Source organism: Pleurocapsa sp. PCC 7319, from assembly GCF_000332195.1.
Taxonomy (GTDB): Bacteria; Cyanobacteriota; Cyanobacteriia; order Cyanobacteriales; family Xenococcaceae; genus Waterburya.
The window spans coordinates 1-57,671 of sequence record NZ_KB235920.1 but is presented as its reverse complement, the minus strand read 5'-3'; the positions used below and the strand labels follow the sequence as shown (position 1 = coordinate 57,671).

Sequence of the window (57,671 nt, the reverse complement as noted above, 5' to 3'; positions counted from 1 at the left end):
CATACGTCGTTTGGCTGTGGCTAGGGATTCATGGCTAGTTCCTCCAGTAGCTGCGCGATCGTTGTTAATGGTGATGAATTCTTTACCTAATAAGCCAGATACGGGATTGTAAATTGTGTTGATCGCATTGGCTTCTATATTTCCTCTTTCTCCTCGAACAAGCTGACAAGAAATAACGCGAATGTTGTCTTGGTTGTCTGGGGGGGGAATTTTGCCATTAACTCCATCGCCAAAACAAATTTCACCCTTTTGAGCTTCTAAAATGTAATGGTTATCTTGCGACCCGGAAGCATCAAAATCATTAACCCGAATCCAATCTCGCCAGTAGTATTCGTTATCTATTTTCTCTTTAACTTGAATTTTGAATGTTGTAGTAACAATGGGAAATTGTTTGAGGGAGAAAGTTTGATAGGGTAAGCCATTACTGTGGAACGATCTCTGAAAATTGTCTGATTCGGCAACAGAAACTACTCGAACGTTATCTTTTTCTCTAGGGGGAATGTCTTCTCTGAAGGTAATAGGGATAAATTCTGAATTTTCTGTCTTATCTAACTCATAGTCGTACCAATCTTGCCAATATTCGATTTTTATAAGTTCTTGTATTTCCGTTTCGTCTAACTCATGACCTAATTTAGCTCTCCAGTCTTCATAGGACATTTTTACTTGCAGAATATTGTCGCCTTTTAAAACTAAATAAGAAGAGGGAAATGTTTGTCTGCGATCGCCATTACTAGAATGGGTTATGATTTCTGCTAGAGTATTGACCCCAGATGCAGAAATCGTATTTAGCGCAATCGAATTGATTTTGGGCGGTAGTTCGTATTCAGAGCGTTCTACTGTAACTCGCAGCCAGTATAATTGTTCGGCAAAAGGGAAGATGTTTCTCACTTTCAGATCGAGAGGAACACGAAACCAAACCCGTCCGCTTTGATACAGCATCTGGGTTTCATCTCGCTCTATTTCTAGCGATCGCCAATACCCAGCCGTACTGTAATATTCCCACCGCAAAACAACCGAGGGGACAAAATCAACAGGTTCTTCTCGATGTTTGCCTTTAGGTACTGGATAATTTTCAAACAGGTTAAAAGTTAAAGGAATTTTTTGATTAATGGAAAATGGTTGAGCGTAGATAAATAGCTTGTCTTCTTCTTCGCTGGCAAAGAAATAAATAGATTCCCTTATGCCCGAACCAGTAATTTTAACTTGTTGATGTGATCGATCTAAATCTAAAGTTAACTCCTGATCGCCATAGATAATTAAAATAGTTTTACCTTCATCAATTTTATAAATATTGCGATTGCCTAGATTTTTAACCCAATTAATATCTAAATACCGATCTAAATATTGTTTCAGTCGCTCGGTATCTGCGTTTTCTTCACAGCTTGCTACTTTATCCCAGTCAAAAAGATAAATAGGCTCCAACCCCAAAGATAAAGAACTACCCACCTCGGCATCTTCACCGAAAGCAGAGAAACACAGTCCTTTCGTGCGATCGCTATCAAGGTTTTCTTTAAGTCCTGTGGCAGAAGAACGAATAATCTGATCTATTTGGGTGGAAACGAGTGAAATAGAAGTGTCTGTCTCAAAAACCATCTCTTCTTGAGTAACGAGCTTTGTTCTCTGGGGAACTATAACTGGTGTCAACATCTGCCGCTCAACAAAGTAAAAAGTGACATCAGTGCTAGCTGGACGAGCATCTTGGAGTTTTATACCCAAAAGTTTCAGGAATTTGAGGTAATTTTCATCTCTAACGCGATCGAGATAGTAACGCTGGAGTTCGGTCAGCCAAGCAAACAATTCGATGAAGGTAATACCAGGATCGTGGATATTGTAATCCGTCCATTCAGGAGCATAACGGGGAATTAATTTCCGCGCCTCTGCTACTAATTCTTCAAATGTTTGGTTATCTAGTTGGGGGAGTGGGAGGGTCATGGGATTAGGTGTTAGGTGTTAGGTGTTAGGTGTTAGGTGTTGGGGATGAGGGGGTGGAAAATAGAGAAAATCATTGAGAAGAGAAATGGAAATAAAATCCTATAGAGATCAGTAGGTAGATTGTTATCCGCTTTAATTCGCGCTTTAGAGAACAGAAATTAAATTTTTCCCTATCACCCACCCCCTAACCCCTGACCCCTCTTCCTCGTTATTAACTGTGTTTACCAGGTCGAAGTTACTTTAATTTGATGTTCGCCAGTAGAAACTAAGGCGTAGTCAGGGACGGTAATTGCTCTGTTATTGGCAGAAACTAGAGAAAGAGAATCAACGCGATCGACACCAGGAATTGACTCTAACAAGGCGTAAAAATCTGATTTACAGGGCGATCGCCCGAATGCCCAGCCCCGACCTCGATCTCCTCCCGTCAGAGGATGAAGAAAGGCATCTAGTCTTTGTTTTGCCATTAGTTCCACCTCTGGAACTAGATCGAAAGCGATCGCGATAATCTGAGTTTTTATGGCAATCTCGACATATACTGGACTCCTGACATCAAGCCGTTTGGGGACTGTGACGAGATTCGTCGTTCGCTGTTGCAGATATGTTTTAACTCGTTGTTTTAGTTGTAGAGAAGGATAGGGTTTAGTTTCTTTGCTGTTGGGAACAATTACGATACTCACCCAACCTAACTCTGGTTGTCCTTGATTATTAATATTAGGCAGACACTTAACTTTGGCAACACTGCGATCTGCTTGTTGGCTGAGTCTTTCAAAATCAGATGTAGTTACGGCACGGTGGCGATGTTTTAAAAATTGCGTACCTCTTTTTAAAGCCCGCTCGATTAATTCACTATCTATGCCTCCTTTGGCGGGTTCGGGATTGGTAATGCGATCAATATAGGCAATAGAAGTGTTTAAGCGATTAATTTGTCCGCGAGGGACATTTCCCTGTTTGCCACCACCCACTCGATAAGTAACCTGAATATTATTGAATCCTGTTGGGGGAATCATGGCATTTTTACCGTCGCCAAAAGTAATTTTTCCCAGAAAGCGATCAATTTCATAATGGCGATGCCCGAGTCCTTCGGATCTCGATCCCGCTTGACGGGACTTGCTTCGCAAACGGCTAGCTGTGCAATCGCTTGTAGTTGAATCTAATAAATCAGCTACAGGTTGCCATTTAACCCAAAATTCGGTGACGTTTCCGAGTTTGTTTTTAATTTCCTTAGTTTTAAGTTGCTGCGATCGAGCTAATAGTTGCTCTCTATCTTTTACAGTTAGAGCAGCAAACTCATTAACCCAGACTTCTTCTGAAAGTACGGGATATCTGTATAAAGTAAAAGTTTGGTCTGCTTTACCGTTACTAGAGCCAACAGTTTCTCGTTCGATTGTTTCTATCTGACTCGCCCAGGTAGTATTAAGATAAATACCTCTAAATATAGGATTGGGGAGTGAACTAGACTGCTTTTCTGGGTAGACAATTCTTATCCAGTAAAGGGATTGATTAAACAGCGAGACTCTAGCAAAATCCGACGAACCAATAAGTTCTACCGTTCCACTTTGAGCCAAACTATTGGTTTCATCTCGTAAATTTAATTTAGTCCATTCCCTTTTGGCTTTTTGTTTTCGGTAATATGACCAATTTAAACGCGGTCTATTCTTTTGGCGATCGCTTTCTCTTGCTAAGGAAAAGAAAAGACTAATTAATCCTTTAGACAGAGGAGCATCAAACCCTAAATAAATAGTTTGGTATTCATCTTCTAAAGATTGGAAAGGTTGAAAAGACATACCAGTTTTGTTTTCATATTGCAGATTGTTGTAGATCAAGCAATAATCTAGTGAACTAGCTGTTGTCTCGACTTCTGGTGAAGGGTCTACTGTCACTTCAATATTGTCTATTTGAATATCTGTTAAATCGCTAATTAGTTGTAGATTCGTGTCTAAAGAGCGGGCGACGCTAGTGCAACGAATCCAAAAACTATCAATGTTATTAATCTTTGTGGGTTTGGTTTGGCGATCGCCATTCTTCTCTAGAATTAGCCTGTTAGACGCGATCGCAACATTATCAAAAGGATACCATCTTAAAGTTTTAGTTGCTCGATCTTCTCCCCAATATTGCCAACTAACTAGGTTAGTATCTGCTAGTTGCGTTAAAGAATCCTCTGGCTGAATTTCAAGGGTTAAGCGTGCATTACCTGTAAGGTTAAAAAGAGTTGAATGTCCTAAATACAGACTGTGTTCCTGTTGGTTTTTACCTGTAAATAGCTCAAAATTGACAACTTTTTCAACTACAGTATTATCTACTAAGTAGTTAGCAGTTAGCCGATCTTGGAGTTTAATCTGGCGATCTTTAACTTCGTCTATTTCTAGGTACTCATAATATAGATCGTTGCCGATTTTGAGTATGTCACCAGCTTCAGTTTCTGAGGCATCTTCCAAAAATAAGCGAGTGTCATTCAATTTGCCATCTTCAATCAATTGAGTCACTACAGGAGTTGATTCTCCCGTCAAAAAGCCAGGTGGTGCGGGGAAGATACTATCTATTTTAGGGTTAACACTATAAGCAGTAACTAATTTTCCTGGAGTAACTGAAATACTTTTTTCTGTTTCAAATACAATCGGCTCATTTTTGGTCGTACTTCTTTCTGTTTCAAATACAATTGACTCGTTTTTTATCGTATTTCTTTCAGCAGATACCTTAGTTCTAGCTAGAACTAAAATGTTTTCCTTTGTTCCTTCACTCAAAGAAAAAGATACTGGAACTCTAGCAGGTTGTGCGGGCAAAAGTTTTACCCCCAACAAATTTAAAAAAGCAATAAAATTTTTCTCAGGCACTTGGTTAAGTTGCTCTATCGTACCTGCAACCATACGGGCGAATATATTTAACAAAGCCGAACCAGAATTCCTATCCTGAGAAACCTGCCATTCTGGAGTATAGAAAGGAATTAATTGTTTAATTTCTGACACGAGAGTCGAAAAATCTCTTGCGTCAATTTTTGGCGGTGATAAGGATTTATTTCTGTGATGAGTTTTCATTTTTCTAAATAATTGGGTTTTAGGTGTTGGGTTTTAGGTGTTAGGTGCTGGGTGTTGGGTGTCGGGTGCTGGGTTGTAATCGATTTAATCCTTAATCCCTAATCCCTATCCCCTAATTTCATCCTCCTTGAAGATAAAACGGATAAACTAAATTAAATTCGTTATTGGTGGTGCGAACTCGATAGTTTATTTCAATATCTAGCTTTCCTAAAGTGTCTTGAATCGGCAAAACGTTAACTTCATTCAAATCAATTCTGGGTTCCCAACGGATTAAAGATTCACGCACGCTCGACTCAATTAATCCCATCGTTGTCATACTCATAGTTGCAAAGACAAAGTTATGAATACCACAACCAAAATCGGGTTGCATCACTCGCTCGCCTTTGACAGTAGCTAAAATAATCCAGATTGATTCTCGAATATCCTCTTCATACTCAGACATCACTATTTTTCCCGTGATACTATCTATTTTTATGGGAAATTTCCAACCTATTCCTAAAAATTCTTTAGACATCTTTTCTATGTTTCTTAAACTCTGAAAGCCATTTTGAAAATAATTAAAAAACTGTTTCTAAATACAATATTGAGGCAAAATATGAGCAAAAAAGACAAGAAAATAGATCTAACAAAATCTCTATTTTATACTCATTACTCATTCTCATTACTTACTACTTACTACTTACATTTCTGTATCTTTTAAATTCGGATAAATTAAACCAAGTATAAAAGGATATTCAAAATTACCTTGCTCGAATGCCACTAATACAACATCGTGAACTTCAAACAGAGGCTCGATACCTTTATTAGCAATAATAATGCGCGCCCAAATTTCATCATTATTTCCTCCCTGTTTTCTCCATTGAAATTTGACTTTTACTTTTCCATTACTTAGCTCCGAGATATTTGTCACTGTTGCTAGAGCTACTCCTGGAATTGAAGCTCCATTAGTATTATCTTGAGATTGAATTAAAGAATTATATAAATTGTTCATGATAATGATGTTATTGTTGTTGTTACTTCAATTTCGTCTTCATTGGGAACTCGTTTGACATTAAAAGTTGTTTTATAGCCAGAGTTGCTAATACTATGATTGGTTTGTTCGATGTAATAAGTATTGCTAAATTGACTTCCCAAACCTATTAATTCAATATTTGTTCCAGCTATAATGTCGGGAATGCCGAGAGATTCTCCGCTACCTTTAAGAATATCTTCGTGTTTTTTTAATAGAATAGATTGTGCCAACTTTTTGGCGTGTTCTTCCGATTTTAAAGGTTGCTTTACTTGTTCCTTTAAGAGTTGTTCGGTTGTTTGTCTTCCTTGGCTAGCACGTTTAGCTTTATTGATAAATATTTTGGCAATTTCATCATTAAATATTTGTGCTGTGGCGACAATATTTTTCTTTTTCTCGGTATTTTGTCCTATCACTTCTATAGTAAAGACACGCTCAGCAATATTAAAATCTGGACTAAAACTCACAAGACTTTTTTGCCATTCTAAAGTTACGATTGCTGCCGATCTATATTGAGGCTTGCGGAAATATAATGTTTTGTTGAAAACAAAAAACTCATAATAATTTCTTTCAGCTAATCTATTCAAAAATTCAAAATCATTTTCTTTTTCTTGTTTGACAATTTGCTCGTGTTGTGAACCGGTATCATCAATATTTTCTGTTAATTGATATTCTTGAGCTATATTTCGTATAACTTCGCTATCTTTTTTATCGTTCCAAGAACGAGGTTTTTTTTCCTTCATCATCCGATAAGAAAGATCGAAACCACTAACTTCTACTTGAGGAGAACCGCCACTAGGAAAATCAATCTTCACGGCAGTGATTATGCCCAACATAATAGTTTTAGTTTGACTGCCATAGCCAAATTTAATTTCAACTTCGGCATCAAAAGAAAAAACACTTTCAACAAAGGATTGTAGTTCTCGATTAATCGGATCGAAGGCATTAAAAACAGTAAAAGAAAAAGTATCAGCACCATCCAAAGTATTGTCAACATTGACATTTGTTACCTCTACTCCTGACTGAAGAATATTCTGTCCTTCGATCGAGATTTCAAAAGTTGGAGCGTATAAATCTTGATATTTTTTCTCTAAGGCTACAATATCCATAATGTCAGTTTAAAACTGGGACAATAAGTTCTTTACCTACTGCTAAAATACGAGGATTATCAATATTATTAGCGTTAGCTATTGGTCGCCACAAACTGGAATCTTCATACTCTTTATTGGCTACCATCCAAAGAGAATCTCCTTGTTTGATAGTTACTCTTTTCGTGCGATCGCTTGATTCTTTTCTTACTCCTTGTAACTGTTCCGTTAGGGTTTTATATTCTTTAAAAGTGACACTGAGAGTTGCTCTAACGGGAATTCCTGATTCTAAAAACAGGGTGAATTTTTGATTGACTTGTTCTAAAGTTGCTTTGAAATCGAGCGAACCCCAATGAAATTGACAAATTGGCGGAGCGTGGAGGGCTGGATCGATATCTAGTAAAGAAGTTATTTGTCTGGTATATTTTCTAACATCTTCTCCTTGTTCGTAGGAATCGAAAAACAAGTCCATAGTTAGAGTTTGAGTATTACCACTGACAAACTGAGTAGCAGGGGTTGCTGTTCCAGGTACGGCAGTACGTTGAAACTGATTGCTGGTTTCCAGAGAATATTCAGTTGGGTTAAATAAAACCCCTATATTTTTGCCACCGAATTTGCCATTAATAGGCTGAATAAATGCTTTTTCTAGAGCCATTTTATAAAATACCTCTTCTTTGCCTTTCTATTTTTAGTTTTCGCTCTATTACTTGAAATACCCGATCTGCAAGATTATTAACATCAATACTGGAAGGGTCGAAATTTGTTGATTTTGATTGTTTCCAGCTTTTTGGTCTTTTTTCTTGACCGATCTGAGGTGTCGTAGTTACTGGAAAGTTATCTTGTTTTTGTCGATTGTGACTATAAACAAGTGAAGGTGAGACTAGAAAACTGGGAGACTGAGAAATTGATTTATAGCCAGAATTTTTAAAATTAGTATTTACTAATTCTCTTTTTAATTTGGAAGAGAAAAGGGTATCTTTATAATAAGTTTCGCTGTTAGTTTTTACGACTGTACGATCTACTTGTTGTTTAAAATTCTCAGTATTAGAACTAAGTTGCTTAAATCTTTTAGTTTGTTTGCTAGCAGATTCTAAGGGCAAGTTATGAGAGAAACTAAAGGCTATTTTTTCCTCAGTAGCAAGTGGTTTTAGAGTAGGATTAAAATCACTTTTTCTCGATAAACCAAACTTAGATTTAAATTCAGATACATTCCATTTTATAGTTACTGCCTCAATCAATTTCGATGTTTTAGTTTTGGTTACTACAAGAGAAAAATCCGATGTTTCATTTTGATCGCGATTATTGTCGTCTATTACCTCTTTGATGCTGTCGCTAATAGCTGTATTTATAGGGCGATCGCCAAAGTTAGATGAAACAATAGAATCAAACTGGATCGACTCCGAATTCTGTTTTGGAACAATAAAATTAGTTAATGATCGCCTTGGAATTTTTGGACTTGATACAGACTTATGCTGTGGCAGAATTAAAAAGTTTGAACTTTCAGATCTATTTACTGGTTGGATATTAATTTTTCTTGGGCTAACATTTCTAGACTGTTGGAGGAAGTTATTTACTAAAGTTTGAATAGACTTTGTATTGATAAATAACTGAATCTTAGTAACTAAGTTATCTCCCAAGTAATTATTGGCGATCGCTGTTGACCCAGTTAGAGAATGACCAAACAGATTGAAATCGATCTTTAGCAAATTGGCAACAGGAAAAAGATTTACTAGCTGATTGTTTAATATCTGAATTAGATTACAAACAATAGTTTCGGAATTTCTCTGTCGCAACCAACTTAAAACAAGCGAAGAAAACTTGCCTAGTTGGAAACCACCATATTTACTGGCAATTTTTTGACTTAAAGAATTCCCATATATATAATGCGATCGCTGAATTTGTTGTCCAAATTTCCCAAATTGAGAAATATATGGTTGAATACATCTCATGGTTATCAAGCCTGGTATAAACCGTTATGAGCCAACTCTAGGGTTTCCACCGCTACAGCATTGCTATCTCCTTTCAAATCGGGTCCAATCCATTTGACTGGATAAGCCTCGGCAAAATTCCACCGCCACTTTTCGCTACCACTAGAGTCGAGTAAAATTATCGAACCGTTTTGCCGTTGAATTTGTCCCGCAATTACCCGTTGATGCCACTGCCAAAGTTCAGTTGAGTCTGTAATTCCCCGCTTCAGAACCAGATTGGGATATTTAGTGACCTTAGGTAACTTATGGACAAAATTATTACGCCCTCCTTCTTGATAGTCTTCTGTTTCAGTTTCCGCCTGTAGTCCAGAAACCTCTGAAAAACTACCAACTACTAAACCTCGAATTTCAATAGAAAAATTAAAAGCTGTATAGGGAGACATGGGAATACTTGGTGATAAATGTTGGGTTTTAGGTGTTGGGTGCTGGGTGTTGGGTTTTAGGTGTTGGGTGCTGGGTGCTGGGTGCTGGGTGCTGGGTGTTGGGTGCTGGGTGTTGGGTGTTAAGTATTCATCGATCTAACCCCTAATCCCTAATCCCTAACCCCTATCCCCTAATCCCTAACCCCTAATCCCTAACCCCTAATCCCTAACTCCTGCTACCTAAGAATTACTGAGCTGGATTACTATTCAATTGACGATTAATCTTAGAAATTTCCTCACACCACATTCGGCGATCGCGATGTTCAAGGTTCATAATTTCGTCCTGCGACCAAGGGAAATGGTAAGCAATAAAGGCTACCTCCTCATAGATTTGTTCTAAGGGGTAGCCTGGGATACTTCCCCCGAGGCGATCGCCTCCACTTCATGTTCTTGTCCACATTTAGGACAAACTGTTTTAATATTGGGCGTACCATCTTCGTTGATGTGACGATAGAAGTCTTGTAAAAAAGCCAAGTCCGCAGCAAATAGTCCTTCAATTACTTTAGGATTGATTTGCTCTATACTTCCCAAACGGGTAATTACTCGCGAGAAAATAATCACAATTAAGTAGCCAGGATTAGACGTACAACGGGGGTCTTTTAAAGGAGCGATTTCATCATAGGCAGTTGCCAAACGCATCACGCCTTCTCGATGTAGATTCCCTTCAGAGTCCACATAGCCACGGGGTAAAGTAAAAGTAAATTCTGTTTGTAGCATTAGCCTTTAGCCACCCCCTCGTGAGCAATTTCTAAAGTTTCAATCGCCACTTCATTACCCGTAGCATTGAAGCTAGTACCAGTCCATTTAGTGGGCCAAGCTTCGCGAAAATTCCAGCGTTTCTTTTCCTGTCCCAAATCGTCTAACAAAACAATTGAGCCATTTTTACGTTCCACCTGACCCGATACAGCTTTAGTGCGCCATTGCCAAAGTTCTTCGTCATCGGTAACGCCATATTTGAGAGAAATATTGGAATACTTAACCAAGCCAGGCAATTTACGAACGGTGAGATATTTATCGTTGCCTTCACGATATTCAATCGGATCTTGAGCAGAATCTAGCCCCGAACACTCCCGAAAACCAGCGCGAGTAATACCGTCAATTTCGACTAAAAAATTATATGCACGATATGGATCTTTCCGAATTCCAACTACCATAATTGAATCTCCTTAATATGAATGTTTTTTTGAGTGTTGGGTAATGGGTGGTGGGTTGTAATCTCTAACCCCTATGCCCTATGCCCTATGCCCTATGCCCTATGCCCTATGCCCTATGCCCTATGCCCTATGCCCTATGCCCTATGCCCTATGCCCTATCTCAGTTAAAGCCATGCAAAATACGAACAACGATAAATTCTCCGGGTACGGCAGCAGCCAAGCCGATTTCAGTGACTACCTTTCCGATCTCTCTAACCTCAGCAGAGTTAGTTTCCTCATCGCATTTAACGTAAAAAGCCTCTGCTGGCGATCGCCCTTTTAATGCTCCCTGTGTAAATAGACCGTTAAAGTAAGCTGTCAGATCCCGCCGAATATTTGCCCATAATTCTGTGTTGTTGGATTCAAACAAGTAAACTGTCATATTTTGTTCGATCCAACGTCTCACTGTAAGAAAGAGTCGCTGTACGTTGATATAACGCCAGTTAGGATTTGAGTTGAGAGTTCTCGCTCCCCAGACTCTAATTCCCCGTCCTGGAAAAACTCTGAGGCAGTTTACTCCTTCGGGGTTGAGTTGTGACTGTTGGGCATCAGTTAAAGTAATCTCCAATTCCAAAACCCCTTGGAGAATTTCGTTAGCGGGTGCTTTATGTACTCCAGCGCGATCGTCACTACGGGCATAAATACCAGCAAGATGACCGCAGGGTGGGATAAGATAACCACTTTCTTGGGAACGAATCCAGGGATAATACAAAGCACCATGAGTGGCTGTTAATCCTTCCTTTTGCTCTAAAACTTCTGGTATGTCGGCTTGAGGTAGAGAATCGAGAATTGCAAAGCGATCGCCGAAACGATGACAATGATTTAAGATGGCTAATTGCTTAGTTCGTACTTCCTCTCGATTTATGTCTTGTAAAGATAAAGCCATAATATCTGGCGCACATACTAGATCGATCGCGTTCAATTCTTTTAATGCTTCCAGACCATCTTCTAGAGCTTTTAAACTAGAGTTTTTTAACCCTACTACGTAACACAAGCGACCGCCATTTTGGAAGAAACCCTTTACCGCATCAGCTAGATAACTATTAGATGCAGGTTGACCGAAGAACGTTTCCAACTCAGACCACAATCTTAATTGCTGCGGAACATTAACAGTAATGTTTTTATCTGAAGTATTTACAATTCCCAGAAAAGCGGGTACGCCAGTATCAACGTCTACTTTAGGTTGAGGAAATATATCCTCCTTATCCTTATAAATTCCTGGTGCTTGATACATAACTATTTACCTTCGCAACCATCAATTATTTTCCGACCCCGTCCATTGAGTAATGCGGAAAATAACAAACTCCGCTGGTCTAACCACTGCTACGCCAATTTCCGTAATAACTTGACCTAACTCGCGTACTTCAGGGGGATTAGTTTCTTCATCACATTTGACATAAAAAGCTTCAGCAGGAGTATTGCCAAATAAAGCCCCGTCTCGCCAAACGTTAGTCAGAAAAGCTGTGATATTACGGCGAATTTTTGCCCATAGTTTATAATCGTTGGGTTCAAATACCGCCCACTGAGTACCCTCTTCAATTGATTCCCGCAGGTAAAGTAAGACGCGACGAACGTTGATGTATTTAAACTCTCCGTTGGCATCGCCACCAATAGTACGCGCCCCCCAAACGCGGATATTGCCATTCATATCGCGGATACAGTTAACACCTTGAGGGTTCAACCCTTCTTGCTGATTTTTACTGATTTTGTACTTTAGACCCAATGCACCCATCACTATTTCGTTAGCAGGAGCTTTGTGAACGCCTCGATTAACGTCGGTACGAGCATAAATACCTGCTATATGTCCACTAGGGGGTACATATATGTGTCCGTTACTATCTGAATTTAGATTTTTCTCTACCAAATCGTTAACTTCAATCCAGGGAAAGTAAAAAGCAGCATAATTTGAATACTTTGGTAAAACATTTGTTTCATCATCGTCATCTTCGCTAGGAGGATTAAGCTTGATTAAATCCAAATTGCCGTCATCATCAACTACTTCCTCTGGACTATCGAAAATCGCAAAGCGATCGCCTGTTGTTTGTTGACAGTGAGTTACAATATTGTCCCGTACAACTTTATTGGTAATACCAGGAGCAGCAACAATAGCAATCTCATCGATAACTGCCAATTTTTTCTCTAAAAATTCCGCAGTAATGTTTGCTTCATCCAAAACAGTTACCACATAGCAACGCTTACCGCCATTATTGAAAAAACCGTAAACTGCGTGAGTTAACATATTGTGCTTTTCGTTATCGGAGAAGCCACCAAAAAATCGCTTAAACTCACTGAAGTTTGTACATAGTTTCACCTCTCCAGGATCGGCTAACTTATCCCGATCGCGTGTTATTTCCTTTAATTTAGTTGTATAAGTTGAGGTATCGTTCTCTAGAACTCGGAACGAATCTGGCATGATCCCAATGAAACCTGCCGTGGAAGTGCTAACTCCAACTATTGGTTGAATGAGTGAAGGTATCTCTTCAACATATACTCCTGGTGCTTTATACTCTGGCATGATATTCCTTAAATAAATTGTTTGTTTTTGGATGTTGGGTGCTAGGTGTTGGGTGTTGGGTGTTGGGGTTTAGATGTCGGGTTGTAATCGATTTAACCCCTATCCCCTAACCCCTATTCCCTAACCCCTCAAACCAGTTGTTAAGTCAAAATTCAAAGTCTTTTGTTCCCCAGATCGAGAGAGTAAAATTTTCTTTTCACTTGGTTGATATCCTTTTGCCCGAACTAAGATGATGCGCGATCGCGCAGATGACTCTAACTCGCTGAAAATATATTCCCCTTTACTGTTACTAAATGCGCTTTCCTGACTACCTTTAATTCTGACTTCTGCTAAAGTTATCGGTTCGGCATTGTGGGTAATTTTGCCTGTTAAATTGGTCGATGGCAGAGTTAGATCGGCAACGGCGATTTGAGTATTACCGCGATCGCTTACGGTTACAGTTTTTATCGAACCAATACCATAACGTCTAGTCATATTAGGCATTGAAGCCTGCAAACTGTACTCCCCTGGAGGTAAGTTAAGGAAATAAAACAGACCATCACCGGCAGTTAAGGTAACATCAGTTCTGAAATTTGTTAATATCTGACGAGCAGTCAATAAGTCTAAAATAGTCCGTGCAGCTTCTAGCTTTTGTCTCTTACTGAGAGAAGAATCCTTAAGGGTTGTACGTGCTTGCTTGACTTCTGTAGTTTCATTAATTGAGACAACTAACTTGGCTGTAGTGACAAGAGAACTAACAAAAGTTTCTGGCGCATCGATAATCTTGACTTGAGCCATAGCGATCGCCCGATTTGTTTGAGAATTGTTAACTTTGCCAGCTATGGCAACTCGACGGTTAATTATTACTTTTGGCACGATTAATCCTCCTGTAATCTTGAGGCGATCGTAATTTGGTGTTCTGTAGCCAATCTTGCTTCTACAGGGACAAAGGGATTTACGCCAATGGTTACAGTGTAATGTAATGCTGCTTTTGGCTTACCTCCCAATGCTTGCCAAAACTCCCCCAGGCTTTGTAATTTGGCTGGCTGTAGGGCACTGGTTGGCAGTGGAGGTTCTTGTCCTGCTAAACTACCCGTTAGCACGCTATCTGGAAGCGTGGGATGGCGTAGTAAAACTTTCATAACTTCTCCCAGTAAACTGTGTTCGCTTTCTGCATCACCCGACCAAGCTGTCACCATATAAGAACAGTCCACACGCACGGGCGGTAAATTTTTCTGCACAACTCCATTAGGTTGTCGCCGAATAAACCACTCGTTATTACGCAAATCTCTATTTTCTTGAATGTCATAAAGAAAAAAATTGACTGTTCTTTGGTTAGGAGGATTAAATTTGTCATCTGGCGTATCAAAGACCACTGTTACCGAATCAGACAAAACCCCTAATAATTCAGCTTCCAGCAGTTTTTTCAGGCTATCATCTAAGTCTCTAAACATAAGTTTTTACAATTAGGGGTTAGGTGGTAGGGATTAAGGGGTACGGAAGAAATAACTCCAACGCCCAACACCCAACACCCGACACCCTTTCAAATAGCAACAGTATCTTGATATCTCGCAGGAGGTTGATCGTTGCAACCATCGTCTTCAGGTAACTCAACATCTTGTGCTTCTCGCACAAAGTCCTCTGCACGGCTCTTTTTAAAGTCTCGGTAGTTGGTAGCTGCTTTGTCTTCTTGTTCTATAAGTTCGATCCAGTTCTTTTGCCAGTGAAAATATTCGTAGGTTCTCAGACAATAATTCTGCAGATATTTAGTCAACATACTCTTGAGCCATTCGTGGTCTTTTACTTCAGTCCCAGGCTGTCTTCGTCTTTTGGATTCATCTGATTTCAGTTGTTTGACTTCACACAAAATAGAATCAAATTCAAGACGATAAGCGTATAAAGCTTTATAATTTTCTTGGTCGAGAAGTACTTCTGCTTGTTTATAAATCTTGTCAAGTTCTTTGAACCAATTGTTTATGGTGTCCTTATATTTTTTAAAATTGTCAAATTCTTGCTCTGCTCTTTTTTTCAGTTCAGAAGCGCGATCGCGACAACATTTTCCATTTTTTAACTGTTGTTGAGTGCGTTCCCATTCAACCTTAAGACAATTTTCTCGATCATCATAGTATTTTTCTCTCAACTCTTTGATAGCTTGCCTAAATTCTTTTCCAGGGTTATCAATATCATCAGACCAGTTAACTAGCTTTTTATATTGTTCCTCAGCTTTGGGTAACTTTTCTCTAATCCAAGACGGATACTCCTGTTGATAATCATCGACAATTTTGGGAATTTCTTCTTGGTATTCTTTATCAAGAATTGCTAAATTCTTTTCTAAATTCTTAGTTGCTTCCGAAGTAGGATTGGTTTCTAACTCATAATGGAGTATTTTTTCTAGTTCGGGAAGCAAACGTCCAATTGTAGAACATTGCTTGAGTGATTCTAATTCTGGAATTGTACAGAGAACAAAGTTTTCTTCATCTTTGGAAGTGGCATTAGCGTACATATATTTTAACCCTACAAACTTCTAAAATTTTAAGAGCCAGCAATTTCTGAAGAAAATTCAACTTGCTGTTTTTAATCTACGTTTTATACTAGTAAGATTTCTAGTCTATTAATCTCATGTATTTCATAGTAAAACTCATATAAAAACTCATAAAAGCTACAGTTAGCGAGGGAGCATCCCATTTTGGTAGGGCAAACGCATCTAAATTATCAGTAAAACGAAGTTAAAATGAGTTCTAGATTTCAAATTATCTATCCTTTAGCTCTCATTGAGCGGGTTGCAATGTAGAAAATTTTTATTTTTAATAGAGGGTAAACCCTGGTTGACGGACAAAACTCAACAAGCCATGTAGGTAATGGATTTAACCGTAAACTCTCGTTCCGATACTGTTCGGTTAAGCCAAAAAGATGAGTTAATGAGAGTATTCGTACCCGAAATAGTATGGAACTCAAACCTTTAACTCGTATTGCTCCAAAAATCCAAGTAAGTGAAATATTTCCGGTTCTGTCGCAAAAAAATGAGAGTTAACGTGTAGTATAGTGAAAATCACTAATAGTATCCACGACTTCGACTCTTCTGATGAATTCCAAAGAACCTTTCAAATGGCGGCATTTTCAACAAGAAATTATTTTGCTGAATGTTCGTTGGTATCTTCGATATCCTTTGAGCTATCGTAATTTAGAAGAAATGATGTTAGAGAGAGGTTTAAAAGTAGATCATTCTACTATCTGCCGTTGGGTTCTGACTTATTCTCCCGAAATAGAGAAAAGAACTCGTCGTTTTCTCAAGCCTACCAACGATTCTTGGAAAGTAGATGAAACCTACATTAAAGTGAATGGGAAATGGAAATATCTGTATCGCGCCGTAGATAGTGAGGACAATACTTTGGACTTTATGCTCAGTGCAAGAAGAAATAAAAAAGCAGCAAAAAGGTTTTTTAAAAAAGTACTAAAAGCCAGACAAAACAAACAGCCTAGAGTTATAAATGTAGATAAGAATGCGGCTTATCCTCCAGCCATTGATGAACTTAAAGAAGACAAACTCTTAGAAGAAAATAGTGAATTAAGGCAAGTTAAATACCTCAATAACTTAGTGGAACAAGACCATAGAGGAGTCAAAAAAATTACAAATTATGGTCTAGGATATAAGTCATTTTACACAGCTTGGAGGACAATTAGAGGCATTGAAATTATGCACGTAATCGATAAAGGTCAGGTAGAAGGAGTTACTAAAAAGGATGTTTTAGGTCAGAAGAAATTTGTTGAATCTCTCTTTGGGATTGCTATCTAAAAAATCAGATAACCATCGGGTTATTTTGTCTTTCTCTACTTTTTGCGACAGAACCGAAATGTTGGCAGGTAAGAACTCTTGCAAAAATATTTTGTGATCTGATAAGGGGTTATTTTTGTTTGAATTTTTGTTGATTGAAATAGTAAGAATCGAGCTATTTTTTTCGATTAACTATTATTGGGCGATCGCTATATTAAAAATTGACAGCAAAATCTATTTCAGTAATTAATTGATTACTGAAAAAATTGGAATAGTTTAATTTTAAAACCGCGATTATTAGGCTAATTCATGATTATAAATACCAGCAATTAAATTCGCTCTTAAGCCAAACCTGCGATGCCGATTTCTATATCGATACGACAAAATTTTAAAGATTTTTAAACGACGATTAATATGCTCAACAGCAATTCTTAATCGATTTAATTGACGATTATATTTTTTCTGTTCCTTGGTTAATTTTCCGCCTCGGGGTTTTTTGATAGGGGTTTCACTATTCCCATGAATTTTAGTGATTCCTTGATATCCTTTATCCCCTATAACTTTAAGCAATTGATGAAATCTTACCTGACTACTTTTAAATAATCTAAAATCATGAGTTCTCCCTTTTTCATGATCTAGACATATTATCTTTCCTGTTTTTTCTCCAAAGACTACTTGGGTTTTTAAAGTATGCTCTCCTTGTTTTCCACGCATTAAATCTTTTTTGATGTTTTTTGGGTCTTTCAATTGGACTTTCCATGACATCCATTAAAATTAATTTTTCATTAAGAGCATTTTTCAATAACTTTTTCTTCCCTGGTAAACTGAATTTTCGAGATTGAATTAAAATATTTTCAACTTTTTTGACTATACGACATACTGTAGATTCGGCTAGTTTCCAATCTTTTGATATATGAAAGTAGGTTCGATATTCTCTCCAGTATTGAAGTGTTACTAAAACCCGATCTTCAATAATTAATTTGGCTCGACGCCCTGGTTTTTTCTTCTGTTTTTCTTCTGCTTTTACCAAGCGTACCATTAACCGAAAAGTTTGTCGTTTAACTCCAGTAAGCCGCTTAAATTCTCTTGACGGAAGTTTAATAGCTTGCCAATATTTCATGTTTGATTAATAAAAAAGTAAAACTTCTTAGCATACCACAAAATATTTTTGCAAGAGTTCTACTCTTTTCCAAAGATGCCGTGAAAAGTCAGGTTAAGAAAACTGGGTAATGTAACGGTAAGATGAACCAGGAACCTGAGTTAAACGAACTAGAAAAACTCAACCAGTTGTCAAAAAAGGAACTGGTGAAGCTCATACTGAGTCAACAAGAAATCATCGAGCAGCTAAAAATAGAAATAGAGAAGCTAAAAATAAGCAGAAGCCTAGACAGTAAAATATCGTCAAAGCCTCCATCATCAGATTTACTCAAAAAACCAGAAAGAAAAGAAAAGTCATCGTCTCAAAAACCGAAAAAAAGTACCCGGGGGGCAATTAGGACATCAAGGGAAAACAAGAAAAGGATTTGGGCGAGTAGATCGCTGCGAAGTACTCAAAGCAGAAAAGTGCTTGAGTTGTGGAGAACTGTTAGCCTCAGCAGAATCAATCAAGATTGAAACCAACTCAGCAGCAGTATTAGTAGAAAGACCAATAGAAATAGTTGAGTATCAACGTCATCACTCTCTATGTCAGTGTTGTGGAGAAATAACATCGCCACAATGGTCTCATCAGATTGTACCAGGACAAGACTTGGGAATTAAGTTACAGGGATTACTAGGATGGCTAGGAAACTATGGGCATCTACCCTATAAAAAGCAGCAGGAACTATTGCGGGCATTGCTGAATAGAGAGTGGATTTGTTAAAAAGAAAGAGTAGAGAAAAACTCTTTTGATGAATATGAAATGTCCTCGGTGTCAATCTGACAATACGCAAAAAGATGGTCATGCTAATGGCAAGCAAAGATGGGAATGTAAGGATTGTGGTCGTATTTTTCGGGACTCTTATTCCAGCAAGGGTTATCATCCTCAAGTCAAGAAAATTTGCCTCAATATGTACCTAAATGGCATGGGATTTCGAGGTATTGAAAGAGTCACAGGAATTCATCATACAACTATTATAAACTGGGTCAAAGAATCTGGAGAAGAGTTACCAGAAGACGAATCGGGAGAACCAGAACTTGCTGAGTTGGATGAATTACAAACTTATATTGGTCGCAAAACCGATAAAATTTGGATTTGGACAGCTATTAATCATCTTGCCCCAGGAATTATTGCTATGGAAATAGGAGATCGAAGTGGTTCAACTTTTAAGCAACTTTGGCAAAGAATTAAAATTTGGGATAGTCGAAAGTATTTCAGTGATGGATACTGTATCTACGCGATTTACATTCCATCAAGCAAGCATCAAGTTTTGCCGAAAACCAAGTTAACCAGAGTCGAAGGGGAAAATACCAGATTAAGACACTACTTAGCAAGATTACATCGAGCCACTTTATGTTATTCCAAATCGATTCAAATGCTGAGGTATTCCGTTAGACTTTTGATGCATTATTTAAAATTTAAACAAATTCCTATTCCTGTTTGATCCACTCTCTATTCAGCAATGCCATTTATTTGAGGTGCATAAGCCAGGCAGTGTTGCGAAAATAAAGTCGGTAAAGCTCAAAACTAATTTTAACTTTTCCTTGCTGTCTTTTGATTAGACCTAAACGGTAAAGATCGTTAGCTTCTGTAGTATTTATTTCTAACCAATCTTCAGTATTTACAATTTCTCGATAAATATCTTCTAAATTAGTGACCTCTCTCAATTGTCTATGCACACTCTGTAAATGCTCGTAATATATTCCTTCAGTATAGGGAGCTTGTTTCAGTAGTTTTTGAAGAGAAGTAATTTCCTTTTTCAAAGCATTAAATGTAAGTGTAATTAGATGAGGATGACCTCCTACTAAATCCATGACTGAAGCAATTTCTGTTGGTTCTAATGATAATGAATAATATACATTAGCTAAATCTGTCACTTGCTCAAAAGTAAATTCAGGCAAATTGATGAATGTTCCCACATTGTCAAAAGGTGACTGATTTTTAGGTAGATTTATCGATGGCTCAGTGGAATAGGCTAAAACCAAACGAATCTTGCTCCATAAAGGATTGGATTTCCCTTGTTCGTGCCAAGCTCTTAGTAATGAGAAAAAATCGATAGAAATTTCTTCATAGGGAAAAAGGTGATTTATTTCATCAAAAATTAAGACTAAAGGTTTGTCTATTACTTCGAGAATATAATCTTCAAAAAAATCGTTGCATAAAGTATTTGCACCTAAAAAAGAACTTTCCCAATGCTTGGCAATATTAGCCTCTAAATTCAGGGCATGAATGACGTTAGCGCAGAATGTCTGAAGAAATGTTTGAAGATTATTTAAAACAGCATGATCAGCCATTACTCTCATGTCAATAGATACAACATGGCACTCTCGTTCGGCAACAGACTTAATTCTCGAAAGCAGAGATGTTTTTCCCATAAATCTTGGAGCTTTGATTTTAATTAAAGCGAAGGGCTGAAGAACTTCTTCATCGCAGATGCTTTCAATTGTTCGATTACTTCTGTCCTGATCTATGCGTTCTAAATAGGGCGATTGGTTTCTATAATCTTTTTCTGGAGGCTTTTTCATTGCCTCATTCAGAATTTCATTAATAGTGTTCTTGGTAACTCTTCTTTCTAAAATTTCTGAAAGACTATTCCAAAGATCGGCTCCATATTCTCTGATAGTTTGTTCATCTAGATATATAGCATCTCCCATTTCTCTGTAAGTTTGAGGTTGAGGCGGTAGAGAAAATCGTAAAATTGCTGTTTTACTATCGCTTAATGGTTCATCTGTATGTTTCAAAATAAGTTCGCGAGCAAAGGATACTTTTTCCTCTCTTGTAAATTCCTCTCTTTCGTTTTCTTCTGCAAATGAACTCATTAAAAGCATCACTAGGTAACTCCAGTTAGATAAATTATATGGCTTGTAAATAAAGGCTTTTGAGCCTCATCGATAACGTCTGTCTATAAATAGTAGGAACAACACTTAAAACCAAAAATCCTACAGATTACTACAACTGCTTTAATTAACTGATTAGATCAACCTATATTTTCCTACAGAATTACGAAATATATGTTGCTATCGTTAATTCATAACAAGCATCTAGAGAAAACAAAATGACTCAAAAACTTGACCTTTTCACTGCTTGGTAAAAAATGAAGCTTGGTTTAAAAATTAACTTCATATCAAAAAAATTTATCTGAAAAGGAAAAATAATGACTATTTTTAAAAACAATCCCAAAGAAAAGCTCTTCTCTAAATTACAGTCAGAAGAAGCAAAAGTAATCACAGGAGTTAGACTTGTCTCCTCAAGAAGCTATTATTTTGATTATTTAATAGTAAAATCAAAGACATTTCAAAATAATGCTGGGTAAACTGTCAAATTTAGTTAGCTAAAGGTGGATTCAGATAAGCTGAGATTAAGAATTTATTATCTTCAAGTCCAGAACATGAACTTTCCACACTGTAATTCCATAGCTGTCTCTCAACTTCATAGGGTTACATATTTGGGCTGTTAAATGTTCTGATGCAAAAGCTATCGTCATACTTTTAATGAGCGCAAAAAAAAATTCTCCAAGAAATAGAAAAATTAGAAATCCTATTTCATGATGCTTAAACACAAAAAAAAGTTTATTTGACAGAGCTTTTGAATGATTTTGGCTATCTAGTTCTGACAAATTCTAAATTCTCTGAAGATTTGACTTATTTTCCACTTAGTTGATTCATCGCATCTATGCAGAGGTAAATATCGAAAAATTTCTTAATCAATAAATTGCAAAATCATATTTTGAACAAGAGGTTTGACATGGACGAAGAAATGAATCTGTTTATTGAAGGAACAGAAGGAAATGACGATTTGAGAGGAGGCGCAGAAAACGAAACCCTTTCAGGAGGATTAGGAAACGATAGTCTAGCTGGACTTGAGGGAGATGATCTAATCCTAGGTGGTATTGGGGAAAGAAATGATGAAATTAATAGTGATACTCCAATTCTTGATGGAATTGCATCTTTCGAAGCTGAAGGTGGCAATGATACTTTGAATGGTGGTTTGGGAAATGACTTTTTATATGGTGAGGAGGGAAACGATCTCCTGTTTGGTGGAACAGGAGATGATGTACTTTATGGGGGAACCATTCGTCAAGATGAGTCTGGTATCTTCAATAATTTTATCGGGGGTAGAGATATCCTAGAAGGAGGGGAAGGTAATGATGTATACCTTTTATCTCGTGAATTTTCCGGTGGTAGTGAAATTGTTGACGTTTCAGGAGAATTTGATACTTTAATTATTGAGGATTCCACTAGTGACTTTGATGCAATACGTAGTTCTTTTTCAACCATAGAAGTTTTTGAAGATCCTGCTACCTATGGAGATTCTGCGATCGCATTATCCTTACCCCAAGAAGGCATAGTAGGACTGTTTAAATCTGATACAGAATTAATTATCGATCTTAACCGTGATGGTGTAGCTGAACCTGCTGACGACTTAACTGTCTCTAATTTTTTTGATGCAGAGGGCAATCCTGGTTCTGGCTTTATAGAGTTCATCAACAATGCTAATTCCCTAGATATTATTGACTTTTTTGCCGAGCAAACTATCCCTGAAGTTGCCGGAGATGAGGCAGAAATAACTGTCTATCGTTTTTTTAACAATAATTCAGGAGTTCACTTTTATACAGTAGACGAAAATGAACGAGACTCCGTTCAAAATTTAGATCACTTCAGTTTTGAAGGAGAATCTTACAATGTATTAGATCCTCTGTCTGGGGCAGAGGGAGCTGTTCCTGTCTATAGTTTTCTGAATCAAGATACTGGGGTTCATCTTTATACTACTTCGGAAACAGAAAAAGAAGCTGTTGAGGAATTGGATAACTTTAGCTTTAAGGGTGAAGTTTTTTCTGCATTCGATACCCAGATAGAGGGAACAATTCCCATCTATCGCTTTTTCAATGCCGATACAGGAGCACATTTTTATACTCCCTCGGCAGCAGAAAGGGATAACGTAGAAGACAATCTAGCTGAATTTGAGTACGAAGGAATTGCTTATTTTGCTTTTCCCACAGAAGAATTTTGACGAAGAGGCTTAGAAATAACAACCTCATTGAACTCTTCTAATTAAATTACGGCGATCGCATGTGTCGATATTAAGAAAATCTTCACCGAAAGGACTATCCTGCCAGTGTTTTTTTAGTTCTGAAACTGTAGTTAAAATTAGTTCTTGCATTGCAAACTTTCGTCCTTCTCATCAGGCGATCGCTCAAAAGATGCCCTAAACACATATTTGTCATGATCTCCAACACCGAGCCATTTCTTGAAAACAGCTTGAAGCCTTTAAGTTCGAGCTGGTATCTACCTTCAATGCTGATAATTTCACAGATGAGATACATGGCAATAGTAATAATGATACTTGGTTAAATTTTGCAAGTAATACTTTTCCATATTTCATCAATATTCATCGATTAAATCCTCACATTTACGCATAATCATCCAGAATTTAGAGTAAGAATAATGATAAAAGTTTTAGTGATTGAAGATGAAATAAAAGCCAGAGAAAATTTCCTAGGATGTCTGGAAACAGGAGGATTTAAAGGAATTGAAGCTACAGATGGCTACATGGGAGTTCAAAAAGCACAAGAGCAACTACCAGAATTAGTAGTTTGCGATATTCTTTTGCCAGAACTTAACGGTTACGGAGTACTCAAAACCTTACGCCAAGAACCGACTACAGCAATTATTCCCTTTATTCTATTAACGAGTAATATTAATAGGGCGGAATTCCGACAAGGTATGCAATTAGGAGCAGACGATTATTTATCAAAAGCTTCTACAGAAGAGGAATTTTTGGGAGCGATCGCGGCACAGCTAAGAAAAAGAGAAGCCCTCAAAGAATTTTACACAAAAAAGTATAAGCGATCAGAAATTAAGCCTGAAACTGAGACTAATTCGATTTTACCTTCTTCTCAAGATCCGAAAATACAAGAAATTTTTGACTATATCGAAGCTCATTATCAGGAATCAATTAGCTTGATAGATGTGGCAAATGCAATGGGCTATTCTAAATGCTATCTCACTAATTTAGTAAAACGTCAAACAGGAACATCACTTCATTGCTGGATTATCAAACGTCGTCTGGCTGCTGCTGAAGCTTTACTTAAGGGAACTAATTATTCATTAGAGACGATCGCTGAGGAAGTAGGGTATTTTAATCCTAGTCATTTCTATCGTCAGTTTCGTCAATATAGAGATACGACACCGAAAGTTTGGCGTAAAATACATCGGGGTTATTAAACGCTTATTTAAGGATGAGCATTGCACTTACTCAAATTATGCAATGCCCAGATATTTTATGTTAGAAAGTTAATATATTCCTTATTACTTTGATGTATGTAGTTTGATTTTTTCCATCCAATTATCTGGAACTTTAAACCCATAACTCCATCTAAAAGTTTTGGATCTATTGACGATACAATGCCAGAATAATCTATCTTTCTGGTTCTCTATTTTAAAAAATCTAACTAACTTTGGTTTATCTTCTAAATCAACTATCTTCTTAGTTTCAGGATGCATATAGCGGAAAAATGAAGAACCGCTTTTTAGTATTTCTGGTTCGTCGAAATCAATTACGTACATTCTCCAACCTGCTGCTTCTTCATTAGTATGCCAAAGTCTGTAGGCATTTGGAGGATAGCAAAAACTACCTGAAAGTTTTACTTCAGCATCAAAAAAATTTGAGAGAATTCTTACTATGTTTAGCTTAGACTGAAAATAATCTTCATAAAGTTCTTCATTAACATAGTTGTCTAAACCTATTAAATGAAAATCACGACGATTAAATTTTTTTTGTTCAGAAAAACACTTTGATTTTATAGAAATATAATCCATAATTTCTTTGTATTTAGCTTGAAAATTTTCTGAATCTGGAGAAATAGAAGTAAAATTTAAATCCTCATCTTTAAATGTTTTGTTAAACAGACTTAGATCAGCTGCGTTAGGTTTTATTTTTATTTTATCTAATTCATTAAGCAGTGCTTTAAATTCTTTTATATCTCTTAAATTAAATTCATAACATTCAGCAGAAAAATTATTTTTATTGTCATATGATTGTTCGAGAGAAATTATATTTTCTTTTTTATTTCTTTTTTTATTGATATACTTAACTACTTCTTCAAGAACTTTTTCATATTCATAATTAGTAAAAAATAGGTTATTTTTACGACCGATATTCGCAACTTCTTTGAAAGCAGTAGTAGCTCTTACCATTTCTTTGGTTTTATTATTTGTCAAAAGTTCAACAACAGCTTTTTTTGACATTACTGACTCCTTGATTATTCTTTTTTACTAGTCTTTCTTCACCAGATAAAAATAATAATATGCATATTATTATTTTTCAATGACATATGTTTATATGAAAAATACAAAATTATATTAATCTTTATGCAAGATTGAAGAAACAAATGCAATTTTTAACTAAATAATTAATATTGATTTAAATAATAAAAAAAAATATATTAATTACAGTAAAATAATTTAAAACCAGAGGAATAAGTAACCTATGGAAAACCAACAAGGCGCAAATCAAAATTCTCAAAAATCAAGAACTGAAATTGAAGCAACTTTAGTTGCAAAAGCCTGGCAAAATGATGACTTTAGACAAGAATTAATGAGCAATCCTAGAAAAGTTTTTGCGAGTGAATTTAATCAAGAAATACCAGAATCTACAAATATTCAAGTCCTTGAAGAATCTAATGATACTTACTATCTAGTCATACCAAAAAAACCTGATGTTTCAGAAGAGTTGTCTGATGAAGCATTAGAAGCTATTGCAGGAGGATGGTATTTTGTTACGAATGATGATGAAGGAGCTATAGTAGGTTCAGATTCAAATTAAATACTCTCTTTTTCCAATTATAAGTGTAGCTATTGCTTGCAGTAAAAAACAAGTAATAGCTAAGAACTTTTAATATTTACTCGTTAGCTTTTTTTGAAAAATATGGTAACCAAAATCAATATTTCTAATAGTAACTCAGATAAGGTTATTTCTTGTACTAAGGATAACCGAAATACAAAATTAGAGAATCCTAAAGAGTTTAAAATAGTACGTGCAAGTAATATAAAGCGTTTTTTAGAAAGATGGACAGCAGATCCATCTTTTCAAAGTTGGGTATCTGCTAAACCTTATGAAGCTATTAATTATCATGGCTTACAAGTTAATTTAAATGAAGTTGAACCTTTATGGGAAGAAAATAGTAGTAAAAAGAATAGTGAGTTAGCCAACATTTTCACGAATCTAAAACAATCTTCAAAACAAACTGAAAGTTCTAAAGAACTTAAACGACTAAAATCTATTGCTGCTGCTTCAATTGAACCCCATTATAAAGCATGGCGTGAACAACAAATCTCTCGTACTACAAGTCAGTTTAAAAAAGGAGTACAAGATGCAATTATGCACGCTCCAGTTTCATTTGAACTTAGTAAAGGATGTTCGATTGGATGTTGGTTTTGTGGTGTCTCTGCTCCTCGTCTGGGCGATATCTTTTTATATAATTCAGAGAATGCGCAATTATGGCGTGAAGTACTGGAATTAATGAAAGAAACCCTGGGGCAGTCTGCTGGTGCTGGTTTTTGTTATTGGGCAAGCGATCCACTTGACAACCCAGATTATGAAAAATTTTGTCTCGATTTTTATGAAACTTTTGGTTTGTTCCCTCAAACTACTACTGCACAACCTCTTAAAGATATTGCTCGTACTCGTTCACTTCTAAAGCTTTCCAGAGAAAGAGGGTGTCCGCTTAATAGATTTTCTATTCTTTCTTTGAATATGCTTGATCGAGTCCATAAAGAATTTAGCGCTAAGGAGTTAGCTTTTGTAAATTTGGTTCTCCAAAATAAAGAAGCAAAAAAAAACAAAGCCAATAGTGGAAGAGTACGTGAAAGAAATATCAGCAGAGGAGAAGAAGATGACGAATTTCCTGAACAGGGAACAATTGCTTGTGTGTCTGGATTTTTATTTAACATGGTAGACCGCAGTGTTAAGCTCATAAGTCCTTGTAATGCAAATGAACGCTGGCCTCTAGGCTATATAACGTATGATGAGGGAACTTTTGATGATATTGATGAGCTGAAAGCTCTTCTTGAAAGAATGATAAGGGATAATATGTCTCTAACAATCAAACCAAATGATGTCATTAATTTTCGTCGCGATCTTAGATATGAAAGTTTTGAAGATGGTTTTCAATTAACAACTAAATTTAAAACTTTTAAGTTCAAACATGATTTTTCTCTTCGTGAATTAGGTGCAATTATTCACAAGGGTAACAGAACTGCTAGAGAAATTGTTTCTATTCTTGAACAAAATAACATTTCTTCCGCTTTCACAAATTATTATCTTAATCTGATGTTTGAGAAAGGAGTTTTGGACGATGAGCCAAAGCTAAAATAATCGCTATTTTCTTAGCATAATTTCATTGAAGCTTAATTTTACTTTTCATAGTTTACGACCGAATAACTATTCTCTAGCTTCATATTGAATAGTAAAAATTTGTCCAATTAATTAATAATCCAGGAGAAAGACTCATGTCTATTGAAAGTGCAAAAGCTTTTTACCAAAGAATGACCGATGATGCATCCTTTCGCACACCATTTGAAGCAGAATTATCTAAAGAAGAACGCCAACAACTAATTAAAGACTCTGGCTATGATTTCACTGCCGAGGAATGGCAGCAAGCGATGACAGAAATTCAAGCTGCTAGGTCTAATGAGGAATTGAATGAAGAAGAACTTGAAGCGATCGCAGGTGGTGCTGTAGCAGCAATGTATGGCGTAGTTTTTCCTTGGGATAATGAATTTCCTTGGCCTAGGTGGGGGGGATAATACTTAGCCTTTGGCTATTAAAGAGTGCCTTCTCTAAAATAGCCAAAAATAATAAGCTTTGCAAAGGTTTTCATCCTTTAAAGAAAAGTCCGTAAATTATGGAGAAAAACTATGTCTATCGAAAACGCAAAATCATTTTATGAACGAGTATCTACGGATAAGCAATTTCGTACTCAACTCGAAAATACAGCTTCAGCAGAAGAACGTCAGAAAATTATCCAAGCTGCTGGTTTTGAATTTACAAATCAAGAATGGGAAATTGCTAAAGAGCAGATTTTAGCAACATCTGAATCTAATAATGGTGAATTAAGTGAAGCAGAATTAACGGCGGTAAGTGGTGGAGTTGATTTATCTATTTTTGAGTTATTAGATGAAGAACCATTATTTCCTATCAGACCTCTGTATGGTTTACCAATATAGAATCTCGATTAAATAACTTAACAGACAATAAGATAAATGACTAAAAAATACAGACGAGTTAGTTATGCAGTTTGGGAAATTACCTTGAAATGCAATCTAGCTTGTAGTCACTGTGGTTCGAGAGCAGGGCAGGCAAGAACCAAGGAACTATCTACAGAAGAAGCTTTTAATCTGGTTCGGCAACTAGCCGATGTAGGAATCAAAGAGGTTACTCTAATCGGTGGCGAAGCCTTTATGCGCTCTGATTGGCTAGAAATTGCCAAGGCTGTTACTGAGGCAGGGATGATCTGCGGTATGACTACAGGTGGATTTGGTGTCAGTTTGGAAACTGCCAGAAAAATGAAAGAAGCTGGAATTAAAACAGTTTCTGTATCTATCGATGGTGGCATACCAGAAACCCACGATCGCCAGCGAGGGAAAAAAGGTGCTTGGCATTCTGCTTTTAGAACCATGAGCCATCTAAAAGAAGTCGGCATCTATTTTGGCTGCAATACCCAGATAAACCGTTTATCTGCCTCTGAATTCCCAATAATTTACGAACGAATAAGGGACGCTGGAGCAAGAGCTTGGCAGATTCAATTAACTGTACCTATGGGTAATGCGGCAGATAATGCAGACATGTTATTGCAACCATACGAACTATTAGATATTTATCCCATGTTAGCTCGTGTTGCTAAACGAGCTAAACAGGAAGGTGTTCGCATACAGGCGGGAAATAATATTGGCTATTATGGCCCTTATGAAAGACTGCTGCGTGGTAGTGATGAATGGACATTTTGGCAGGGTTGCGGAGCGGGTTTAAATACCTTGGGTATCGAAGCTGATGGCAAAATTAAAGGTTGTCCTTCTTTACCTACGGCTGCTTATACGGGCGGTAATATCCGCGATCGCCCTTTAAGAGAAATAGTCGAACAGACTGAAGAGCTTAAATTTAATCTGAAGGCTGGGACTGAACAGGGCACAGACCACATGTGGGGATTTTGTAAAACCTGTGAATTTGCTGAACTCTGTCGAGGTGGTTGTTCTTGGACGGCTCATGTCTTCTTTGATCGCCGTGGGAATAATCCCTACTGCCATCATCGTGCTTTGAAACAGGCACAAAAAGACATCAGAGAAAGATTCTATTTAAAAGTAAAAGCAAAAGGGAATCCTTTTGATAATGGGGAATTTGTCATTATAGAAGAACCTTTCAACGCACCTTTGCCAGAGAACGATTTGCTTCATTTTAATAGCGATCACATTCAGTGGCCAGAAAACTGGCAAAATTCTGAATCTGCTTACGCTTTAGCAAAGTAAATATTTTTTCAGATGAACTCTAATCAAATACCAAATAAAGTAGCCACAGCAGCTCAAAAATCAGATGATTCCAGCTCGGTTTTACCTCGTCAGGGTTGGCAAGACAAGCAAGCTTTTATCAAAGCATTAATTAAAGCAAAACAAAGTTTAGAAATTGCTGAAATTAGCAATTTTCTGACATGAAACGTATACATCGGTTATTTTATCCTTCTGCTTGGTCGATCACAGTAAAAGTTCTTGCTGCCTTGCTAGCATTGGCATTAATACCGATGAGCCTCAATTCTTTTTACAATCTGCATCAGGGCTTAAAAAATGCGGAAGAGTTAGAACAACAAAAGCTAGAGCTTTTAGCAACTCGCGAAGCCAGCCGTTTGGAACGATTGATTCTTGATGCTCAGCAAATAGTAGTTCAAGTTAGTCAGGAAAGTGACGCGAGCGCTTTTTTATCGACGAATAATATTCAGGGACAGAAAGTAATACAGTCCAATTTACAAGGCTTCTTGGGTAATACTACTCACTCTAGCTTGATCTATGATGCAGTCTATCTGATAGATCCAAACGGAGAATGTGTTGCCTCAACTGATGAGTCATTTATAGGCAATAACTATGGTTTTCACGAGTATTTTCGTCAAGCAATGAAGGGAAAAATTTATATTTCTAACTTCTTAAACGAGAATACTAACCAAAGATCGGCAATTTATCTTGCTAATCCTGTACGTGCCTCCACTGGCAAAATTATCGGTGTGGCTGTCATGAAAATAAGGGAAGAATTTATTACCAAGACTTTTAATAGGTTAAATTTAGACCCAAAAAGCTATGCTTTTTTAATCGATCAGATTGGCATAGTTACCAGCCATCCGAATAAATCTTTGCTACATCATAGTCTGGGTAATTCATCTAGGAAGACGCAAAAACAAGTTAAATTCGACCAACACTATAACCGCGACCAAATAGCTAGCCTAGATTTAAAAAAGTTTGCTAAAGATATAGCAGGGACAACAAAATCAGGTTATCTGAGCTATAAGTCTTCTTCCGAGAAACAACGTCAGAGAGTCGGTTTCGCTACTTTAGCAATCAAGCCTTGGATATTGGGAATTAACCTTTCTGAAACCGATTTTACTGCACCTTTAAGATATTTAATGTGGCAAAACTGCCTGAATCTGCTAGTTGTTGGTGCGATCGCGTCAATTCTGTCAATTGTCTTGGCACATAGTATTACTAAGCCAATCAAAGAACTTTCGGTAATGGCAGAAGCGATTGAACAAGATAGCTTTGAATTTGATCGTTTGCTTAAACTTGCCAATAACCAAAACGATATTGGGCGTTTGGTTCGCATATTTATCCATATGGCTCATCGAGTCAAAGCTAAAGAACAAAGGCTCAAGCAAAAGGTAGTACAGCTAAATTTTGAAATTGATGAAGTAAAAAGAGAACGTCAGGTAGCAGCGGTTACAGGAACAGAATACTTTCAACAACTACAACAAAAAGCACAACGACTCAGAAATAGATCTCCTGTAGGCAGAAATATTGAAGCTGAATATTACCAGCAAATAAAGCAGCAAGCGCTAAGAATGAAGCAGTCAACCATAAGTAATTAATCTTATATTCTAAATTTTCCAAGAGGTTTATAAATTATGTGCAAAATAGTCTCAATTCACTCATTCCGTGGCGGTACTGGTAAATCAAATATGGTTGCTAATGTTGCTGCAACTATGGCTCAACAAGGACAAAAAGTAGGAATTATCGATACCGATCTTCAATCTCCAGGTATTCACGTTATTTTTGGGCTAGATGAAGACCAAATAAATCTTTCTCTAAATGACTATCTGTGGGGCAAGTGCAATATTCAAGAGGCTGCTTATGATGTTACTTGTGTTTTTAATTCCGAACCAGTTGATGGCGAACTCTATTTAATTCCTTCAAGTATCAAAGCTGGAGAAATTTCTCGGGTTTTAAGAGAAGGCTATGACGTTGGTAGGTTAAATGACGGTTTTCAGGAATTAATTCGTTGCCTCAAACTAGATTATCTATTAATTGATACTCATCCTGGGTTGAACGAAGAAACTTTGTTATCGATCGCTATTTCTGACGTTTTAGTTGTAATTTTCCGTCCAGATAGTCAAGATTTTCAAGGTACAGCGGTAACGGTAGATGTTGCCCGTAAATTACAAGTTCCCAAGATGTTGCTGGTAGTGAATAAAGTACTATCTGCTTATGATTTTGCAGCCTTGATAACTAAAGTACAACGCAGTTATAAAACTGACGTTGCGGGAATTATTCCTCTTTCAGAAGATATTATTCAACTCGCTAGCAGTGATGTCTTCTGTTTGCGACATCCCGACCATTTTTTTAGTCAGACAATCAGGGAAATTTCCCAGCAAATTGCTAGCAAACCTGAAGCAGTTCTGGCAGGAGAAATTAAGTGAAACTAGAAGAACGTACCAAAATATTGAGAGATTTTGATGCTGATGAACAAGAGGTAGCAGAACTGTTGGCATACAATCAAAATATTTTTCAGCAAAATGATATAAAAACTTTACCTCAGTTTCCTTTAGCATCAGAATCTCATATAGCTGTATGGCAAGAATATGTTACCCAAGCAAAAACACAAAGTAGCTGGGAAACCCTTAAGAATGTTTTGGTACAGCTAAAATTTCCGATTCAATCGGGTATTAGTCAAACTGCATCCTATCGTGGTGCAACTCTTAAAGGAATTGAGCCTAATTTAACGAATGGTTTGATTTTACAAAAGCCAGAAGAATTACAGTTAACTATTCATCAAAGTTTGGCAGGTAAAATACCTGTATTACTAACTACAAACCGCGAAGACTTTGTATCTCTGGTAAGGGCAATAACAAAGCGTAACGAGCCAGTAGCTATTCCCGATTCTATGGGAGCTTGTATGGTAGCTGGCTACAACAACTGGGATAGAATTCGTCGTTATCGTCGGAAATGGTCGGCTAATAATATTGATAATTCAGAATCAGCTTGGTCAAGAGCATTCAAACAACTGATTGCACATAAAGAACTTTATCAAGATAAATTTATCATTCTTAGCGATGGCTTTTACAGTAATGTTGCTCCAGAAGAATTAGGAATATCAAAAACAGAGTGGAAGCGTCTATCTTTAACTATTCGCTTGGAGCATGAATGCACTCATTACTTTACTCGTCGTGTCTTTAATTCGATGCAAAATAACCTGCTAGACGAATTTATTGCCGACTATAGAGGAATTGTTGCTGCCACAGGAAGTTATAAAGCTGATTGGTTTCTTCGCTTTATGGGTTTAGAGTCTTTTCCCCATTATCGAGAAGGAGGAAGATTACAAAACTATCGCGGACAACTATCAGAAGGGGCTTTTACGATTTTACAAAAATTGGTAAAGTCAGCAGCGGAAAATTTAGAAGATTTTGACCGCAACTATGCCCACCAGCTAAAAACTACGGAAAATCAAACAACAATGCTTGTGGCATTAACTTCTGTGACGATCGAAGAATTAGCCTCGTCTCACAATTACCTAAAGAAGAAGATGGAATCTCAACTATCAACTTGTTCAAATTAAACTTACGCTTCAAAGGGCGGAGAATTAGACCCTTATAGAGATTAAAACATGAGAGAAAAATCATGACGGAAATTTTACTCAAGGAATTAAATAATAGCGATATTGAATGGTTGCTCAAGACTGGTCGCCGTCAAGATCTAGCTTCGGGGACTCAACTTGTTCGAGCTGGCAAATCTCTAGATTGCTTGCATATATTAATTGAAGGAAGTTTAGGATCTTATGTATCTGAGATTGATAATAATCCTCTATCCCGTGCTTTTATCGCGCTTAATGACGACCAGCCAACTACAGGAATAGAAATAGCTCGTCTATCTAGTGGCGAAGTAGTAGGAGAAATGTCCTTGATTAATTTGCATCCTCCGATGACGGATATTATAGCCCTAGAAAATTCACAAATTTTGTCTATTCCGCTGTTACAAATTGAAGCTAAGTTAGAATCAGATATTGATTTTGCAGCCCGATTTTATCAAGCGCTCAATATTTTACTTGCCAATAAATTAGAAACGATTATCAATCGCTTGGGTCGCAGTAAAATTGCTCCAGACAATTCAATTAAAGATGTACTATATGTTTTTGGCGAACTCAATGATAGCGATCTCGATTGGTTAATTGCTAATGGCGATCGTCAAAAAATCAAGGCAAATACTACTTTAATTCAAGAAGGTAGACCCATAGAGGCACTTTATATAATCCTTAGCGGTCAAATATCTTTGTCTGTTACCGAAGATAAACGCAATCCTTTAACTCGAATCTTCTCGGCGATCGAAAATAGCTCAAACCCAGAAATTGAAATAGCAAAACTCTCTCAAGGCGAAACGATTGGAGAGACAGCTCTTGTTGATGGCCGCTTGTCTGCGATTAATGCTACAACCACTAAAAATACAACTATTTTGTTTATATCTCGCTCATTATTGTCAGTTAAGTTACAGCAAGATATTAGCTTTGCAGCCCGTTTCTACCGAACTATTTCCGCATTATCGGCAGATAGACTGCAAGGGATGTTATCTCGATTAGCTCACAGTAGGAGAATGTATCACAAGGGAGATTCTCTAGATCATACCGAAACATATGCTGATGAATTAAATAATGTTGCTTTAGATCGAATGGCATTAGCTGGAAAAAGATTTGATTGGATCTTGGAACAATCCAAAGTCAGCTAAAAAGATGATTTTCTGGCTGCAAAGATAAAAACAATGTCTTTAATTTTCTTATCATCCTAAAATGAGCGATAAAATCGTTAGGTTAATTTCATCTAATTCAGATAAAAATTCTCGTAGTCTTAAGATTCGCGTACTAATTGTAGACGACCAAAATTTAGTACGTCAGAGACTTAAACTGTTAATAGAAACTGAAGCAGATTTGGAAGTAGTAGGGACTGCCGAAGATGGCGAAATCGCGATCGAGCAAATAGAGTCATTAAAACCTGACGTCATTCTGCTCGATCTGGAAATGCCGAGAATGAATGGAATCAAAGTAACCAGAATCATCTCAAAACGCTTTCCTGAATGTCGAATTTTGATTCTTAGTTCTCACGAAACCAGTGAATATATTGATCGGGCTATAGATGCGGGGGCAAGGGGGTACTTACTAAAAAATGCTCCTATAGAAGAGTTAAATAATGCAATTCACTCAGTAAACAGAGGATATTTCCATTTAGCTCCAGGATTATGGGAAAAATTTCATCAGAATAAATCCCAAACGACTTTAGAAACTCCAGCATCCAAGATACAAATAAAAAATAGTTCTACTCAATCGCCTCCTCAAGAAAGCAAATTGTTTCGCCAAAAATCTCTAGAACGTTTGGCATCTCCCGAAAAACTCGACCTGTTGATGCGGGTAGTCAATCCCAAAAGCTGGCTGCCCTTGGCGACTCTTGGTTCTTTAATATTGGCAGCAGGGATTTGGAGCGTTTATGGGAAGCTTCCTGTAACGGTAGAAGGTCGAGGTGTTTTGATTTTTCCCAGTAAAGTCGTGCCTCTTCAAGCCAAAAGTACGGGACAATTATTAGAACTCAAAATTAGACCAGGAGATCAAGTCAAAAAAGGAGAAGTCATTGCTACCATAGCTCAGATAGATCTTCGCAAACAATTAGAATTAGCTCAAGCTAAATTAATTCAGTTACAAAATCAAGATCGCGATATTAATCTGCTGCAAAACCAACGACAAGATCGGGATTTAGAGTCGATATCGGAACAGCGTCAGACTTTAGAACAAAGATTAAACATTTTAGAAGAACTTACCCCAACTTTAAGAGATAAAGGGTTAGTATCCATAGAACGCGATCGCGAGGCTGTTAAAACTCGCTTAAAAACTTTGAGGGAATTATTACCCACCTTTGAACAAAGATTAAAGACACGAAAGAGGCTATTTGATGAAGGAGCAATCTCCGATGACGTACTTTTGCAGGCGAGACAAGAATATTTCGATAACACCGCCCAGATTAGCGAGGCTGAATCTCAACTAAAGCAACTAGATGTCAAAGAAGCAGATGCTTTAAAAGAATATCTTTCAAATTTAAACGAAATTAAAAATATTAAAGCTCAATTACAAGAGCTTCGGAGTAAAAAAGCTAATCTCGCCCAACAAGATTGGGAAAATTCTAATAACCGCACTAAAGAAATACAGGAAACTGAGCGAGAAATTGCTCGATTATCCGAACAAATTACAGATAATAGCCAAATTATTAGCCAACATAACGGCAAAATCTTAGAAATTACCACCAATCTCGGTCAAGTAGTTCAGCCAGGCAATCGTATTGCCAATATAGATATCGATAATCCAAGGGGCAAAATGGTGGGAATTACCTATTTTCCCGTTGAAGATGGCAAAAAAATTCAGCCAGATATGAATATTCAAATTACCCCTCAGACAATTAAAAGAGAAAGATTTGGCGGTATTATAGGGGAAGTTAAGCGAATTTCACCCTTTCCCATTACGAAAGAAGCTGCTGCCAATATTGTTGGCAATCCCGAAGTGGTTGAAGGTTTAGTGTCAAAAGACCGACCGGGATTAATGCAAGTATCTGCTACTCTGCAATCTGATGCCAATACTTATAGTGGCTATCGGTGGTCTTCTTCTTCTGGACCAAACTTAAAAATTTCCCCTGGAACTACAACTATTGCTCGCGTCAAGGTAGAGGAAAGGTCACCTATTAGTTATGTTATTCCTTTATTGAGGTCGGTCAGTGGTATCTACTAATTCTACTTTAAATCTCTCTAATCCTTGGCAACAACTCCAGAAACTATTGCCATCTCGTCGGCGACGCGTCAAAACTCCTACTCTCCTGCAAATGGAAGCGGTGGAGTGTGGTGCTGCTACTTTGGGGATAATTATGTATTATCTCGGTCAAATAGTACCATTACCAGAGCTACGAAGAGAATGTGGCGTTTCGAGGGATGGTTCTAAAGCTTCGAATATGCTCAAAGCTGCCAGACGTTATGGGTTGGAAGCTAAAGGCTTTAAAAAAGAACTAGCTCAGTTGCGAGAACTTCCCTTACCCTATATTGTGTTTTGGAACTTCAATCACTTTTTAGTCGTAGAAGGTTGGGGTAAAGAAAAAGTTTATCTCAACGATCCTGCTACAGGACCTTGCACTGTTTCTCTACAGGAATTCGACGAGGCATACACTGGTGTAGTCCTGGTAATCCAACCAGGAAAAGAATTTAAAAAAGGCGGCCGTAAAGCGAGTATGCTGCTAGCTATCTGGTCGCGACTTAAAGGGACAACAGGAGCACTGGCATACTGTATGTTAGCGGGATTTTTACTCACTTTAGTAGGGTTGGTAGTTCCTGTATTCACTCAAGTATTCATCGATGAAATCTTAATTCAAGGAAGACAACATTGGCTGCGACCCCTACTATTAGCAATGGCGATCGCGGCTATCTTTCAATGTGGTTTAACTTTATTGCGATTGCGCTATTTACGTCGTCTTAAAATCAAACTGGCTGTGGGAATGTCGAGTCGTTTTCTCTGGCATATTTTAAGACTTCCCGTCAGTTTTTATGCTCAAAGATTTGCAGGAGAAATTAGTAATAGAACTAATTTAAACAATCAAGTTGCCGATATTCTCTCAGGACAGTTAGCAACCACCATCATCGATACAGTGATGCTTGGTTTTTATGTCATAGTCATGAGTCAGTATGATTTGGTATTGACAGTTATCGTATTTGGTTTTGCTGCGATTAATGTAATCACTCTTCAAAAGATTTCTCGCCAACGTAAAGATGCTAATCAGCGATTAATTCAAGACTATGGTAAAGCCGCAGGTACCTCTATTGCTGCTCTACAAAGTATTGAAAATATTAAAGCTTCGGGTTTAGAGTCGGATATTTTCGCTCGTTGGTCAGGATACTACACCAAAGCAATTAATTCTCAACAGGAATTGGGAGTTACAAACCAGACTTTATCAGTATTACCCGTATTGTTGTCTTCACTCTCAACAGCTTTTCTTCTTGCTGTTGGTGGATTGAGAGTTATGGATGGGCATCTCAGTATTGGGATGCTAGTAGCTTTTCAAAGTATGATGGTAAACTTTCAACAGCCTGTCAATAATTTAGTAAGTTTTGGTAGAACTCTTCAGGAATTAGATGGTAATTTAATTCGTCTGGATGATGTGTTAGATAATCCTACTGATACAGGATTAGAGCACCGACTCAGAGAAGCAAACAATAGAGAAATTTCATCAACGCCCAAGTTAGAAGGACACTTAGAATTAAAAGATCTAACTTTTGGCTATAGTCGTTTGGAGGCACCTCTAGTTGAAAACTTTAGCCTCAAATTAAAACCAGGACAAAGAGTTGCCCTAGTTGGTGGTAGTGGTTCTGGTAAGTCTACCGTTGCCAAATTAGTTAGCGGACTTTACGAACCTTGGTCGGGAGAAATTTTGCTCGACAATCAACCAAAATCTCTAATCTCTAACCAGTTATTAACTAACTCTTTAGCTATGGTTGAACAAGATATATTGATGTTTTCAGGAACGGTAAGAGATAATCTAACTCTTTGGGATACAACTATCCCTGACAAATATATCAAGCAGGCTTGTCAAGATGCCTTGATTGACGATGTCGTCCAATCCCTACCTGGAGGATACAACGCAGAATTATTAGAGGGGGCAGCTAATCTAAGTGGCGGACAAAGACAACGATTGGAAATCGCCCGCGCTTTAGTGAATAATCCTTCGATTTTAATTATGGATGAAGCTACCAGTGCCTTGGATGCGGAAACGGAAAAGATGGTAGACCACAACCTAAGACGCAGAGGATGCACTTGTCTAATTGTGGCTCACCGTCTAAGCACTATCCGTGACTGTGATGAAATTATCGTTCTCGATCGCGGCAAGATAGTCCAGCGGGGTACTCACGAAGAGTTATCTCCACAAAAAGGAATTTACGCACGGTTGATTAAAAGTGGACTGACATAACTAAAATTAAATTGACCAATGATTAATAAACAGGATTTACCAGGACAAATATCCAAAATACGAGGTAACGAACCGATATTGCTAAACGATCCACAGACAGTATGGTTAGTTCGAACTGGAGCGATCGCTATCTTTATGGTAACAGTACAAGATGATTTAATTCTGGGCAATCGCCGTTATTTGTTTAACTGCGAACCCAATGAAGCTCTTTTTGGTACAATTCCTAGTCTTGGTAAAACCGACAGTCAAATACTGGCAGTCCCAATTGGTGAAACAGAATTATTAAAACTAGATCGAGAATTTCTCAATTGCTTGGTTAGTAATGCAGATATTCGAGTTGACACGTGGATAAAAAACTGGCTGGATAAATTTAGCGATGTTCTTGCCACTATTTCTCTGCCACCAATTCAAGTAAAAGCAGAAACTCAGGAACGCTTTTCTCTAAGTAACGGTCAAACTTGGCAACCAGAAGCAGATAGGGTGGTTTGGATTAAGATTCAACAGGGCTATTTACGCTGGCTAGGTTGGGAAGAACTCACACTGACTAATGCGACTGTAACCATGCCTATCAACGATGCAATGTGGTTATCAGCAGATGGTGCAGTTCAGTTAACAACTCATACTACCAAGAAACTGCAAGATACCAATACTTTACTTTTAGGTTTATCTCAACTCCATAAACTGCTGCTCAATTACGTTAAGTTTCAAACTCAACAAGAACATACTGAAGAACTACAGAGATTAAAAGATCGAGAAAGCCTCAACAATCGAATAACTGTAACTGCTTTAAGAGAGTTAGCATCGCCCTTGATGTCCCAATCAAACGAACTATCGAGCGGTGATGCACCATTGTTAGTAGCTGCTGGTGCAGTGGGAAAAGTTTTAGGAGTTACTATTAGACCTCCTTCTGTTTCAGAAGATCTTGATCGAGTTAAAGAGCCTTTAGAAGCGATCGCTCGTGCTTCTCGTTTACGAGTGCGACAGGTTTTACTTCGAGATAAATGGTGGTTGACTGATTGTGGGGCATTAGTAGCTTACAAAAAAGAAATACCCGTAGCACTTTTGCCTGTCAAAAGCGATCGCTATGAAATGTTAGATCCCACAACTCAAACTCGTATTTTAGTTAACAAAGAAAATGCAGTCACTCTAAACCCGATGGCATATATATTTTATCGTTCTTTACCCGATAAAGCTCTTAATGTAATTGATGTGCTGCGATTCGCTCTTTCTGGTAGAGTGAAAGACCTCATAGTAATTATTTTAACAGGGATTGCAGCCACATTATTAGGAATGCTAACACCTCATGCTACGAGGATTCTAATCGATAATGCCATTCCCGACAGCGATCGCGGATTACTCTTACAAATTGGTGGTGGTTTAGTTTTAGCAGCGATCGCTATCTCCTTATTCCGACTCACCCAAGGGTTCTCTTTACTGCGAGTAGAAACAACCTCTGATGCTTATACCCAAGCTGCGGTATGGGATCGTCTGCTCAACTTACCAGTATCTTTTTTCCGTCATTATACTACTGGAGACTTGCAGTCTCGTGTCAGTTCCGTAAGTACTATTCGCCGTCATTTAGGAGGTAATACTCTCATCCAACTGATTACAGGATTGTTTGGGTTACTTAATTTAGTACTACTATTTTACTACAGCGTTAAATTGGCTTTAGTTGCAGTAGCTGTGGCGTTTATAGTTGCAATCATAACATCTATTTCTGGTGTCATTTTGGTACGCAAAGTTCGTCCTCTACTAGAGCTTGAAGGTAATATCTTCGGACAGATTGTTCAACTAATCAACGGCATATCCAAATTAAGGGTAGCAGGGGCAGAAAAACGCGCTTTTGCAGCTTGGAGTAAAAACTATAGTCAGCAAATTCAGCTAGAATTAAGCACTCAACTGGTAGAAGATATAGTGGCAGTATTTAATACCGTCATCCCGACAATTATTTCTGGGGTATTGTTTTGGTTTACTCTTAAATTACTCACAGATGCTCAAACCCAAGGTCAAATTGGTCTAACAGTCGGGACTTTTTTAGCTTTTAATACCGCATTTAGAACCTTTCTTCAGGGGGTCACCAGCGTTAGTAATACGGTCACAAACACTTTAGAAGTTGTTCCCCAATGGCATCGTGCCCAACCAATTTTAAAAACAATTCCAGAGATAGAACTTACCAAAGCCGATCCAGGCAAACTCATTGGTAGAATTAACATTGAGCATGTTTCATTTCGCTATCGCCCAGACATTCCTCTTACCCTAGAAGATATCAACATTCAGATCGAGCCAGGGGAATTTATTGCGCTTGTAGGCAGTTCTGGTAGTGGGAAATCAACACTTCTAAGATTACTACTTGGTTTTGAAACCCCAGAAGAGGGAAGTATTCACTACGATGGTCAAGATTTAACTGGTTTAGATATTAGTGCTGTTCGTCGACAATTAGGAGTTGTGTTACAAAATGGCAAAATTATGTCAGGTCCTATTTTTGATAATCTGGCTGGAGGGGCGCGAATAAACCTGGAAGAAGCTTGGAATGCTTCTAGAATGGCCGGTTTAAAAGACGATATTTCCAAAATGCCTATGGGAATGCACACCGTAATTAGTGAAGGAGGAGGCAATCTTTCAGGAGGACAAAGACAACGACTATTAATTGCCAAAGCTTTGGTTCTCAAACCTAATATTCTTTTCTTCGATGAGGCTACAAGCGCTTTAGATAATAAAACTCAGGCAATTGTCAGCGACAGCCTGGATAAACTTCAGGTAACTCGTATTGTTATCGCTCATAGACTTAGTACTATTCGTAAAGCAAATCGCATTTATGTATTGCAATCAGGTAGAGTTATTCAGCAGGGTAGCTTTGATCAATTAGTTAATACTCCAGGAGTCTTTGCTAATTTAATGCAAAGGCAAATGTAAATATTCTTTATTCTTGGTAGGGAGAACTTTTAAACAGACTGACATTAAGTATCTTCATCTTCTGTATAACTGGGATCATAAAATAGTTTGTGTCAAAAGTTAAAAGAAGATCAAAAGAAACAATTAACTAAGGCACAGATTAATGAATACAATTAAGTATCAGCTAGGAGGAACTCTAGAAATAGATAGCCCTACCTATGTTAAACGCCAAGCAGATGAACAACTTTTCCAAGCTCTTAAAGAAGGTTCATTTTGCTACGTACTTAATTGCAGACAAATGGGAAAATCCAGTCTTTCACTTCAAACAAAAAAAAGATTAGAAGAGGATGGATTTGCTTGTGTGTTTATTGATTTGAGTAGCACTAATAGAAATATTACAGAAGAACAATTCTATGGGGTTATTGCTAATAATTTACTCAGAAGCTTGGGGCTTAAGAAAGAACTAGACTTAAATCAATGGTGGAGAATTCAAGAATTATTAGCCTCACCAAATAAATTAGCATTATTTATTCAAGATATTATCTTGAAATATATCAATTGCCCAATAGTTATATTCATAGATGAAATTGATTCTATCTTGAGCATTGACAAAGTAGATTCTGATGGCTTTTTCGCATTAATAAGATCTTTTTATAATGAAAGAGCTAATGACTTTAGATATAAAAGATTAAATTTTTGCTTGCTTGGTTCAACTACTCCTTCTGATCTTATTCAAGATAAAAATCGTACTCCATTTAATATTGGAAAAGCAATAAATTTAGAGGAATTTAAACTAAAAGAAGTATCACCTTTGACTAAAGGATTGAAATGTAAGTTTGATAATCCTGAACAAGTTATGGAAAACATATTGTATTGGACAGGGGGGCAGCCATTTTTAACCCAAAAAGTATGCTACTTAGTTCTTTGTGAAGATAATTGTACTAATGACTTAATTGAAAAATATGTTGAAAAAGTATTAAGAGAAAAAATTATTATTAATGGTCTAGATGAAATAAAAGATAGTCCTCAGCATCTCAGAACTATCAAGCATAGATTGTTAAATAATCCAAAAATAACAATTGGTTTATTAAAAATATATCAAAAATTATTAAATGGAGAAGCAGTTAGAACTGATAATTCTCCAGAACAAGAAGAATTACTCTTAACAGGTTTAGTCTTCAAAAGACAAGGTATAATAAAAATTTATAATCGTATCTATAGTGAAGTCTTTAATCAGTGTTGGATAGAAAAAGAGTTAGAAAAACTACGCCCTTATGCAGCAAGCTTAAAGAAATGGTTGGATTCTAAAGAAATAGATGATTCTCAACTTATAAAAGGTGATGAATTGACAGATGCCTTAAACTGGGCAGAAGATAAAATTCTTTCCTCTGTTGATTATAACTTTTTAAAGGCATGTCAGAAAGCTGAAAAACTTCAACTTCAACATAAACTAATCGACCAAAAAAAAGAAAGGTATATTTTAACTGAAGCTAATAATAATTTAAATATAAAAATCCAAAAAGCTGAATTAACTCTAGAAAAAACGAAAAATAATAATAAGAAAACTATTCGATGGAGTTTGGGTATTACTTCTTTACTTATAGTTATTGCTGTTTTTACTATCTTTTATACTCAGCGTAAATTGAGAATAACTCAAAATCAAGTAAGAATAGCTCGAACAGAATTACAGGGAACTAACATTATTAATGAAATTAAAGATAATGAATATTTTGGCAGTAATAGCGAAGGAATGAGTTTATTATCCTTGGCAATGGAACTAGGTCAAAAACTATATCCCTTTGTCAGTAATGATAAACTCTTGCAGGAAAATACTTCGTCTACAATTCTTTCTCTATATAAGATCAATAGTAAGTTTCGAGAAATAGAATTACTTCGAGGTCATGAGAGTAAAAGTTCTATTAAAAGCATAAGTTATAGTCCAGATGGCAAGACAATTGCTTCTGCTTCTGCCGATAAAACCATTAGAATTTGGGATGTGACTACTGGCAATATACTTCAGGTCTTAAATGGTCACGATCGCTCTGTGACAAGCATAAGCTATAGTCCAGATGGCAAGACAATTGCTTCTGCTTCTGCCGATAAAACCATTAGAATTTGGGATGTGACTACTGGCAATATACTTCAGGTTTTAACTGGTCATGAAAACTCTATAAACAATGTGACTTATAGTCCAGATGGCAAAACGATTACATCTGCTTCTACTGATAAAACCATTAGAATTTGGGATGTGGCTACTGGTCAAGAACTCCAGACTTTAAGCGGTCATACTCGTTATGTAAACGATTTAAGTTATAGTCCAGATGGCAAGACAATTGCTACTGCTTCTGCCGATAAAACCATTAGAATTTGGAATGTGACTACTGGCAATACACTTCAGATTTTAACTGGTCATGAAGATAGTGTAGAAAGTGTAATTTATAGCCCAGATGGGAAACAGATCTCTTCTGCCTCTTCAGATAAAACTATCCGAATTTGGGATGTGACTACTGGCAATATACTTCAGATTTTAACTGGTCATGAAGATAGTGTAGAAAGTGTAATTTATAGCCCAGATGGGAAACAGATAGCTACTGCTTCTGCCGATAAAACCATTAGAATTTGGGACGTGGCGACTGATAATACACTTCAAATTTTATCTGGTCATGAAGATAATGTAGAAAGAGTGATTTATAGTCCAGATGGCAAAACCATAGCTTCTGCTTCTGCCGATGGCACAATTAGAATCTGGGATGCTGATGCTACTCCTAGTGAAGAACTCCGAAAGTTCAAAGGTCATGAAGATAGTGTAGAAAGTTTAACTTATAGTCCAGATGGCAAAAAGATAGCTTCTGCTTCTGCCGATGGCACAATTAGAATTTGGGATGTCGATGCTACTCCTAGAAAGGAACTCCAAGAATTCAAAGGTCATGAAGATAATGTAGAAAGAGTGATTTATAGTCCAAATGGGAAACAGATAGCTTCTGCTTCTTCGGATAACACCATCAAAATCTGGGATACTAATACGGGTCAAAAACTTCGAGAGCTTCGCGGTCATCAAAGTTATGTGGAGGATGTGACCTATAGTCCAAATGGGAAAAAGATAGCTTCTGCTTCTTCGGATAACACCATCAAAATCTGGGATGCTAACACTGGTCAAGAACTGAAACAGCTCTCTAGTCATACTAATCGTGTAATGGGTATAAATTATAGTCCAGATGGAAAAAAGATCTCTTCTGCTTCCTGGGATAACACCATCAAAATTTGGGATGTTGCTGCTGGTCAAGAACTCAAAGAACTTCGCGGTCATCAAGGTCATGTAGTAAGTGTGAGCTTTAGTCCAGATGGAAAAAAGATCTCTTCTGCTTCTTCGGATAACACCATCAAAATCTGGGATGCTAACACTGGTCAAGAACTGAAACAGCTTCGCAGTCATCAAGGTTATGTAACAGCAGTACAATATAGTCCAGATGGAGAGACGATCGCTTCTGCTTCTTCGGATAAAACCATCAGAATCTGGGATGCTAACACTAGTCAACTACTTTACGTTCTAAATGGTCATGAAGATAAGATACTAGATTTAAGCTATAGTCCAAACGGTAAATTTATTGCATCTGCTTCTGCCGATAAAACTATCAGAATTTGGCAAATACCAAACTTAGTCAATCAATTAAAGCAAGGTTGCCAAAATCTCAAAAAATACGGTTATTTCCTAGAAAGTCCTAAAGAGTCAGATAAATTAAAAGTTTGTCGAAAATATGACGACAAAATCGCGGGAGATAGAGCTTTAGTTGACCAATAGATAATTATTTAGGCATCTTTAATCTAGAAATATGATGACAAACTCCAACACAAATTTTTCTTTCACCAATAAGTGGGTAAAAAGATTAATCTACACGATTGGTATTGCAGGTATCATTATCTTCACTGACATTCCTGTTTTTCCCCAAGCATCTTATCCTCTCATCAATTTATTTCAACCCAATGCTAATTCTGACTACTTCTACAGAAATGGAAATTTAGTTGATAGCTTGGAGAATAATCCTGATTTTGAAAATCTTGTGGCAGAAATAGAATCGGCAGGTTTAACTGAAAAACTCAAAAAAGAGGAATTGACCTTACTTGCTCCCAGCGATGATGCATTCAATGCTTTATCAGATGATGTATTTGAGAGATTTAGTGAGTCAAAAAATCGTCAGAAAGTACTACAATATCACCTGATATCTGGGAAAGTTAGCCAAAAGGATATCGATCGCGGTAAAGTTCAAACGTTAGCGGGAGAGATGGTCACAATAACTAGTGACAAAAGTGGGTATACCCTAAATAATGCCTTGCCTATATATCCTCCTACTGTAGCTAGTAATGGAGTAATTATTGAAATAGATCGCGTATTACTCCCCCCTGGATTTTAGTTAAGTAGGAGAGTAAAGTAGCAATTAGAATTACTCGCTACTCGCTAATTGCTAGTTACTGCCAGTTGCCTAACAAAATAAATGGAGCCCAAAAGTGGGGATGATTAAACTCTTGATTGTCCATTAGATCGAGCTGTGCTTGACGGAGAACTTCGGCTTTATTAGCTTTATTTTCCCCTGATTTTTGAAGTTGGCGATAAAAATCTCCCATAAATTTAGCGGTACTCTTATCTACTACCGACCACAATGTTGCCAAGGTACTTTTTGCTCCTGACTGCACAGCCAATCCCGCTAAACCAAAGGTAGCTCGCGGATCGCCACTGGCAGTTTCACAAGCACTCAAAACTAAAAGTTTGATCGCATTTTTGCGGTTATAGGTATCATCTCGCAATAGGTCATCGATCTCTTTAATATTGATGCGTTTATCCCAAGCAAGAATAAAGGTGTCTTCTGCTTTAGAGCTAAATTTGGCATGGGTAGCAAGATGTACGATGGGAGAGCCAGAATCTTCAATACTTTGCTTGAGATTTTTTTGGGTGAATTGATTGTTAAGTAAAGAACGTTTAGTCAGTCCAATTTTTTCGATTTGCTCTAACTCTACTGGTACTTCCTTTAAGTCGTTGTAACCGCTGTGAGGTTTAAAATTAGGACGAACTTTACTTAAGCCTGCGGTAGTAGCATCTAGTTGAATCGCTCCCACAGGTTCAGTATCAAAAAGCTGTAATCCTGGTGTTAAAGCTAAGGCATATTTCTCCACTAGATATTGGTTGCCATCGTGCAGTACCGACATAGGAATGTTCCTTAAAGCACCATCTAAGACGAAAGCAATGGTTTTAATTTTATTGGTTGCTAGCTCAGATTCTAAAGGACGAATCACCCAATTATAAGCTTGTTGATACTGAGGTAAATCTGACTTTAGATCGTAGTTTTGCAGCAGTGACGATCTAATTTTTCTTACCGTTTCTTCTAACTCGGCTTGAGAGACTTTACTTGAATATAATTGGGGCTGTCGATCTGGCAGACTTAAAATGATTGCTAATTCATCTGGCAGAATAATGGGATATATAACCGCAGTATTGGGATCGATCGCATCAACTACTTGAGGGTTAACATCAATACAGGCTTCGCGAAAGAAGTTGTTTAACTGGGCTATTTGTAAAGACTCAATCACTTCACGGGCTTGAATTAGCCTCTCTTGAACTTGTTGATTGTTATTTTTAGTATTTAAGCCTTCTGTATATTTGACATCCAGTGCCACTAATTCACGATAGACTGGCTCGACTTCATCTCGAAAAGAAAACTGGACTTCTGGATTGATAGTAGCAATATCTCTTCGCAGGGATTGTAAGGCATCATAGGCTTTGGTGTAGTCGGCGATCGCTTCTTTGATATTATTTTGATTTTTGTGGATACGTCCTAATTGCCAAAAGTGCTGATAACTAAGATCGGGAGCATCAAAACTAGATTCTAAACTCAGTGCTTTTTGGGTAATTTTTTTCGCAGCAGTATAGTCATTAGTGATTTCCTTTAGTTTACCCAGACTCCCCCAAGCATAAGCTTCTAAGCGTCGATCTCCCAATGCCTGCGCTTTTTCAGCAGCGCCAACCAGAATTTTCTCTATGCCGACTATGGAAGGAGCAGAAATCTCTGGATTATCTTGAGCAATTAATTCGATTAAATTCTGTCCGTAGTTAATACTGGCATAGATATTGTCACGATTTGCAGGTAAATTATATTGGCTAATTTGAGCATAAAGCGATCGCCATAATAAATCAGTTTCTTGCCATTCTTCCTGCTCGATCAGAAAATTGAGGCGATTGAGTTGTGCCTGAAGTCTAGTAGCTGGCGAAGTAGCTAAAGACATCACCTGGTTATAAGCCTCTATTGCTTGTTGGCTATATATTTGACTTTTACCTCGAACGTCCCCTGCTTGGATTTGCAATGCTTGGGAGATATTTAAATAACTAAGACTGTTAATTGCCAGTTCTTCGGGGGCATTGATTTTCTTTGCTAGGCTTAGGGTAGTCTTGAGGATGGTTTCTGACTGTTTTGGTTGACCAATAATTAGTAATATATCCCCCAAGTTTCCCAGTGCCGATACTTCGGTCAAAGATGGCTTTGAGGTAAGAGGTTTAAGTTCCGCTTCTAATTCCTTTGGGGTAAGTTGGCTAAGTTGTTTGCAGGTAGAAATATTTTCTAAAAGTAATATATTTAACAGACGCTTGCAAGCACGGGGATATAAACCCAAGTCTTGTAAAGCTTGGGCTTGATTGAGTTTGATTTGGGCAAGTGCTTGAGAAGTACCTGATTGTTGATAAATTTTAGCTGCCTGTTGCCAAGATGCGATCGCCTCTGCCGATTGACCAGTTTCTCGCTGTAATTTAGCTTTAATATCTAATGTTTGAGCGAAAATAGGTAAATTATCGGCTTGATTAGAATTTAATACCTCGATACTTTTTCTAATAGCCGTATCCGCAGCTTGCCATTGAGCCAACTGTTGATTAGTCAAAGACAAATTACTTAACGACATTGCCTGATTTAAACTATCTCCAGACCTAGCAAATTCATTTGCTGCCTGTTGCCATAGGGGTAAAGCTGCCTCAAAATCCTGTTTTTTGTATAGTTCTCGTGCCTTAGTTACTAACTGATTAGGATTTAGTTGGGTTTGCACCATAGCAGAATGCGTCGAGATTTCTGCTACTACAGGAGTCATAGCTATAGCCAAGAAAAATAAGCAGATTAAGACCAGGAACGAATGGACTTTGTTACTGAACTTCATTTTGTTATGAGAGTTTCTATTCATGATGAATAACAAAAATTGGCAATATTTGCCATAATATATTTGTACGCTTAGATTGTTTCCTATTGCAATGCCATGACATCTCTAAACATCTCTCTTCCTGACTCTATGCGTACCTTTATTGACGAACAAATCGCTCAGGGAGGATATAGTACAGCTAGTGAATATATTCGGACTCTAATTCGTCAAGCACAAAAACAAGCAGCTCAAGAAAAGTTAGATTACCTGTTAATTGAAGGTTTAGCCCTGGTTCTAACGGATTTTGTGGATCAACCACTTTGAAGGGTTTGGCGACCGTTCATCGAGCTAGCAATCAACAAATTGTGAAGCCAATTGTGATGATAGCTAAAACCATTGAGATCGCTAAACGGCGATATCCGTGACGAGCATTTTGAGCGAGTTCTAGCTGCGTAGGGATGGAAATTCCAGATCAGTGCCATCGAACGTAGATATAATCTTGCCGACTCCTTGTCACCATGAAAGTATTGCATAGTGTAGAGTAAACGGTCTTGGTGATTCATCAACCGGTCTACCATATTGCTAGTGCGATGAGCTTGGGGAAATTGATAAGCGACTGTGAATTGAGCAGCACGACGGCATAATTGACGCATCTTGCTTAAAGTGCGTTTCCGTCTGATATGTTTTTTGCTCCAAATCAAAGCTAATCGTATTCCTTGCAAGAATTTAGCAGCAGTAGAGGATTTATAAGCTTTCCAGAGCAGAGCTTTGAGCTTGTTTCTTAAATTGCGATAACTGGGGCTTCCTTTCTGCACTTTTAGCACCGCGTGCAAAAAGCACAGTACCAAAGTCACCGTGGGAAATAGATTAAGCCAAGCCTGTTTAGTTCCGTCCCAAGCATCTGTATTGACTGTCACTGGGGTATAATTGGGGTCGAGAAGACGAGCTTCGGTTTGAAATTCTGCGTATCCTTTAGTTAAAGCTGGCGCACTAGCTGATTCGGTCAAGCTAACTCCCAAAATACAGCCAGATGCTACGGTAGTAGGAAGATAAACTCGTGAACCCCCTAACCAAGTATGTTTTTCATCCGCTACCAGATGTGGAGGCAGTTTTTGAGCGTCTTTGATTGTCGTTCCCACAATCGAGGCTCGACCTAAAGACAGGTAAATACGATACCAGTACATGGCATTACGACCGAAAACATAACTTAAAGCGTCAAAAGGCACACCAAATTGTCTTAAATACATTGGTTTGTCTATTTCGTCGGTTTTTCCTACCATATAAGGCATAATGAAGTCAGGACGCAATTGATAGACCTGCTGATTAGCTTTGAGCTTAATGCGGCGCATTGACAGTTCCTGTTTGCTGGAGACCACCCAATCATGAAAGCTGAACCCTGCTTCCATTTCTCTGGGAAAAATTTCAGGATACTTGGCATAAAGTTGCAGCAAATAGGCTCTATAATTGTGATTATTGGCGATTAGTTGTTGATATTGTTCTTCACTGCTAACGGGTAAACAAATACTTTTATCTCCTCTGATAGAAACTGCCATGCTTGAATTTTTACTGAAAATCAATTGATTGTTTGTTGACTTTATCTCAATTTGATTTCTTTTGTGCTTCAAGCCCCATTATCCTGAGTATTTCTACTACCCACAAAATCCGTTAGAACCAGGTCACGGATATCGCCGTTTAGCGATCTCAATGGTTTTAGCTATCATCACAATTGGCTTCACAATTTGTTGATTGCTAGCTCGATGAACGGTCGCCAAACCCTTCAAAGTGGTTGATCCACAAAATCCGTTAGAACCAGCTCTAAACCCACCTCTTTTTTTGGGGTAAATAGCTGCAAGCTCTCCTCTTAAGGCTCTTTTTTCCCATCGAAGAATACTTGTTCTACTAGCTCCAAGCATTCTTGATATTTCTGTTTTGCTTTTGCCTTCTTCTAACAGGTCTAATGCACGTTGCCGCATATCTAAAGAATATGCCATTTTTAGGTTTTATTTTCGATTGTTTAAGGGTTATTATCCCAATTTAGCTTTAATTCTTCAGCGATTCAAACTTATTTCAGTTAGCTATAATAGAAAACTCTATTTAAATACCAGTGCTCAAAAGTTTCAGTGTGACTTTTAGTGGAAGAAAACAGTCAGTTGCCCAGCCATAGCCAGGTAAAAACTGTAAGCGATCGCCACTCCTGCTGTAAAGGAGTAGTAGAATCGCCTTCTTTTACCCCAGTAATGGTGCTTCCAAGAAAGTATCGCCATTACTGCCACAATCACAGAGAGTAAAGCTATCAAAATTGGAATTACATAGACCCAAGCAAAACTGCGGTCTACCCCAACAAAAATGCGAGTGAACCCAAAATTACCATGCCCACCAGAAGTCGCTGTCATCCCAATCTGAACTAACTGAAGTACAATCCAAGACGCACTACATGCTGCTAGCAATGTACCAAACCAAGCTGCCCAAAGTGCCCCACTAGATGATTTTTTGGGTAATTGTCCTTTATGGCGCATTCGAGTAATTAACCAAATGATGAACCAAACTAAAGGAAAGAGCATCAATAAAATAAGTAGCACTAAGCGCCGAAGAATATCTCCCCATGCTAAATCGAGAAGAGATTGAGCTAACCAAGTAGTTCCTGGGGCAATTAAGGTATTTCTCTTCGTAATAAAAGATATTTTTTGCCTATTGGTACAACTGGTATCTAGAGACTGATTAGGGCGATCAAGGAATTTAGTCATAATGCCCGTGGCACAAGAGCCACTCAAAATTGCACCATGTCCGTTGGCAGGAAATATAACATTAGTGTTGTTATTTAAGCCTTGAGCTACTAACTTGCCAAAAGGCGGGGGTGTAATGGGATCAAAGTTCCCATTGAATAGTAGTGATGGAATATCGCTAACTACCAAGTCACGATCAGAGGATTTGACTGCTGGAACATTCCACGCTTGACAAGACTGCTCCATTTCCTGAAAGGTTTGCGTTCCCCAATCTTGGGCAACATCAGAAACACCCTCAACTACTAATCGATCAGCATAGAACTTATCTTCAGAACACTTTACCGAAAAGTAAGTGCCATCAGCAGAATCGTCAGCTCCTTCCAGTAAAGCATTAAGGTAATAAAATTGAGTAATCAGAGAATATTCGCGATCGTGAACTTGATAAATCATGGCGGGCATCACGAATGGTGCACCAGATGAATAAGCCATCTGAAATAACACAGAGGCAAAATCAATTCCTGTAATAGATTCTTGTTTGATGCCCTCTTTACCAACTATTTGAATCGAAGCTGGTGTCTGATTCAATTGATGAAAGGTTTCCTCAAAAATCTGTTTAACATCAGGATACAATTCATCGCAGTCTGCATCATCAGCACAGGCTTGATCAATATTATTAATTAGCCGATCAAGAATTACAGCATACTGGGAATCAATACTAGGATTTGGGGGAACAATGCCATCTACTATCACACTGCGAATAATTTCAGGATGCTCACGCATAATATTGAATACTAATTCGGTTCCGTAGGATACGCCATAGAGGTTAACCTTGTCATATCCTAGGGAGTCTACCAATACTGCAACATCGTGGGCACTTTCGACACTATTGAAAGCTGCTAAATTCACACCTGATTCAGTTAGGCGATCGCGACAAGCTTGTAAAGCTCTTACCCTTACTTCTATTCCATCTTCTGTATCATTGACCTGTTTTAGTTCTGGACAACTTAACCAGGGCTTTGAATATCGATTTCCGCGTTTATCGAATACAATTAAATCTCGATCAGCTCTCAGTATTTCGCCTGTTTCATTATCTGGTGAAGCAAAAGACGTAAAAATACCAACACTAGAGCCCCCTGGTCCTCCCTGAAACATAACCAATGGTTCTGCTGGATTAGGATTAGAACTTTTAACAATAACAACTCCTACTGTAATTGTTTTGCCATTAGGTTCACTATGATGTTCAGGTACGGTTAATGAGCCACATTCATAATCTTTACCTTCCTCGGTACCTGGAATCGGGAAAAGATTACTATTATTAGGTTCAGAATTAAACTCTGAAGTAGCACCCAGTTGGGAACAGGCTATTTTTTCAAAGGCATTGCTTTTAGTAGAACTTATAACTGAATCTGGAGTCTGACTAAACAAAATATTTTGCTCGCACAAAATAAACGAGACAGTTATCAAACAAATTAATAACCAACGGGAAAACCTGTTCATAATAATAATTGTAGGCTTAGATTTTTTAGAGTTAGTAGATAGAGGTAAAGCTAGAATTAATTAATTTAAAAAATATTTTTACATCAAAAAAAATGATTGTTGAAATACTACCAATCGATAAATAATAAAGGCTTTGACTTATTTTTGTAGATATCATTGATTTACTTCATTTTTAATTTTGAAGTCAAATATACTCATTTTAGAAACTCAAATATTTGTTTATAAGTGTTTTTAAGGGAGCTATATTTTTAGGAATAAACTATAACTGAATTGATTCTTATTTGACGGATAAATTTAATGAATACAAACAACTGTTTATCAATTTTGTGTAATTCAGGGCTTGGCTTATTATCAATTGGATTAGCTCAATCGCTCTTCAATCCTCTATTAAGTCCTCCAGCGATCGCCGTTCCACCTCCTGTCTCCGATTCAAATTTAGAAGACCCTTGGCAATTAATGCAGTGGGAAGAAGGTAATACAACCAAACCAGTGGCTAGAGATACAGAAATTACAGTTCAATTTAGCGAAGAAACGATTAGTGGCTCAGGAGGGTGCAATAACTATAATGGTTCTTTTAATATCTCTAAAATGCAATTAAAAGTGGGCGATCTTGCTGCAACTCGTAAAGCTTGTCTGCCTCAAGTGATGGAACAAGAATTCCAATATATGGCTGCTCTTCAAGGAGCGCAGAGATTTGAGATTACAAAAGCAGGTAAATTACGCATATCTTATCAATCTGTTAAAGGTTCAGGAGTATTGGTGTTTGAGCAATCAGGCTCACAAACTAGTAATGAATCATGGCTCGATACAGCTAGTCAGAACTGGAATCTACCTGGTCAAGCCGTTCCTCGAGCTCCAATTCAAGTTGAAGACAATTTACCCTATTGCACTGAATCATTTCGCACTGCATCTCTACCCGAAGATAGATCCGTAGAAATTGGTGGTTGGATGCTTTATGGTCCTGCTCAAGTATTTGGTTCTACTACAATCATCTCAGGGATGGTCAATGCAGATGCTCAATGTCGACCAATGAATTTTCAATATTTTGTCTTTAAAGAAGGCGATTTTGTGGGTACTCTTTCACCTTCTGTGATGAACTCTCATAGCGATGGCAGCCTTTCTCAAATTTATCTCTTTCGAGAAGATGAAATCGTAGCAGTTTTTGACCGCTATCAAGATTCTGATCCTCAATGCTGTGCTTCTAGCGAAACTAGCATGTACTATAGTTTTAAAGAAACCTCGAAAGGTATGGTTCTAGAACCTCAAAATTTTCATACCCTCAGAACTTCCTCGAACTAGAAGCTTTGCTTTTTTGACCAGGAATCATCACTATCTAGTGACGCTCTTGACTTGTGTTTTTTGGTAATTTGCCTAAAAGTAAAAAGTCAAGAGCTGATAGTTATTTAAGAGGGAGGAATAGGAAAACCGTTTGCTGGATTGCAACTATAGCACTCATGACCATCGGGGTCATACCAAAGATTATCGTCTGGGAGAAAGAAAAATCCATCTTGTGTTTTTGGAGACATAGGAAAGCCATTCTCTGGAGAACAAGTATGACAAATCCCCCCATCTGGAGCAATCCATTTTTTCTTTCTCTTATTCCAATAAATGGCACCTGTAGCCTTGTAATGGAGTTCATGCGGGCTAACTTTAATCCTGACAAATTCATTGTTACTGTTAAATAGACAAGTTCCTTTTCTACCAGTGCTATCCAGCTTCCAAGAAACTTCTCTATTCTTTTGACCAGTAATAGTGACATCTGCCATATAGGTGTTGTAACGATCTAGCACCTCATTCTTACACCAGCCAGGACGCTGCTCAGGCAAGTAATTTGAGGCTAATACAGGCTTAATTGTGGCAATAAAAATACTGGGAAAAACTGTTGCTACAACAGTTGAAATTGCTGAATATTTTCGGAATTTCTTGTTCATGAAATTATATTTGGTAATATAGTGATTTGAGAAATTTTAGATTTACCAATATAGGTAATACAATATTAAAAAGCACTAAATATATAGATAGTATTCCCTAGTTAAATTTAACTAGAAAAATTGCAATTTACTGCACAATTTTGGGGCATACTTCTACTTTAAATTTCAATGCAAAAAGCATAAGTAAATCAAGATAAGACTAGTATTTTTCACTAATTCACTTGATCAATCATTGACTTGCATAAGAAATTTATCGTCATAGGACATCTTTATTTAACCTCTTTAACCTATCGTTTCTCATACAAGAATATAGCTCATGATTTTAGAATCGTCGACTAAATTGGAAGTACTACTTACTAACTAGTAGCTAACAACTACTATCATTACTTTAAAAAGTATATAAGCGTTAGTATAATGCTTGAATACACCACTTTTTTGATCAAAATAAAAGAAGTTATAGTGATTGGTTGAGACTGGCTAACTAAAGCCAAGGATAACTGAAAATTACTTTTTGATGGCTCTAGTGAATATTTCTAAAATCAAAAGTTAGTATTCTTATGACTTATGTTCAAAGTTTATTTAGTACCTATTGAGGAAGCTGCATATATTTTCTTGTTACTAGGAATTGGATTACTAATTCCTATTTGTGTTGTTCATTATCGGCGATTTGGCTACCTAAGATTTGATCGTGCTTTAGTCTTCTATTCGTTCTTATTTTATGGTCTTTGTGCTATTTTTCTGGTTATTCTGCCGTTACCTGAAATAACTACAAATTTTTGTCAAGTTCATTCTTTAGCTTCCCAAGTTCAACTAATTCCGCTGCAATTTATAAGAGATACTGTAACTAGAAATCAGATTTCATTACGGCACTTTAACTTGATTTCTATTTTGGAAAGCTCGGTATTTTTACAGGCATTTTTTAACTTCTTATTGTTGATGCCTCTAGGTTTTTATCTGCACTATTATTTTAAAACTAGTTTTAGACTAGCATTGTTGATTGCGATCGCCACTACCGCAACTTTTGAAATGACTCAGCTTACGGGGATTTATGGCATTTATCCTTGTCCTTATCGTTATTTTGATGTAGATGACTTGATCTTAAATACTTCGGGGGCAGTAGTAGGATATTTGATTATGCCTTTATTTCAGTTTTTGCCAAACTTACAGCATCAACCCGAGAAAATTCCCCAGAAAGTAAGTCCGATGCGTCGTTTGGTGGCTTTTGTTATTGATTGGTTTTTAGCTAATACCTTGGCACAAGGAATATCTTCACTATTGTTTGGTGATTGGGAAGGAAAGTATAAGGCTGGAATCTATTTTCTGGTCTATTTTGCTTATTTTATTATCGTTCCCTGGCTATGGCAGGGACAAACTCCTGGGAAAAAATTGGTATTTATTCATCTAGTTCGTGCCAATGGAAAATCCGTCAAGTTTTTGACACTCTGTCTTCGCTATGGCTTGTTAGTATATTTTCCTGTTATTACCGACTTGTTTTTTCACTATCTTTTTGAGCGACAATTAGAACAGTTAGGATATGTTGATGGAGTATCTGGAATAATTTTTCTGAGTCTGATTACTATTGAATTTTTGTGTTTATTTACTTCGATGTTGATTCGCTCAGACCGCCTGGCTGTTCACGATCTAGTTTCAAAAACCCAAAATGCGATCGCTCGTTAGGCTAGGTTATGCTAAATCTGTTTGGTTCTGTTGCAAAAAGTTTTAACGGACAGAAAAACTCTTTGAATAACTGATTTTTCAGACAGCAATCCCAAAAAGAGAATGAATAAAATCTCTTTGTCCTAAAACGTCATGTTTCTCTACATTTTGAACTTGACCTTTACGAATAGCATTCATAATTTCATATCCTCTCAATGTTCGCCATGCTGTATGAAAATATTGAAAATATGATTTATATTTAGCTAGCTTTTTGGGAAATCTATGATCTTGTTCAATTATATTGTCAGGGCTATTTCATTCTAGGTGATATTGTAATTGTGGTAGTGTAAATAAACTAGAAAAGTGAGTGAAATAGCGATAATAGAAGCATTCTCTCGAATGCCAGATCGTAGAAGAAAACAGGGAACAAGGCATTCATTACAATTATGTTTGGCTCTGTTTACACTGGGGGTGACAGCAGGCAACCAAGGCTTTCTTGCGCTCGGAGATTGGCTAAAATCGTACAGTGAAGAATTAAAAGAGTTATTTGAAGTCAGAAGAATCCCTTCTTACAGCACAATTAGGAGAGCATTATTAAATTTGGATTACGAGGAGTATTCAGCTAGATTAGCAAGTTTTTTTGAAATCAAACCGTTAGCAGGTGAGACTTTGGCATTGGACGGAAAAGTGTTAAAAGGCTCATACTTACTTTCGTCAGACAACCCTCATTGTGAGCCACACAAGGCAATCACATTAGTTACGGCTTACCTAGTTGAAAGAGGACTAATCCTAAGACCAGAAAAAGTTAAAAACAAGAGTAATGAAATTACCGCAATACCCAAATTTATTGAGGCTTTTAGCCGTTGAAGGGGTAGTTTTTGCATTTGATGCAATCAATACACAAAAAACTATTGAAACAATTATCAATAGCGGAAATCACTATCTTGCTGCTGTCAAAGGAAATCAACCCAAACTAGATCAAGCTGTAAAAACGAAATTTTGTCCAACATGACAAGTTTTACCAATATTTTTAAAGGTCACGGAAGAATCGAAAAACGCAGAGTTAGTACTGCTTACTGTAAGGATTCAGGTATTAAAAAGAGAGATAAGGTTGCACTCGTTAAGAAAACTGGGTAATGTAACGGTAAGATGAACCAGGAACCTGAGTTAAACGAACTAGAAAAACTCAACCAGTTAGTACAAAAAAGGAACTGGTGAAGCTCATACTGAGTCA

At 37.4% G+C, this 57,671-nt stretch carries 50 protein-coding genes (1 of these 50 running past the window's edge); 25 read left to right on the top strand and 25 right to left on the bottom strand.

What is annotated here, in order from left to right; translation table 11 throughout:
- From PLEUR7319_RS0103990 to PLEUR7319_RS0103920, 16 genes are all read right to left on the bottom strand, one after another.
- Positions 1-1,932, bottom strand: partial view of a putative baseplate assembly protein gene (locus tag PLEUR7319_RS0103990; protein WP_019503910.1) — the 5' portion only. 606 nt of this gene lie to the left of the window's left edge; the window shows 1,932 of its 2,538 coding nt (coding positions 1-1,932); the start codon lies at positions 1,930-1,932; its stop codon lies off the left edge, out of view.
- A gap of 221 nt (positions 1,933-2,153) precedes the next feature.
- Positions 2,154-4,964, bottom strand: a complete 2,811-nt coding sequence (locus PLEUR7319_RS0103985; protein WP_036798636.1) for a putative baseplate assembly protein — start codon at positions 4,962-4,964, stop codon at positions 2,154-2,156.
- 118 nt (positions 4,965-5,082) lie between these two features.
- On the bottom strand, positions 5,083-5,478 hold the full coding sequence (locus tag PLEUR7319_RS0103980; protein ID WP_019503908.1) for a GPW/gp25 family protein: 396 nt from the start codon (positions 5,476-5,478) through the stop codon (positions 5,083-5,085).
- A gap of 165 nt (positions 5,479-5,643) precedes the next feature.
- Positions 5,644-5,955 carry a phage baseplate assembly protein V gene (locus PLEUR7319_RS0103975; protein WP_019503907.1) on the bottom strand — a complete coding sequence of 104 codons (312 nt, stop codon included), beginning with the start codon at positions 5,953-5,955 and terminating at the stop codon, positions 5,644-5,646.
- Positions 5,952-7,082 carry a phage late control D family protein gene (locus tag PLEUR7319_RS0103970; protein ID WP_019503906.1) on the bottom strand — a complete coding sequence of 377 codons (1,131 nt, stop codon included), beginning with the start codon at positions 7,080-7,082 and terminating at the stop codon, positions 5,952-5,954. The genes PLEUR7319_RS0103975 and PLEUR7319_RS0103970 overlap by 4 nt, the downstream gene beginning before the upstream one ends.
- 4 nt (positions 7,083-7,086) lie before the next feature.
- Entirely contained in the window at positions 7,087-7,716 is a 630-nt protein-coding gene (locus tag PLEUR7319_RS0103965) for a LysM peptidoglycan-binding domain-containing protein (protein ID WP_019503905.1), read from the bottom strand.
- Between the two features lies 1 nt (position 7,717).
- Positions 7,718-9,010 (bottom strand): hypothetical protein, encoded by a 1,293-nt coding sequence (locus tag PLEUR7319_RS0103960; RefSeq protein WP_019503904.1) that lies wholly within the window; start codon positions 9,008-9,010, stop codon positions 7,718-7,720.
- 5 nt (positions 9,011-9,015) lie between these two features.
- Positions 9,016-9,432 carry a phage tail protein gene (locus PLEUR7319_RS0103955; RefSeq protein WP_019503903.1) on the bottom strand — a complete coding sequence of 139 codons (417 nt, stop codon included), beginning with the start codon at positions 9,430-9,432 and terminating at the stop codon, positions 9,016-9,018.
- Between the two features lie 226 nt (positions 9,433-9,658).
- Entirely contained in the window at positions 9,659-9,781 is a 123-nt protein-coding gene (locus PLEUR7319_RS43365; protein WP_371265364.1) for a DUF6760 family protein, read from the bottom strand.
- A gap of 26 nt (positions 9,782-9,807) precedes the next feature.
- A complete protein-coding gene (locus PLEUR7319_RS0103950; RefSeq protein WP_019503902.1) occupies positions 9,808-10,188 on the bottom strand; it encodes a hypothetical protein in 381 nt (126 codons plus the stop codon).
- On the bottom strand, positions 10,188-10,625 hold the full coding sequence (locus tag PLEUR7319_RS0103945) for a phage tail protein (RefSeq protein ID WP_019503901.1): 438 nt from the start codon (positions 10,623-10,625) through the stop codon (positions 10,188-10,190). The genes PLEUR7319_RS0103950 and PLEUR7319_RS0103945 overlap by 1 nt, the downstream gene beginning before the upstream one ends.
- 160 nt (positions 10,626-10,785) lie before the next feature.
- Complete coding sequence (locus PLEUR7319_RS0103940) at positions 10,786-11,898, bottom strand: phage tail sheath subtilisin-like domain-containing protein (protein WP_019503900.1); 1,113 nt, start codon at positions 11,896-11,898, stop codon at positions 10,786-10,788.
- A 21-nt stretch (positions 11,899-11,919) separates the two neighbouring features.
- Positions 11,920-13,179, bottom strand: coding sequence for a phage tail sheath C-terminal domain-containing protein (locus PLEUR7319_RS0103935; protein WP_019503899.1), 1,260 nt, complete (start codon positions 13,177-13,179; stop codon positions 11,920-11,922).
- Between the two features lie 120 nt (positions 13,180-13,299).
- Positions 13,300-14,034, bottom strand: coding sequence for a carboxypeptidase regulatory-like domain-containing protein (locus PLEUR7319_RS0103930; protein WP_019503898.1), 735 nt, complete (start codon positions 14,032-14,034; stop codon positions 13,300-13,302).
- 2 nt (positions 14,035-14,036) lie between these two features.
- Complete coding sequence (locus PLEUR7319_RS0103925; protein ID WP_019503897.1) at positions 14,037-14,612, bottom strand: DUF4255 domain-containing protein; 576 nt, start codon at positions 14,610-14,612, stop codon at positions 14,037-14,039.
- Positions 14,613-14,701: 89 nt separating this feature from the next.
- Positions 14,702-15,661, bottom strand: a complete 960-nt coding sequence (locus PLEUR7319_RS0103920) for a hypothetical protein (protein WP_019503896.1) — start codon at positions 15,659-15,661, stop codon at positions 14,702-14,704.
- 579 nt (positions 15,662-16,240) lie between these two features.
- On the opposite strand from PLEUR7319_RS0103920, the gene PLEUR7319_RS0103915 reads away from it, so the two are divergent.
- A complete protein-coding gene (locus PLEUR7319_RS0103915; protein WP_019503895.1) occupies positions 16,241-16,951 on the top strand; it encodes an IS6 family transposase in 711 nt (236 codons plus the stop codon).
- A 276-nt stretch (positions 16,952-17,227) separates the two neighbouring features.
- Here the strand turns inward: PLEUR7319_RS0103915 and PLEUR7319_RS34200 are convergent.
- Positions 17,228-18,050, bottom strand: a protein-coding gene (locus PLEUR7319_RS34200; protein WP_144054247.1) for an IS5 family transposase whose coding sequence is annotated in 2 segments (ribosomal slippage) — positions 17,228-17,638 and positions 17,640-18,050 — 822 coding nt in all. Because the reading frame shifts where the segments join, the coding sequence is not laid out codon by codon here.
- A gap of 447 nt (positions 18,051-18,497) precedes the next feature.
- Here PLEUR7319_RS34200 and PLEUR7319_RS42500 point away from each other — a divergent pair.
- Together PLEUR7319_RS42500 and PLEUR7319_RS0103895 are read left to right on the top strand one after the other, a co-directional pair.
- Positions 18,498-18,791 (top strand): hypothetical protein, encoded by a 294-nt coding sequence (locus PLEUR7319_RS42500; protein ID WP_019503893.1) that lies wholly within the window; start codon positions 18,498-18,500, stop codon positions 18,789-18,791.
- Between the two features lie 34 nt (positions 18,792-18,825).
- Positions 18,826-19,512 (top strand): IS1 family transposase, encoded by a 687-nt coding sequence (locus tag PLEUR7319_RS0103895; protein ID WP_019503892.1) that lies wholly within the window; start codon positions 18,826-18,828, stop codon positions 19,510-19,512.
- A 25-nt stretch (positions 19,513-19,537) separates the two neighbouring features.
- Here PLEUR7319_RS0103895 and PLEUR7319_RS34190 read toward each other — a convergent pair whose 3' ends face one another.
- Positions 19,538-20,887 (bottom strand): AAA-like domain-containing protein, encoded by a 1,350-nt coding sequence (locus tag PLEUR7319_RS34190; protein ID WP_019503891.1) that lies wholly within the window; start codon positions 20,885-20,887, stop codon positions 19,538-19,540.
- A gap of 335 nt (positions 20,888-21,222) precedes the next feature.
- On the opposite strand from PLEUR7319_RS34190, the gene PLEUR7319_RS42495 reads away from it, so the two are divergent.
- Entirely contained in the window at positions 21,223-21,381 is a 159-nt protein-coding gene (locus PLEUR7319_RS42495; protein ID WP_019503890.1) for a hypothetical protein, read from the top strand.
- Between the two features lie 431 nt (positions 21,382-21,812).
- Entirely contained in the window at positions 21,813-23,078 is a 1,266-nt protein-coding gene (locus tag PLEUR7319_RS43275; RefSeq protein ID WP_019503888.1) for a calcium-binding protein, read from the top strand.
- 24 nt (positions 23,079-23,102) lie between these two features.
- On the opposite strand, the gene PLEUR7319_RS43060 is transcribed toward PLEUR7319_RS43275, so the two are convergent.
- Positions 23,103-23,228 (bottom strand): hypothetical protein, encoded by a 126-nt coding sequence (locus tag PLEUR7319_RS43060; RefSeq protein WP_019503887.1) that lies wholly within the window; start codon positions 23,226-23,228, stop codon positions 23,103-23,105.
- 284 nt (positions 23,229-23,512) lie between these two features.
- Between PLEUR7319_RS43060 and PLEUR7319_RS0103865 the strand changes: the two genes are divergently transcribed.
- On the top strand, positions 23,513-24,292 hold the full coding sequence (locus tag PLEUR7319_RS0103865) for a DNA-binding response regulator (protein WP_019503886.1): 780 nt from the start codon (positions 23,513-23,515) through the stop codon (positions 24,290-24,292).
- 84 nt (positions 24,293-24,376) lie between these two features.
- On the opposite strand, the gene PLEUR7319_RS0103860 is transcribed toward PLEUR7319_RS0103865, so the two are convergent.
- Positions 24,377-25,315 carry a hypothetical protein gene (locus PLEUR7319_RS0103860; RefSeq protein WP_019503885.1) on the bottom strand — a complete coding sequence of 313 codons (939 nt, stop codon included), beginning with the start codon at positions 25,313-25,315 and terminating at the stop codon, positions 24,377-24,379.
- A gap of 241 nt (positions 25,316-25,556) precedes the next feature.
- Between PLEUR7319_RS0103860 and PLEUR7319_RS0103855 the strand changes: the two genes are divergently transcribed.
- From PLEUR7319_RS0103855 to PLEUR7319_RS0103785, 15 genes are all read left to right on the top strand, one after another.
- A complete protein-coding gene (locus PLEUR7319_RS0103855) occupies positions 25,557-25,892 on the top strand; it encodes an NHLP leader peptide family RiPP precursor (RefSeq protein WP_019503884.1) in 336 nt (111 codons plus the stop codon).
- Between the two features lie 102 nt (positions 25,893-25,994).
- Entirely contained in the window at positions 25,995-27,443 is a 1,449-nt protein-coding gene (locus PLEUR7319_RS0103850) for a radical SAM family RiPP maturation amino acid epimerase (protein ID WP_019503883.1), read from the top strand.
- 134 nt (positions 27,444-27,577) lie between these two features.
- Positions 27,578-27,874, top strand: coding sequence for a Nif11-like leader peptide family natural product precursor (locus tag PLEUR7319_RS0103845; protein ID WP_019503882.1), 297 nt, complete (start codon positions 27,578-27,580; stop codon positions 27,872-27,874).
- A gap of 111 nt (positions 27,875-27,985) precedes the next feature.
- Positions 27,986-28,294, top strand: a complete 309-nt coding sequence (locus PLEUR7319_RS0103840; RefSeq protein WP_019503881.1) for a Nif11-like leader peptide family RiPP precursor — start codon at positions 27,986-27,988, stop codon at positions 28,292-28,294.
- A 36-nt stretch (positions 28,295-28,330) separates the two neighbouring features.
- Positions 28,331-29,590, top strand: a complete 1,260-nt coding sequence (locus PLEUR7319_RS0103835) for a nif11-class peptide radical SAM maturase 3 (RefSeq protein WP_019503880.1) — start codon at positions 28,331-28,333, stop codon at positions 29,588-29,590.
- A gap of 12 nt (positions 29,591-29,602) precedes the next feature.
- Positions 29,603-29,773, top strand: coding sequence for a hypothetical protein (locus PLEUR7319_RS41180; RefSeq protein WP_019503879.1), 171 nt, complete (start codon positions 29,603-29,605; stop codon positions 29,771-29,773).
- The gene (locus PLEUR7319_RS0103825; RefSeq protein WP_019503878.1) at positions 29,770-31,188 is read left to right on the top strand and encodes a cache and HAMP domain-containing protein; all 1,419 of its coding nucleotides are present in this window, start codon (positions 29,770-29,772) and stop codon (positions 31,186-31,188) included. Before PLEUR7319_RS41180 ends, PLEUR7319_RS0103825 begins: the two co-directional genes overlap by 4 nt.
- Positions 31,189-31,224: 36 nt before the next feature.
- On the top strand, positions 31,225-32,016 hold the full coding sequence (locus PLEUR7319_RS0103820; protein ID WP_026102288.1) for a MinD/ParA family protein: 792 nt from the start codon (positions 31,225-31,227) through the stop codon (positions 32,014-32,016).
- Complete coding sequence (locus PLEUR7319_RS0103815) at positions 32,013-33,152, top strand: hypothetical protein (protein WP_019503876.1); 1,140 nt, start codon at positions 32,013-32,015, stop codon at positions 33,150-33,152. The genes PLEUR7319_RS0103820 and PLEUR7319_RS0103815 overlap by 4 nt, the downstream gene beginning before the upstream one ends.
- Positions 33,153-33,214: 62 nt before the next feature.
- Positions 33,215-34,312 (top strand): cyclic nucleotide-binding domain-containing protein, encoded by a 1,098-nt coding sequence (locus PLEUR7319_RS0103810; protein ID WP_019503875.1) that lies wholly within the window; start codon positions 33,215-33,217, stop codon positions 34,310-34,312.
- Positions 34,313-34,373: 61 nt separating this feature from the next.
- Positions 34,374-36,350 (top strand): NHLP bacteriocin system secretion protein, encoded by a 1,977-nt coding sequence (locus PLEUR7319_RS0103805; protein ID WP_019503874.1) that lies wholly within the window; start codon positions 34,374-34,376, stop codon positions 36,348-36,350.
- Positions 36,337-38,571: an NHLP family bacteriocin export ABC transporter peptidase/permease/ATPase subunit gene (locus PLEUR7319_RS0103800; protein ID WP_019503873.1), complete on the top strand. Its 2,235-nt coding sequence runs from the start codon at positions 36,337-36,339 to the stop codon at positions 38,569-38,571. The genes PLEUR7319_RS0103805 and PLEUR7319_RS0103800 overlap by 14 nt, the downstream gene beginning before the upstream one ends.
- Before the next feature lie 18 nt (positions 38,572-38,589).
- Entirely contained in the window at positions 38,590-41,484 is a 2,895-nt protein-coding gene (locus PLEUR7319_RS0103795) for an NHLP bacteriocin export ABC transporter permease/ATPase subunit (protein ID WP_019503872.1), read from the top strand.
- Between the two features lie 142 nt (positions 41,485-41,626).
- Positions 41,627-45,262, top strand: coding sequence for an AAA-like domain-containing protein (locus tag PLEUR7319_RS34180; RefSeq protein WP_019503871.1), 3,636 nt, complete (start codon positions 41,627-41,629; stop codon positions 45,260-45,262).
- 31 nt (positions 45,263-45,293) lie between these two features.
- A complete protein-coding gene (locus PLEUR7319_RS0103785) occupies positions 45,294-45,872 on the top strand; it encodes a fasciclin domain-containing protein (RefSeq protein ID WP_051044386.1) in 579 nt (192 codons plus the stop codon).
- Positions 45,873-45,927: 55 nt separating this feature from the next.
- On the opposite strand, the gene PLEUR7319_RS0103780 is transcribed toward PLEUR7319_RS0103785, so the two are convergent.
- The gene (locus tag PLEUR7319_RS0103780; RefSeq protein ID WP_026102286.1) at positions 45,928-48,675 is read right to left on the bottom strand and encodes a CHAT domain-containing protein; all 2,748 of its coding nucleotides are present in this window, start codon (positions 48,673-48,675) and stop codon (positions 45,928-45,930) included.
- A gap of 72 nt (positions 48,676-48,747) precedes the next feature.
- On the opposite strand from PLEUR7319_RS0103780, the gene PLEUR7319_RS34175 reads away from it, so the two are divergent.
- A complete protein-coding gene (locus PLEUR7319_RS34175; protein WP_036798631.1) occupies positions 48,748-48,954 on the top strand; it encodes a type II toxin-antitoxin system ParD family antitoxin in 207 nt (68 codons plus the stop codon).
- On the opposite strand, the gene PLEUR7319_RS0103770 is transcribed toward PLEUR7319_RS34175, so the two are convergent.
- The 3 genes from PLEUR7319_RS0103770 to PLEUR7319_RS0103760 form a co-directional block, all read right to left on the bottom strand.
- Positions 48,942-50,183, bottom strand: a complete 1,242-nt coding sequence (locus PLEUR7319_RS0103770; protein WP_019503788.1) for a hypothetical protein — start codon at positions 50,181-50,183, stop codon at positions 48,942-48,944. The genes PLEUR7319_RS34175 and PLEUR7319_RS0103770 overlap by 13 nt on opposite strands.
- Positions 50,184-50,306: 123 nt before the next feature.
- Positions 50,307-50,621 carry an IS630 transposase-related protein gene (locus PLEUR7319_RS34170; RefSeq protein WP_019503867.1) on the bottom strand — a complete coding sequence of 105 codons (315 nt, stop codon included), beginning with the start codon at positions 50,619-50,621 and terminating at the stop codon, positions 50,307-50,309.
- 138 nt (positions 50,622-50,759) lie between these two features.
- Positions 50,760-52,850, bottom strand: a complete 2,091-nt coding sequence (locus tag PLEUR7319_RS0103760; RefSeq protein ID WP_144054245.1) for an alpha/beta fold hydrolase — start codon at positions 52,848-52,850, stop codon at positions 50,760-50,762.
- Between the two features lie 297 nt (positions 52,851-53,147).
- On the opposite strand from PLEUR7319_RS0103760, the gene PLEUR7319_RS37755 reads away from it, so the two are divergent.
- Positions 53,148-54,149, top strand: coding sequence for an META domain-containing protein (locus PLEUR7319_RS37755; RefSeq protein ID WP_019503865.1), 1,002 nt, complete (start codon positions 53,148-53,150; stop codon positions 54,147-54,149).
- 104 nt (positions 54,150-54,253) lie between these two features.
- Here PLEUR7319_RS37755 and PLEUR7319_RS0103750 read toward each other — a convergent pair whose 3' ends face one another.
- A complete protein-coding gene (locus PLEUR7319_RS0103750) occupies positions 54,254-54,781 on the bottom strand; it encodes a hypothetical protein (protein ID WP_019503864.1) in 528 nt (175 codons plus the stop codon).
- 564 nt (positions 54,782-55,345) lie between these two features.
- On the opposite strand from PLEUR7319_RS0103750, the gene PLEUR7319_RS34160 reads away from it, so the two are divergent.
- Positions 55,346-56,458, top strand: a complete 1,113-nt coding sequence (locus PLEUR7319_RS34160; RefSeq protein ID WP_019503863.1) for a VanZ family protein — start codon at positions 55,346-55,348, stop codon at positions 56,456-56,458.
- Between the two features lie 342 nt (positions 56,459-56,800).
- Positions 56,801-57,304, top strand: a complete 504-nt coding sequence (locus tag PLEUR7319_RS34155) for a transposase family protein (RefSeq protein WP_256380622.1) — start codon at positions 56,801-56,803, stop codon at positions 57,302-57,304.
- Positions 57,305-57,671 lie beyond the last annotated feature (367 nt).

Bases quoted from the DNA above. Each gene is read 5' to 3' on its own strand.
- PLEUR7319_RS0103845 (WP_019503882.1), top strand. From the start codon at position 27,578: ATGTCTATTGAAAGTGCAAAAGCTTTTTACCAAAGAATGACCGATGAT.
- PLEUR7319_RS0103970 (WP_019503906.1), bottom strand. From the start codon at position 7,082: ATGGATATTGTAGCCTTAGAGAAAAAATATCAAGATTTATACGCTCCA.
- PLEUR7319_RS37755 (WP_019503865.1), top strand. From the start codon at position 53,148: ATGAATACAAACAACTGTTTATCAATTTTGTGTAATTCAGGGCTTGGC.
- PLEUR7319_RS0103805 (WP_019503874.1), top strand. From the start codon at position 34,374: ATGAGCGATAAAATCGTTAGGTTAATTTCATCTAATTCAGATAAAAAT.
- PLEUR7319_RS0103770 (WP_019503788.1), bottom strand. From the start codon at position 50,183: ATGGCAGTTTCTATCAGAGGAGATAAAAGTATTTGTTTACCCGTTAGC.
- PLEUR7319_RS0103965 (WP_019503905.1), bottom strand. From the start codon at position 7,716: ATGGCTCTAGAAAAAGCATTTATTCAGCCTATTAATGGCAAATTCGGT.
- PLEUR7319_RS0103940 (WP_019503900.1), bottom strand. From the start codon at position 11,898: ATGTATCAAGCACCAGGAATTTATAAGGATAAGGAGGATATATTTCCT.
- PLEUR7319_RS0103980 (WP_019503908.1), bottom strand. From the start codon at position 5,478: ATGTCTAAAGAATTTTTAGGAATAGGTTGGAAATTTCCCATAAAAATA.
- PLEUR7319_RS0103975 (WP_019503907.1), bottom strand. From the start codon at position 5,955: ATGAACAATTTATATAATTCTTTAATTCAATCTCAAGATAATACTAAT.
- PLEUR7319_RS0103960 (WP_019503904.1), bottom strand. From the start codon at position 9,010: ATGAGATGTATTCAACCATATATTTCTCAATTTGGGAAATTTGGACAA.
- PLEUR7319_RS0103915 (WP_019503895.1), top strand. From the start codon at position 16,241: ATGAATTCCAAAGAACCTTTCAAATGGCGGCATTTTCAACAAGAAATT.
- PLEUR7319_RS0103840 (WP_019503881.1), top strand. From the start codon at position 27,986: ATGTCTATCGAAAACGCAAAATCATTTTATGAACGAGTATCTACGGAT.
- PLEUR7319_RS0103935 (WP_019503899.1), bottom strand. From the start codon at position 13,179: ATGCCAGAGTATAAAGCACCAGGAGTATATGTTGAAGAGATACCTTCA.
- PLEUR7319_RS34175 (WP_036798631.1), top strand. From the start codon at position 48,748: ATGACATCTCTAAACATCTCTCTTCCTGACTCTATGCGTACCTTTATT.
- PLEUR7319_RS0103855 (WP_019503884.1), top strand. From the start codon at position 25,557: ATGGAAAACCAACAAGGCGCAAATCAAAATTCTCAAAAATCAAGAACT.
- PLEUR7319_RS0103945 (WP_019503901.1), bottom strand. From the start codon at position 10,625: ATGGTAGTTGGAATTCGGAAAGATCCATATCGTGCATATAATTTTTTA.
- PLEUR7319_RS0103985 (WP_036798636.1), bottom strand. From the start codon at position 4,964: ATGAAAACTCATCACAGAAATAAATCCTTATCACCGCCAAAAATTGAC.
- PLEUR7319_RS41180 (WP_019503879.1), top strand. From the start codon at position 29,603: ATGAACTCTAATCAAATACCAAATAAAGTAGCCACAGCAGCTCAAAAA.
- PLEUR7319_RS43060 (WP_019503887.1), bottom strand. From the start codon at position 23,228: ATGCAAGAACTAATTTTAACTACAGTTTCAGAACTAAAAAAACACTGG.
- PLEUR7319_RS34190 (WP_019503891.1), bottom strand. From the start codon at position 20,887: ATGAGTTCATTTGCAGAAGAAAACGAAAGAGAGGAATTTACAAGAGAG.
- PLEUR7319_RS0103850 (WP_019503883.1), top strand. From the start codon at position 25,995: ATGGTAACCAAAATCAATATTTCTAATAGTAACTCAGATAAGGTTATT.
- PLEUR7319_RS34180 (WP_019503871.1), top strand. From the start codon at position 41,627: ATGAATACAATTAAGTATCAGCTAGGAGGAACTCTAGAAATAGATAGC.
- PLEUR7319_RS43275 (WP_019503888.1), top strand. From the start codon at position 21,813: ATGGACGAAGAAATGAATCTGTTTATTGAAGGAACAGAAGGAAATGAC.
- PLEUR7319_RS0103835 (WP_019503880.1), top strand. From the start codon at position 28,331: ATGACTAAAAAATACAGACGAGTTAGTTATGCAGTTTGGGAAATTACC.
- PLEUR7319_RS0103780 (WP_026102286.1), bottom strand. From the start codon at position 48,675: ATGAATAGAAACTCTCATAACAAAATGAAGTTCAGTAACAAAGTCCAT.
- PLEUR7319_RS0103950 (WP_019503902.1), bottom strand. From the start codon at position 10,188: ATGCTACAAACAGAATTTACTTTTACTTTACCCCGTGGCTATGTGGAC.
- PLEUR7319_RS0103925 (WP_019503897.1), bottom strand. From the start codon at position 14,612: ATGTTTAGAGACTTAGATGATAGCCTGAAAAAACTGCTGGAAGCTGAA.
- PLEUR7319_RS0103810 (WP_019503875.1), top strand. From the start codon at position 33,215: ATGACGGAAATTTTACTCAAGGAATTAAATAATAGCGATATTGAATGG.
- PLEUR7319_RS0103920 (WP_019503896.1), bottom strand. From the start codon at position 15,661: ATGTACGCTAATGCCACTTCCAAAGATGAAGAAAACTTTGTTCTCTGT.
- PLEUR7319_RS0103760 (WP_144054245.1), bottom strand. From the start codon at position 52,850: ATGAACAGGTTTTCCCGTTGGTTATTAATTTGTTTGATAACTGTCTCG.
- PLEUR7319_RS0103860 (WP_019503885.1), bottom strand. From the start codon at position 25,315: ATGTCAAAAAAAGCTGTTGTTGAACTTTTGACAAATAATAAAACCAAA.
- PLEUR7319_RS0103955 (WP_019503903.1), bottom strand. From the start codon at position 9,432: ATGTCTCCCTATACAGCTTTTAATTTTTCTATTGAAATTCGAGGTTTA.
- PLEUR7319_RS34170 (WP_019503867.1), bottom strand. From the start codon at position 50,621: ATGGCATATTCTTTAGATATGCGGCAACGTGCATTAGACCTGTTAGAA.
- PLEUR7319_RS0103750 (WP_019503864.1), bottom strand. From the start codon at position 54,781: ATGAACAAGAAATTCCGAAAATATTCAGCAATTTCAACTGTTGTAGCA.
- PLEUR7319_RS0103795 (WP_019503872.1), top strand. From the start codon at position 38,590: ATGATTAATAAACAGGATTTACCAGGACAAATATCCAAAATACGAGGT.
- PLEUR7319_RS0103785 (WP_051044386.1), top strand. From the start codon at position 45,294: ATGATGACAAACTCCAACACAAATTTTTCTTTCACCAATAAGTGGGTA.
- PLEUR7319_RS0103865 (WP_019503886.1), top strand. From the start codon at position 23,513: ATGATAAAAGTTTTAGTGATTGAAGATGAAATAAAAGCCAGAGAAAAT.
- PLEUR7319_RS34160 (WP_019503863.1), top strand. From the start codon at position 55,346: ATGTTCAAAGTTTATTTAGTACCTATTGAGGAAGCTGCATATATTTTC.
- PLEUR7319_RS0103820 (WP_026102288.1), top strand. From the start codon at position 31,225: ATGTGCAAAATAGTCTCAATTCACTCATTCCGTGGCGGTACTGGTAAA.
- PLEUR7319_RS42495 (WP_019503890.1), top strand. From the start codon at position 21,223: ATGACTATTTTTAAAAACAATCCCAAAGAAAAGCTCTTCTCTAAATTA.
- PLEUR7319_RS0103825 (WP_019503878.1), top strand. From the start codon at position 29,770: ATGAAACGTATACATCGGTTATTTTATCCTTCTGCTTGGTCGATCACA.
- PLEUR7319_RS0103895 (WP_019503892.1), top strand. From the start codon at position 18,826: ATGAAATGTCCTCGGTGTCAATCTGACAATACGCAAAAAGATGGTCAT.